Origin of the sequence: Flavicella sediminum (genome assembly GCF_006381105.1) — a bacterium.
Taxonomy (GTDB): domain Bacteria; phylum Bacteroidota; class Bacteroidia; order Flavobacteriales; family Flavobacteriaceae; genus Flavicella; species Flavicella sediminum.
Window position 1 is genome coordinate 115,344 of record NZ_VDET01000007.1, and the last position, 57,671, is coordinate 173,014.

Sequence of the window (57,671 nt, forward strand, 5' to 3'; positions counted from 1 at the left end):
ACACAATAGTCTAGCGCCTAATTTTAATTGGAATAAAGGATCTGCTTCTACAGACACAGAAAAACTACTTTTTTCAAAAGGCAGCACTAGTACAATAGAGGGCATCACTTGGGTAGCAAACGACACTTTAAAAGCCTCTGGAAAAATAATTCCTGCACATGTAAAAGAAAAAGCAAGAGCTTATGATTTGTTCGAATATGGTGTTCCTAGAAATGTGGGTGGTGATTTTATGCATACCTCACAAAGTGGCTCGGAAAATTTCAACAATATAAAAAACATCAATACCTGTGTTCAAAAGCACTTGAAAGATGTTTGGGCAAATTATTTTTACAATGGCTCTATTTGGTTAGATACCGAAAACTATCCTACTTTAGAATCACAAGCTGAAAAACTAGTTACTTTGGGTGGCAATATCGCTTCTGCAAAACCAGATGCCATCACAAGAGGCTCTCTAAATTGCGCAAACGTAACTATGGAAACATTTACACAAACTTTTAAAAGCGATTTAAAAAGCATTAATGTGAATAATTTAGCCAATTGTTTTTCTTGTCATGGAGCTTCTGATTTTGCAACAAACAACAAATCTCCTTTGTACATAAGCCATGCTTTTAATGGCTTGGTACATTTAGAAAGTGGACAAACACCAAACGAAATAGAAGTTTTAAAAGACAAAGAACATTTAAAATTATTATTAAACCATGCAAACAAGTAATCGATTTGTTTGTACTATTATTTTCCCTAAATGTAAAAAGACCGCTAGTTAGCGGTCTTTTTTTTGTTAATAATCGTATTCAATAAAACAAGCTATTAAAATTTTACAAATGGTAAAACAAACATAAACTCCATATCCAGCAAATTCGGCTTTATAGTTTTGTTAACAAAAACGCTAATTGTTTTGTAAGGAAGCGACCTAAAAAATCTCTAAATTTGAACAACAAACAAATCCTCCATGAAAAATAATACCTACAGTCGAATGGGTTTTCAGTTTTCTCCTTTTCAAGAAGAGAAAAAAACACCTTTCGAAACACTTTTTGAAATTTTCAAGGAATTGATTACCCATACTTCGGGTGATATTGACGAAGCATTGGATTGGTTAAACACCTTAGACGAAAAATATAAAATTACCAATGAGAATTATACCCTAGATGATTTTATTGAGGATCTCAAAAAAAGAGGTTACATAAAAGAGGAAATTGAACCTGATGGCAAAGGCAAAAAAAGCATTACCGCAAAAACAGAAAGAGCAATCCGTAAAAATGCATTGAATCAGATTTTCGGGAAGTTGAAAAAAAATGGTTCAGGAAACCATAAAACCAAGCAAAGTGGTGTAGGAGATGAGCAAACAGGAGAACTCCGAAATTTTCAATTTGGTGATGCCGTTGACAAAATTTCTATGACAGAAAGTTTAAAAAACGCACAAATCAATCATGGTTTCGGCGATTTTAAATTAACTGAAAACGACCTAGTAGTAGAGGATTCCCATCACAAATCACAAATGAGTACGGTATTAATGATTGACATTAGCCATAGTATGATTTTATACGGAGAAGATCGAATAACCCCCGCTAAGAAAGTCGCCATGGCATTGGCTGAACTGATTACCACTAGATATCCAAAAGACACTCTGGATATTATTGTTTTTGGAAACGACGCTTGGCCTATTAAAGTGAAAGATTTACCTTATTTAAATGTAGGTCCTTACCATACAAACACAGTCGCTGGCTTGGAATTGGCCATGGATATTTTAAGACGAAAAAGAAATACCAACAAAACTATTTTTATGATTACTGATGGTAAACCCAGTTGTTTGCGAATGCCTGATGGAACCTATTACAAAAATAGCAATGGCTTGGATAAATTTATTACAGAAAAGTGTTACAATATGGCGGCTTATGCCAGAAAATTGCACATTCCAATAACCACTTTTATGATTGCACAAGATCCCTATTTACAACAGTTTGTAGAAAAATTTACAGATTCAAACAAAGGAAAAGCATTTTACACCGGGTTACAGGGATTGGGTGAAATGATTTTTCACGATTACGAAACGAACAGAAAAAAACGCATGCGATAACATATGGATACAACAATTAACACCTTAGGAGCCCTAAAAAAATCTGGATATATTTCGAAAAGTATAAAAACGGAATTAAGAGACAATCTGATTGAAAACATAAAAAATAAAAAATCTAGTTTTGAAGGAATTCACGGTTATGAAAATTCGGTGATTCCACAATTAGAAAGAGCTATTTTATCAAAACACAACATCAATTTTTTAGGATTAAGAGGTCAGGCTAAAACACGATTGGCGCGTTTAATGATTCAATTGTTAGATGAATACATTCCATTTATAACAGGTTCTGAAATTAACGACGACCCTTTGAATCCTATTAGTTCTTTTGGAAAAGAGCAAATAGAAAACCTAGGAGATGACACCCCAATTTCATGGCTACATAGAAACAAAAGGTTTTATGAAAAATTAGCCACTCCAGATGTAACTATTTCTGATTTAATAGGAGACATTGACCCGATAAAGGCGGCCAACCTAAAATTGAGTTATTCTGATGAAAGAGTTTTGCATTTTGGAATGATCCCAAGAGCCAATCGCTGTATTTTTGTCATTAATGAATTGCCTGATTTACAAGCAAGAATTCAAGTAGCCTTGTTCAATATTTTAGAAGAAGGAGACATACAAATTCGCGGATTTCAATTGCGTATGCCTTTAGATTTGCAATTTGTATTTACAGCCAATCCTGAAGATTACACCAATAGAGGAAGTATTGTAACTCCTTTAAAAGATAGAATTGGATCACAAATACTGACACATTATCCAAAAACTATTGACGTCGCTAAAACAATTACAGCACAAGAAGCTGCCATTCAAAATGAGCGAGTTTGTGCTATTTATATTCCGGAATTAGCAAAAACCTTAGTGGAACAAATTGGATTTGAAGCAAGAAAAAGTGAATATGTAGATAGCAAAAGTGGTGTAAGTGCCAGAATGAGCATTACGGCCTATGAAAATTTAGTAAGCACAGCTGAACACAGATGTATTTCAGCAGGAGAAACAAAAACAAGCATTCGTTTTGTAGATGTTTTAGGGATGACACCCGCTATTGTCGGAAAAATTGAACTGGTTTACGAAGGAGAAGAAGAAGGAGCCGCATTTGTCGCAGAAACATTGATTGGAAACGCCGCAAAAACTTTGTTTCTAGAAAAATTTCCTAAAATTCAAAAGCTAAAACATGAAGATGATCAAGATCCTTATGAAGAAGTACTTAATTGGTTTTTTGAAGAAAGTTCTTTTGAGTTAATGGACAATGCTTCTGAAAGCGAATATCTAAATTCATTGAATCAAATAGTTCCTTTAGATAATTTAGTGAAATTATTCATGGAAGAGATCAAAGAAGAAGACCTTGCGTTTACAAAAGAATTTGTTTTATGGGCTTTGGTTGAATTTAAAAAATTAAACAAACAACGTATTACAAAAGGCTATTCTTTTAAAGACCAATACGGAGCTTATTTCTCAGATTTATAAACACAATAAAATAACTTATGAGACCTAACAGGTAGTTGAAACCTGTTAGGTCTTTTTTTTTGTAAATTAACCAAGCAATGAATTAACAAAAGGCTATCCTCTTAAAGACCAATACGGAGCTTATTTCTCAGATTTATAAACACAATAAAATAACTTATGAGACCTAACAGGTTTGTGAAACCTGTTAGGTCTTTTGTGAAAAATAATTTACTTTTCTCAAAACAAAAAAAGACCGCTGCTAGACGGTCTTTTAATTTATAATAAGTAGGGTCGTTTAAGCTAAATCAACAACTACTTGATTTTTTAAAATATCTTCCATCGTTTCTCTTTCACGAATCAAATAATCCTGACCGTTGTACACCATTATTTCTGCAGGTTTAAATCTTGAATTGTAATTAGAAGCCATTGAAAAACAGTAAGCTCCCGCATTGTGAACACATAATATATCACCTTCAGAAACTTTACCTAAACTTCTTTTTGCGCCGAATGTATCTGTTTCACAAATATACCCTACAACAGAATATTCTTGTTCTTCCTTAGAAGGATTAGAAATATTTGTAATATGCTGATACGCATCATACATCATTGGACGAATCAAATGATTCAATCCACTGTCTATTCCTGCAAATGTAATATTCGGTGTTTCTTTTATTACGTTTACTTTCGCTAAGAATTTTCCAGATTCACTTACTAAAAATTTCCCTGGTTCAAAAATAAGGGTTAATTCTTTTCCGTATTCTTTGCAAAAACTATTAAAACTATCTCCTAATAAAACACCTAATTTTTCCAAATCTGTTTCATTATCTCCTGGCTTGTAAGGCACTTTAAAACCAGAACCAAGATCTACAAATTCTATGGTATCAAATCTTCTTGCAATTCCTAATAAAATTTCCGTTGCTTCTACAAAAGCTTCTAAGTTAGAAATATCAGACCCAGTATGCATGTGCACACCATTGATAATCATTCCTGTTTTAGACACTACATTTAAAATAGCTTCTATTTGAGAAACTGAAATTCCAAATTTAGAATCTATATGTCCAACAGATATTTTTGCGTTTCCACCTGCCATAACATGTGGGTTCATACGAATTGCCACAGGATACTCAGGGAAGTCTGTTCCAAATCTTTCCAAACTACTTAGGTTGTCCAAAGTAATTTTAACTCCAAGGTTTTTAGCTTCTACAATTTCTTCATAAGAAACCCCATTTGGAGTGTAAGAAATATCTTTTACATCAAAACCAACATGAATACATAATTTTACTTCTTGTATAGAAACACAGTCAGTTCCAGAGTTTAAACGATTTAATATTTTTAATACATTGATGTTTGTATTCGATTTTATCGCATAATTTATCTTTACTTTTTTCACACCTGAAAAAGCATTTTTCATTCGGTTGTATTGCGATTCAATTTTGTTTGCATCGTAAACATAAATCGGTGCTCCGTATTTTTCTACTAAAGATAAAAGTAACTGATTGTCCATTTTAATTGTATTCAAATTTTGAACGGCAAAGATTGAAATATTCTTTAGAATACAGAAAGCTTTTTATGATTTTTATCACAATTCTACAGATTGTTTAAATTTAAACAGTAACCAAAGAAACCAAAGTATACATCCTAAAATATTTCCTTCTTAAACTGTTGTATTTCTATAGGTTACTAAACTTCCCATTTCCATACAGTTCTCATGATTACAAAAAGAACAAGCACTTCAATACTTGCACAAATAATATAATGAGGTAACAAACTTCCTCCACCAACAACAAATAAAATTGTGACAACTGCGGCAATTAAGTTCAACAAACGATTTAATTTAAAGTCTAGAGTCCTAGAAAAATAAATCATTGCAATAGGAATATTGATTACAACTGCGGCAATGGCCATGGTTGTCGTTACTTCACCCAAAATACCATCTAGAGTGTTTTTATTGACCAATTCTATAAATACAGAAAGTATATCGGCTAAAATTAAATTAAACAACACCACAATCCATAACGTAGATAATTTTGTTTTTACGTTCATATTTTTTTTATTTAAAAATTAAATCCAAAATGAACACCCGGTTCTCCAAAAAATAATTTTGAATGCTTGTCATCTAATTTCTTAAATGATACTGGCATTTTTGTATGATAAGGCCTGTGTGTGATTGCGATTGAAGGCTCTATAAAAAAAGAACTTCCAAAAAGCTTGAAATGATAACCGAATCTATAGGTATTGAAAATTTGAAAACCTTTGTCTATTTTATTTCCCTTTAAATTTATAAAAGATTGCCAAGCACTCATTACATGAACTCCCGTATACAATCCTTTCCATAAAAAGCGTTGATAGGCCAAGGCAAATCCTTTTTCCCGTATAAATCCAGGAAATTTTTCTTCTGGAGCACTAAAACTTTTCCCATAAGGCAAACCCAATGGTTTGTGGTATCGCCAAGTTTTTAGCTCTAAGGAAACCGCATCTTTAGCTGTAATTCGGTAACCTAAATTAAGTTGTACAAAATCGGGTCGCTCATAAGAATCAAAATTTGCGAGCATAAATAAAGTACTTCCGACAAAATATTTTTTTGTTGTACTTGTTTGGTCTTTATTTTGTGCATTGCCATAAAATAAAGAAAAGCAAATACATAGTAATAAAAGGTGTTTTTTAGTCTGCATGATATGTTTTGTATATATACATGCAAAACTAAATATCGACTTCTAAATTTTCGTTCACTTAAGTGAATAAGCGCTACTAGAAAGTTTTTTTATTTGGACTTCTCAATAAGTCTTTTTCGAATTCTACTTAAGGATTGAGGTGTCAGTCCGAGGTAACTGGCAATTTGGTATTGTGGTACTCTTTGAAATAAATCGGGTCTTGTTTGTTGTAAATGCAAATATCTATTTTCCGGATTGGCCATTTTGTAGTTGAAAAAGAATTCTTGGTGTTTTTCCATCACTTTTTCACCTATAACACGACAAACAGATTCAAACTGAGGATGTTTTAAAAATACAGCGTCTTCCATTTCTGGCGAACTGACATTTAAAACACAGTCTTCAACACATTCTAAAAAATGCTCCGTAGGAATGCTTTTACCATAGTTTTTAGGAACAACTCCTTGTTCCTCAGTATATATATCCAAGGTTTTTTCTTCTCCATCAATTAGCACAAACGATCTTAAACAGCCTTTTAAAACGAAAAAACTATCATTAGCTATGCTTTTTTCATCCAATAGTATTGTTCCTTTTTTAAAACTTTTGATATTGGAACACCCCGCAATTATTTGTTCTAACTCCTTGCTTAAGGACATGTATTTTGAAACATATTTCACCAATTCTCGTTGCATACCTTAAAAAGCTTTTAGAAGGATTAATTATTTAGTGGCTACAATTTGTGCAATATTTACAATTACCTCCGTTGCTTTTACCATAGATTCTAAAGGAACATATTCGTATTTTCCATGAAAATTATGACCACCAGCAAAAATATTAGGGCAGGGCAGACCTTTATAAGAAAGTTGTGATCCATCTGTTCCTCCGCGAATTGCTTTGATTAGTGGTTTTACATTTGCTTGCTCCATGGCTTTTTTAGCAATAGCAACGATATGCATCACAGGTTCAATTTTTTCCTTCATATTATAATACTGATCCTTGATTTCCACTTTGAGAAAATTGGCACCCAATTCTTTGTTCATTGCTGTAACCAAATTTTCGAAATCAGTTTTTCTTTTTTGAAACAAATCAAAATCATGGTCCCTTATAATATACTCTAATACAGTTTCTTCTATATCACCTGAAACCGTATGTAAGTGGAAAAAACCTTCGTAACCTGTAGTTTTTTCTGGGACTTCATTTTTAGGTAAACGACTTATAAAGTCATTTCCAATTAAAATGGAATTTACCATCTTTCCTTTGGCATACCCTGGATGTACACTTTTTCCTTCAATAGTGACTTTAGCTCCTGCTGCATTAAAATTTTCATATTCCAACTCTCCAATTTCACTACCATCCATAGTATACGCCCATTCTGCACCAAATTTTTCTACATCAAATAAATGCGCCCCTTTTCCAACTTCTTCATCGGGTGTAAAACAAATTCGTATGTTTCCATGTTTTATTTCTGGGTGCTGTATCAAATATTCCATTGCAGAAACAATTTCTGTAACTCCTGCTTTATCATCTGCCCCCAATAATGTGGTACCATCTGTGGTAATTAATGTTTGTCCTTTATACAAAAAAAGATCTTCAAAATAATCTGGAGATAGAATAATGTTTTGTTCTTTATTCAGAACAATATCCTTTCCATCGTAATTTTTATGTATTTGTGGATTTACATGGGTTCCAGAAAAATCGGGACTTGTATCTATATGTGCAACAAATCCGATAGTTGGTACTTCATGGTCTACATTGCTAGGCAAAGTCGCCATAATGTAACAATTTTCATCTAAGCTAACATCTTTTAGTCCAATATCATTTAGTTCTTCCACCAAGAGATGTGCCAAGTCCCATTGCTTTTCGGTACTTGGAAAAGCAGGATTGTTTGGATCCGATTGGGTATCTATTTGTATGTATTTTATAAAACGATGAAGAATAGTTTGCATAGAATTGAATTTGTTTCAAAAATAAGATTTATCCAATGACTAACCATGTAAACTTCTAAATAAATAGCATCTTTATTCTTTTTGTAAGGCAGACTCATTTATGAATAATTTTTTTGAGAAAAAAGATGAAATAAGCGACTGAATATTATTTATTTACGGAAATCACACGCAATATCCTTATTTTATAATCCAACAAGAAAAGAAACGATAATCCTTCTATAAAAAAACTGCATTAACGACTTTCATACAGGGTTTATAATCAGCTTATTAAACACCTATAAACAGGTTTATCAATCGCTCAAAAAAAAATAGTTACAAACACGAATATATATCTATAAAAGAAAGTGATTGCTATTCCTAAGTGCTACATTTGCAGCAAATTGTCATCCAGACATTTTTAATAAAAAAAAAGATATGATGAATTCATTATTTACAGATGCTAGTTTTCAAAATATGTTGAATATAGCAAATCGATATGGTATTAGTGTAAATGCAGTAAGTGATTTAACAAATGCACTTATGGCAAGCAATGGAACAATGGCACAGTTTAATATCTCTGAATTAGGAGGAGGTGGACAATGGATGCAAGGTGGGATGACTATGGTAGGAGACATGTTCAACAACCAACTTAAAAACACAGTAGACGGACTTTGTAATGAACTTTCAAATTTGATACATCAAGGAGGGATTCAATACAAACCTTTGCCTAAATCGCAAAACGGCAGTTTTAGTGGTAACTGGTGGGGAGATTTAGGACAACCTAATTCTACAGGAAGTCAAAACGGAACGAGTTATGCTATTTTTTCAAATATAGGTCGCTTAGCAATTCAAGAGAATGGTAATGTAACCGTATTTGACACCTTAGACAATCAAATAGGTGGAGTAGGACAACAACAAGGTGGTAATTATTCGGTCACTTTTACAAGTCAGTATGGTACAGTAAACTTAAGTACTTTACCTATTGTATCGGGAGTAGCGAAAACAGCAGCAGTTCAGCCAATAAATAATAACATGAATACCATGAGCGCTAATGAAGTGCAAAATCAACAAGTACCAATTATTGAAGAACCTGTGCAAACATACAATACGAATACAAACGGACTGGAAGAAGACATCTTTGGGAAAATAGAAAAATTAGCAAGTTTAAAGGATAAGAATATTATATCTGTAGAACAATTTGAAAGTAAGAAAGCTGATTTGTTAAATAGATTGTAAAAATATTTTTTGATACAAACCTATAACACTGTTTTTAAAGGGGTTTAGGAAGATAAAAAAACAGACGGTTCTAACTTGTTTTTTGAAAAATAAATTCTATATTTGCAGCCTTAAAAATAATATTTAAATTAATTAATTATGAATCATTACGAAACTGTTTTCATTTTGAATCCCGTTTTATCTGATGTTCAGGTAAAGGAAACAGTACAGAAGTTTGAGGACTATCTTGTTTCTAAAGGAGCCAAGATGATTCACAAAGAAGATTGGGGGCTTAAGAAATTAGCTTACCCTATTCAAAAGAAAAAAAGTGGATTTTACCACTTATTTGAGTTCAATTTAGACGGTGCTAACTTAGCAGCTTTTGAATTAGAATTTAGAAGAGATGACAGCATTATGCGTTATTTAACTGTAAGGTTAGACAAACATGCTGCAGCTTGGGCTGAGAAAAGAAGAGAACGTGTAAAATCTGCTAAAAAATAAGAATTATGGCGTCAATTGATCAACAAGCAAAAGGAGGAAAACAAGGGGATGTAAGATACCTGACTCCGTTAGACATCGATACTAAAAAAGAAGCTAAATACTGTAGATTTAAGAAAAATGGAATTAAGTACATTGACTATAAAGATGCAGATTATTTAATGTATTTAGTAAATGAGCAAGGTAAAATTTTACCACGTCGTTTAACAGGAACATCTTTAAAATACCAACGTAAAGTGTCTGTAGCTATCAAAAGAGCTCGTCACTTGGCTTTAATGCCTTATGTTGGAGATTTATTAAAATAATAAAGTAGATACGACATGGAAGTTATATTAAAACAAGACGTAGAAAACTTAGGATTTCAAGATGACATCGTAACTGTGAAAAACGGATACGGAAGAAACTTTTTAATTCCTCAAGGACAGGCAGTTTTAGCAACAGGATCTGCTAAAAAGGTATTAGCTGAAAACTTAAAACAACGTGCTTTTAAAGAAGCTAAAGTTGTTGAAGAAGCAACGAAAGTTGCTGAAGCAGTGAAAGCATTAGAAATTAAAATTATCGCTAAAGTTGGTGAAGGAACTAAATTATTTGGTTCTGTATCTAACATAGATGTTGCTGAAGCTATTGCTAAAGCAGGAACTATTATTGATAAAAAATTCATCAAAATTACTGGTGGATTGATCAAAAGAACAGGAAAATACAGTGCCGTTGTAAGATTGCACAGATCTGTTGTTGCTGATATCACTTTCGAAATTGTAGGTGAATAATTCAATTAGCTAAACATATTAAAATCCACCACTTGTAATGAGCTGGTGGATTTTTTTTATAAAAAATATTCATAGGGCTATCCGCATTTTCTTAAGTCCATTTGTTTTTACCATTAAATTAAAACCCAAGCAATGATTGCATTTTTACACACTTCGGCAATACATATACCTAAGTTTGAAAACTTGGTCCGTACATTTGATGCTGAAGTGGAAATTAAACATTTTGTAAACGAAGATATCCTTAGTTCTGCACTAGAAAAAGGGGTAACAGATACGGTGAATTTTTCTAACGAAATAACTAAAATTAAGGCTTTACAACCAAAATTAATTATTTGCACTTGCTCTACTTATGGAGAAGAATGTGATAACAATGCTGCCGTTGAAAGAATAGATCAACCTATTGCTGAGTTTTTAGTGACGAATTTTACGAAAATAGGTTTGGCATATACCGCCAATTCTACCAAAGAAGTGAGTCATAATTTATTGGTTAGAATTGCTAAAGAAAAAAATAAGGAAATTGACCTTATACATTGCGATTGCTCTTCTGCTTGGACCTATTATGAACAAAACGATTTTAATTCCTATTCAAAGACCATAGCACAAACAATTATTTCATTTGAAAATGAAGTGGAAGTCGTTTTTTTAGCGCAAGCCTCCATGGAAGGTGCTAAAGAATATTTGACCAGTTTTTCAAAAGAAATATATTCAAGCCCCGAATTTGGCGTGCAAAAATATTTAAAAAAATAAGTTTTTATTGACTCATAGCGAGTCCTATTGTAATACCCTTGTAATGAAATACAGACAACTTACCAAAGAACAATTTGAAGAGCTTCACGAAGAATTTGCCATATTCTTAGCTTCTCAAAAAATTGATGTAAAAGAATGGCAAACCTTGAAAAAGGAAAAGCCCAATGTGGCTGAAGAAGAGATGAACTTGTTTAGCGACATGGTTTGGGAAGAAGTACTAAAGAAAGCTGAATTTATTGAACATTTTTCAAAAAGCAGCATTAACTTATTCAAAACACAACAAACATTAATAGAAAGAATTCTCATAAGAACTACGAATCCTGAAATTGATTTTCAAACTGAAGAAGGAATTTTATGGTTGACTAAAAATGCGGGGGACTCGAGTTTAGAATATTTTTATGCACATAAAGATTATGCAAAAGAAAGAGCGATAGAAATATTTGATTTGATTGAAAAAGGAGGGATGATTACCAAAGGTGGTTTGTACACATCAGCCGCTACAATAATTAAAAAGTAACGGGCCTAAACTAAGCGTTTACCTTCAAATTATAAAAATAATTATTACAACCTATTGGGCAATAGCATGGAAGACAAGCAGCACTTAATTTCTTTTTTAGAGGAATTTGTAACCGAACATCGAAAGGAAATCTTTCAAGAAGTTTTAAAAGATAGAACACGACATTTTACGGTAATTTTGGAAGATTTATTCCAAAAGCACAATACCAGCGCGATTACCAGAAGTTGTGATATTTTTGGAATTCAAGACTTACATATTATTGAGAATAAATACAAAACTTATGTCTCCAATCAGGTAGGAAAAGGTTCTCAAAAATGGTTGACCTTCCATAGATACAATGAAGAAAACCATAATACGCAGACATGTATTGATAAAGTGAAAGCAGCAGGTTACCAAATTATCGCAACGACACCTCATGAAAAATCTAGTTTTGTAGGAGATTTTGATGTGACAAAAAAATCAGCTTTTGTTTTTGGGGTAGAAAAAGCAGGAGTTTCAGACATGATGCTTGAACAAGCTGATGGGCATTTAAAAGTACCCATGTATGGATTTACAGAAAGTTTAAACGTGTCTGTTGCAGCGGCCATCGTATTACAAGATGTGGCCGGACGAGTAAGAAAAACAGATACGCAATGGCAACTTACCCGCGAAGAGCAACAGGATGTATACTTACAATGGTTGAAAAAGTCTATTAAGAGTATTGATAAAATAATGGAACGTTACAAAAGTTAAAATTATTTTCATAATTTAAAGGTTTAAAGTATATTGTGTTCTTCACAAATCAACTTACAAACCAAACCTATGAAAAAACACTACTTTTTAGTTCTAGGGATCGTATGTGTATCCCTAATTGCCCCTTTTTTCTCTTCTTCCTTAAGCATACCCGATGCACAAAATATTTATGGAGGTAGAATTCATGCCATTGCAGGCTATTTAAAACATGCGGATACTACACGAATATTCGTTTCCACAGAAAGTTCTAATTCTGTTTTCTATGCAGATATGTATTCTACCAATTCCGGAACTCCTGCTGTAGGTACCTTTTCTGTAATGCCGAGTTTAGATGCTAGTCAAAATTTTGGTTCGTCAATAAATAAATTGGCCGCACACGAATCTTCCGAAACTTTATACTTTATTAAAGATGCTACTTTGTATCATACAAATCCTACTCAAAGTACAAATACAGATGCCGGACTTAGCAATGTGAACCAAGTATTTATAAAAGACGATTATATATTTGTGGCACAGCCAACCGATTTAAATTTCGGAACTTTAGATGCTAGCAATGTTTATACGCCACATGCAGATTCTCCTATTACCTTGCCTACATTAACACAGCAAGCAAGTTATGTTGTGCATCCTGTAAATAACAACTTTTATATATTTACTGAAGGAAATACTCCTCAGCTATTTCAAGCTTCAGATACCTATACAAGCTTTAATTCCACAACAACCTTTACAGATATTTCTCCAACTCTTGTAAGTTCTTCTGTTTCATGGAAAGCTTTTGGCATTGGACCTGATGGGAGGTATTTTATTGGAGGAACCAACAATACGAACAAATACATTGCCTATTCAGATGACAACGGTAGTACTTGGACAGAGTACAACATGGGAATTGTTGGAGTAGCAGGACCTAATTTTGATTTTTCAGGAACAGCGTCTAGTTACCATGTTTATTTTGCTTCAGTATATAGCAGTAATAATGGTTTAAGTGGAACTTGGCACAATTTCGGAAATAATTCGGGCTATGCGCATCCAAATGATGGTGCTGTTTACCAAGACCCGAATAATAGTACAATGGTTTATATGACAACCGACCAAGGATTGGGGATTTCTTATACCAAAGGCTTGCATATCTCTTCTGCCGATGCGGGTATTGAAGCTGTACAAGTAAATGATATGGAAATGACCTCTGACAAAGACACAGCCTGGATTGCTTCTAAATCGGGTATCCGAAAAGTAGTAGATTACCAATCGACACCAGTTTGGACCGATGCTATTTTCCCTCAAAATGACGGTTCTCCTTATTATTCGATAGGAATGAATCCTTCAAATTCTAATATTGCCTATGCAGGAAATCTTAGAATTTACAAAACCACAAATGGAGGTACCTCTTGGAATCAGATTTTTACACCTGAAAATGCGCCTTACAATTACCCATCCGTAGGAACAATTGCTACAGCAATTACCGTTTGCGAATACAATGAAGATGTACTCATGGCCGGCTTTGAATTGTCTGGAACTTCTAAAGGTGGACTTTTTTATTCTCATGACGCTGGTGCAACTTGGGATCAAATATTACTGCATGCCAGTTCTGGAGTAGAAGATGTTGATGTAAGAGATGTTATTTTTAATGTAGAAGGAACTGATACGATTGCTTATGTAGGCGTAGATTATGATTTAAGTTCCCCTACAGGAAGAAGTGTTTATAAAGTCACCAAAAGTGGAGCTACTTGGACACCTGCTCAAGACATGACGGCTTCTACAACAAGCACAGGAAGTTTAATTGTGGCTTCAATTACTGATTTAGACAAAGACACAAGTACCAATGAAATATTTGCTGCAGGTACCGATGCTGGAATCAATCATCCCATTGTATACTACAAACCATTATCGGGTAGTGGACTATGGACACCTTATACCACTTCTGGCTTTCCTTTTGTTGCAGGAAAAGAAGGAAAAGCAGTAACCAAAGGTGTTGATACGGTTTATTGTGCGGTAGACAATGAAGTATATTATTTACCAAGTGGAGGGTCTAGCTGGGTAAATGGCTACGTGTATCCTGTAGGAACAGACATCAACTTTTTGTATTATGATGATTTATTAGTGGCAACTAATACAGGGCTCTATGCTCAATCCGGCCCCGGTAACACCCCAGCAAGTGTCAATCACCTAAAATCGACAGAAAATTATTTTGATTTTTACCCGAATCCGATTAACGCTGGTTCAAGTTTACAAATTCATTTAAATATTCGTATGCAAGAATCTTTTACAATTCAAATTTTGAATCTAAACGGTCAAACATTATTTGAAGAAAATCAATCGGGAATGGAAAGTAAGATGCAAATTCCTAATTTAAAAACGGGTACGTATTTAATTCGTTTGTTGTTGAATGGAAAGAATGCAAGTACCCAAAAATTAATGATACAATAATTTGCTAATTGCAATAAACAAAAAAAGGGCTATTCATTACGAATAGCCCTTTTTTTGTTTTGTACTATAAATCTTTATTTTCTAGAACAAGCCAACAATGTGTTTTTTAACAACATTGCAATGGTCATAGGTCCAACACCTCCTGGAACTGGCGTAATGAAATCAGCTTTTGGACTTACACTTGCAAAGTCAACATCACCAGCCAAACGGAAACCGCTTTTCTTTGTAGCATCAGCCACACGAGTAATTCCAACATCAATAATTGTAACTCCTTCTTTAACCATATCACCCGTTAAAAACTCAGCAATACCTAAAGCTGCTACAATAATATCAGCTTCTTGCGTTATAGCTTTTAGGTTTTTGGTTCTACTATGCGTTAAGGTTACGGTAGCATCACCTACAGCTCCTTTCTGACTTAGTAAAATACTCATAGGTCTACCTACAATATGACTTCTTCCAATAACCACCACATTTTTACCAGAGGTTTCCACTTTATAACGTTCTAACAATTCCATAATTCCATAAGGAGTTGCAGGTAAAAAGGTAGGCAATTCCAAAGCCATTTTTCCAACATTAGTAGGGTGGAAGCCATCTACATCCTTATCCGGATGAACAGCCATCAATACTTTTTGCTCATCAATATGTTTAGGCAAAGGCAATTGAACGATAAATCCGTCAATTTCAGGATTATTGTTTAAGTTTTCTATTTGAAGTAACAACGCTTCTTCAGTAGTGTCAGCAGGAAGTTCTAATAATGTTGATTCAAAACCTACCAAGTCACATGCTTTTACTTTGGCACCTACATAGGTCATACTAGCTCCATCGGATCCTACCAAAATTGCCGCTAAATGTGGCGTTTTCTTTCCTTGCTTTTTTAATTCAGCTACTGCAATTGCAATTTCTCCTTTTATATCAGAAGAAGTTTTTTTTCCGTCTAAAATTGTCATTCAGAATAGTTATTTATAATTATCAAAAAAATACAATTACTGCATTCCTTTCATCATTTGCATCATTTTTCTACCACCACCGCCTTGCATCATTTTCATCATTTTACTCATTTGAGTAAATTGTTTCATCAACTGGTTCACTTCTTGAATAGAAGTACCTGAACCTTTAGCGATACGTTTTTTACGACTTGCATTGATGGTTTTTGGCTCCGTTCTTTCACCTGGAGTCATAGAATGAATAATGGCTTCAATTCCTTTAAATGCATCGTCATCAATATCCACATCTTTCAAAGCTTTACCAGCACCTGGTATCATGCCCATCAAATCTTTCATATTACCCATCTTTTTGATTTGTTGAATCTGAGAAAGGAAATCGTCAAAACCAAATTGGTTCTTTGCAATTTTTTTATGAATTTTTCTAGCTTCTTCTTCGTCGTATTGTTCTTGAGCTCTTTCAACAAGAGAAATAACATCTCCCATTCCCAAAATACGATCTGCCATACGATCTGGATGGAATACATCAATTGCATCCATTTTTTCTCCAGTACCAATAAACTTAATTGGTTTGTTTACAACAGATTTAATCGTCAATGCAGCACCACCACGAGTATCACCATCTAATTTTGTAAGGATAACCCCATCAAAATTCAAGACATCGTTAAAGGCTTTTGCTGTATTAACAGCATCTTGACCTGTCATTGAATCTACAACAAACAAAGTTTCCTGAGGTTGAACTGCTTTGTGAATATTAGAAATCTCCGTCATCATTTCTTCATCCACAGCCAAACGACCCGCGGTATCAATGATCACTAAATTTTTTCCATTTGCTTTCGCGTATTTAATGGCATTTTCAGAAATTTCAACAGGATTTTTGTTTTCAACTTCCGCATAAACTTCAACGCCAATTTGTTCACCAACAACTTGCAGCTGATTGATTGCGGCAGGACGATAAACATCACAACCTACTAATAATACTTCTTTTGACTTTTTTGACTTTAGAAAGTTGGCTAGTTTTCCAGAGAAAGTTGTTTTCCCTGAACCTTGTAGACCAGACATTAAGATAACTGTTGGATTACCAGAAAGGTTCAAACCTACTGTTTCTCCACCCATTAAATCAACTAGTTCGTCTTTTACAATTTTAACTAGTAGTTGTCCTGGATTCAATGTTGTTAGTACATCTTGTCCAATTGCTTTTTCTTTTACACGTGTGGTAAAATCTTTTGCAATTTTAAAGTTCACATCGGCATTAATCAAAGCTCTACGAACTTCTTTTAATGTTTCCGCAACATTTACTTCAGTAATTTTTCCATGCCCCTTAAGTACATGAAACGCCTTATCTAATTTATCACTTAAATTATTAAACATAGATCTTCAATAAATTTTTAAAAGCAACAAAGATAAAGCAAAGAAGGAAGTTGTCAAAGAAGAGTTTGACAATTATTTTACGAAACCTCCAGTGATCAAACAGATTGATTCAATGGAGGTTTTTGATATTTAAAAGTTCTATGAAAAAAAGCAAAGAAATAATACTTCGCACTACATTTCATACATTGGTACATGCGGATACCAGGTAAATACTTAAACACCGGTGGGCGTTTAATTCTATTTCTTTGCATAGAAGAGCAATAGGGACAATGCTTACTCATATTAAATTAACTATTGGTTATTTTTTGAATTGCAAATTTACTAAAAAAAAGAATAAAGCATCTTAAAAAAAGTGCGCTATTAACATTAAGAAAACGATATTTCTTTTGTTTTTACTAAAACATTAAGAAAAATGTAATAACTGATCTGTGAAATATTATTCTTTAAAAGAAATGGAAGCTGAATTGACACAAAAACGCAAACCTGTTTCAGTTGGTCCATCTTCAAAAACATGACCTAAATGTCCATCACAATTATCACAAATAATTTCAGTTCGTATTCTTCCAACAGATAAATCCTTTTCGTATCGAATGGTTCCTTCAATAGCTTCATCAAAAGAAGGCCATCCACAATGTGCATCAAATTTGGTATCGGATTTGAATAAGGGAGTAGCGCAACCTTTACATGTATAGGTTCCTTTTTCAAAATGCAAATTATAAGTCCCTGTATGTGGCCGTTCGGTTCCTTTTTCTCTTAAAATATGGTATTCATTTTCAGAAAGCTGTGCTTTCCATTCTGCTTCTGTTTTATTTAATTTTGCCATGGTATTGATTTTATTTTGATTCAAATTGTAATGCTGCGGAATTTACGCAATATCTTTTTCCTGTTGTCTCTTTTGGTCCATCATTAAACACATGTCCTAAATGCCCATCACAAATAGCGCATACAACTTCTGTTCTAACCATTCCGTGACTTTCATCTTTAATTTCAGAAACATTTTTTCCTAGATATTGATCAAAAGCAGGCCAACCACTATACGAGTTGTATTTGTTTTTAGAAGAAAACAAAACTGTTTTACATCCTGCACATTTGTAAACTCCTTTTTTGTAATGCTTGTTATAAATCCCTGTCGAAGGACGTTCTGTTCCTTTTTCTCGCAATACATGATATTGCATAGGTGTCAATATACTTTTCCATTCCTCTGTTGATTTGCTTACTTTTTTCTGCGCCATTATCTCTTGAGACATTCCCGAAAAAATAAAAACCAATAAAAATAGCTGTCCGATTTTTTTTAACATCTGTAAATTTTTTAATTCATACATTTTGACGAAATACAGCTACGAACTTACACTAAAAAAAACACAATATCCTAACGAAATTTTAAGTAGGTAGTCCTATATTTGCAATAAATCACATACTTATGAAAAAAACACTAGCCTACGGTTTAATTGCCTTATTTTTTTACAGCTGTTCAACTGTACCTATTACAGGTAGAAAGAGATTCAACATTGTATCTGATGCAGAAGTGTTGCCAACAAGTTTTTCTCAATATCAAAGTTTCTTAAACGAAAATAAAATCTCAAAAGACGTAGCTAAAACTAAAGAATTAAAGGCAATTGGTTTAAAAATTTCAACTGCGGTTGATAAATTTATGAGAAGTAATGGTATGACTTCCGAAGCAGACAGCTACCAGTGGGAATTTAATTTAATTGAAGATGCCACCTTAAATGCTTGGTGTATGCCAGGAGGAAAAGTTGTTTTTTATACAGGAATTATGCCTATTGCAAAAAATAAGGATGGAATTGCTGCGATTATGGGACATGAAATTGCACATGCTTTTGCAAAACATGGACAAGAGCGCATGACCTCATCACAAATTCAACAATTGGGAGGTGCTGTTGTGGCAATGGGAACAAATAATCAAGATGCCAAACAACAACAAATTTGGAATATTGCTTACGGATTAGGGTCACAAGTAGGCATGTTGAAATTTAGCAGAGATCATGAAACGGAGGCAGACAAACTAGGAATGGTTTTTATGATCATGGCAGGTTACAATCCACAAGAAGCCATCAATGTTTGGATTCGTATGAGTGAAGTAGGAGGTAGCGATACCCCAGAGTTTATGAGTACACATCCTTCTAACGAAAGTAGAATTGAAGCTTTAAGAGCCTACTTACCAACTGCTGTAAAAATTGCTGCAGAAAATAGCTAAGGCTTTCTATAAAAAAAGAGTAAATTGTGAACTGTTCTAAAAAGGGCGGTTCATTTTTTTTATACCAGAAAATCAGATGTTAAAAAAAGGAGATAAAAAATTAATTGGTGCTTGGGCATTTTACGATTGGGCCAACTCAGTCTATTCTTTAGTTATTGGAACTGCTATTTTTCCAATTTACTACAACAGTGTAACTGGAGGAAATGATGCTATTGTACAATTTTTAGGAATGGATTTCAACAACGCTACACTTTATAGTTATGCTTTGTCTTTTTCTTTTTTCATGGTTGTTTTCTTATCACCTATACTTTCAAGTGTTGCAGATTATATGGGAAATAAAAAGCGTTTTATGCAATTTTTCTGCTTCCTAGGTTCCTTTTCCGTAATGTCTTTATTCTTTTTTAATGAAAACACGCTGTGGGTAGGTATCGTTTTTATGGTACTGGCTAGTATTGGCTTTTGGGGAAGCTTGGTTTTTTACAACGCCTATTTAACGGAGGTGGCTTATCCAGAAGATCACGATAGGGTAAGTGCCAAAGGTTTTATCTTGGGCTATTCAGGATCCGTATTATTGCTACTTATCAACTTAATGCTTCAAATGTTTCCTGAAATGTTTGGAATTGAAGACCCTACCTTGCCTGCAAGAATTTCCTTTTTAATGGTGGGAATTTGGTGGATTGGCTTTGCTCAATACACCTTTTACTACTTGCCAAATAACAGTTTCAATAGAAAGCCCGAAAAAGATTTTATTTTCAAAGGTTTTAGAGAATTGAGAAAAGTAGTGAGGGAATTAAAGGAGCAAAGAGAATTAAAAATATTTTTAACCTCATTCTTTTTATATAGTGTTGGTGTGCAGACCATCATTTTAATTGCCGCTTTGTTTGGTGATAAAGAATTGCATTTAGAAACTGAAAAATTAATCATCACTATTTTATTAATTCAGTTGATTGCCATTGTTGGTGCTTATGTTTTTTCTAGACTTTCAAAAAAAATCGGAAATATAAACACCCTAAAAATAACCATTTTTGGTTGGGGGCTAATTACTGTTGGTGCTTATATGTTGAACAAAGACAATCCAAATGTGACCTATCAATTTTATGCATTGGGCGGTTTTCTAGGATTGGTTTTAGGAGCTATTCAATCCATTTCTAGATCTACTTACTCCAAGTTATTACCTGAAAATACGGTTGATAATACCACCTACTTTAGTTTTTACGATGTTACTGAAAAAATAGCGATTGTATTAGGGACTTTTATCTCTGGTTTTGTTATTGCTTTGACAGGTTCTATGAAAATTTCTGTATTGATTTTGGCGGTATTTTTCTTTGCAGGTTTTGTTGTTTTAAGTTTTATCAAAAAAACAAAATACGTTTCTTAGTTCACTTTTTTAACTTCAATATAAAAGTTAGGATCTATTTCAAAAGTGCTCGATACGTCAGTTAATGAAATATCTTTCCATTCTGCTGAAGGATAAATCCAAACAGGTTCTTTATTTAGAAAAATTTTCAGGGGAAGTTTAAAATTTTCAACCGCATTTGAAAAACGATATTCAATTTTATTTACAGTTTGTTTGTATTCCAAAACAGGAACATGTACGGTACGTATATACTGTTGAAAAACAGTACTTAAATCGAAACCGCTTTGAGCACTTAAATAGGTTTCAATTTGATTTGTAGTTACCGTTTGGTGGTAAAATGTTTTATTCAAACCTCTTAAGATAGTTCGCCATTTTTCATCATTAGCTACTAATTGACGAATCATGTGCAACATATTATTTCCTTTGAAATACATATCTCCCGAACCTTCTTTATTAACGTGATAGTGTCCTATAATTGGCTTGTCATTTAATATGCGTTTTCGAAGTCCTATAACATATTCATTTGCTGCTTTGGTACCAAAATGATAATCTAAAAACAGACTTTCAGAATAATTGGTAAAGCTTTCATGAATCCACATATCCGCAATGTCTTTGTTCGAAATATTGTTCCCAAACCATTCGTGCCCCGTTTCATGTACAATAATAAAATCGAATTTTAACCCCCAACCTGTTTTACTCAAATCGCCACCCAAATAGCCATTTTTAAAACCATTGCCATAGGTAACTGAACTTTGGTGTTCCATACCTAAATACGGGACTTCAACCAATTTATAACCATCCTGATAAAAAGGGTAGGGACCAAACCAAAATTCAAAAGCAGCCAACGTTTTTTTTACTTCCTTAAATTGTGATTTTGCTTTTTCTATATGTTCCTCTAAAACATAATAATCACAAGTCAAATCTCCATTTTCACCAAGAAAAACTTCTGAAAAATGTTGGTAATTCCCTATATTTAAATTGACACTGTAATTATTAATCGGATTTTTAACCTGCCAAATATAAGTAGTTGTTTTTTTTAGGCTATCCTTTTTTCTCGAAAGCAATTTTCCATTTCCTACTGCCACTAAATTTTCTGGAACCGTATATCTTTCCGTTACGCCTTCATCCGGCTCATCGTACAAATGATCTTTGTTAGGCCACCAAACACTTGCCCCAAAAGACTGACAACTTGTTGCTATAAAATCATTTCCTTTACTGTCTGTAGCCCAAGTAAATCCGGCATCCCAAGGTGGTGTTTTTGTGTTAGGCGGATGTCCTTCAAAATAAACAGTAAGACTATCTACTTTTCCTTTACGCTGTCGATTGTTTAAGTAAATATAATGTGCATTACCCACTTGTCGCACCTTTAAAACTTTTCCTTTTTGCACAACTTTTGTAATGAGCATGGGCGCTTGTAAATCTATTTGCATCCATCTATTTTCTCGTAAAACTTCATACCGAATGCAATTGCTACCTGAAATAAACTTGTCTTGGATATTGACTTGTATGGATAAATCATAATGCTTCAAATCCCACCAAATTCTTTCTTCGGTTATGCTACCTCGCAAACTATCTTGTTGGGTAAACACATTTTTTTCTTGTGCATTACTTATTAATATTGAAAAAAAAAGAATAAAAAAGAAAAAGGCTTGCTTCATAATTGTAATAGACTCAGATTTTAAAAATAACGAAAAAAGGTTGATTAACTGAATAACCAACCTTTTTTAAACTATGTTTTAACTTTGTTTAAGCAAACATTTCTCTTTCAGAAAAATGAAAAGCACTTTCAATAGCTGCATTTTCATCACTGTCAGAACCATGCACTGCATTTTTAGTCATAGACTCTGCAAAAAGATTTCTCAAAGTTCCTTCAGCAGCTTCCTCTGGATTTGTAGCACCAATTAAAGCGCGGTAATCTTCCACTGCATTTTCTTTTTCTAAAACAGCTGCTACAATAGGACCACTGGTCATAAATGCAACTAATTCATTAAAGAAAGGTCTTTCATTATGTACAGCATAAAATTTCTCTGCATCAATTTTTGACAGTTGTGTCAGTTTCAAAGCGACGATTTTAAATCCTGAAGCTCCAATTTTGTCTAAAATCGCTCCTATATGACCGTTTTCAACAGCCTTAGGCTTAATCATCGTAAATGTTCTATTAGTTGGCATTGTATTGTGTTGGTTTTTGTTATTTTATAGCTGCAAAGATACTTTTTTTCCATATAAACCCTACTAATTTACTTATAATTTCGGGGTGTAATTAGCTGCAAATTTTCAAGTTCTAATTAGTCAATTATGAATTATAGAATTTCCATTTAAAATAGTATATTCGCAGCTTATGGATAAAGTAAAAATCGAGGCTATAAAAGAGCTGTTAGCACAGCCAAAGAACATTGTTTTAGTTGCACATAGAAATCCTGATGGCGATGCTATTGGATCTACTTTAGCAATGCAACATTATTTAAAATTGAAAGGGCACAATGCTCGTACAGTTTTACCAAATGATGTTCCTGAATTTTTACAATGGTTGCCTAGAGTTGATAGCGTTTATAAATACGACAAACAGAACAGTCAATCTAAAAAAGCCATAGAGGAATCGGAACTATTATTTGTTTTAGATTTCAATGCTTTTCATAGAGTAGGTGAAGACATGCAAAAAGCCTTGGAAACTTACAAAGGGACTTTTATCATGATTGATCATCACCAACAACCTGATCCAATTTCTGAATTTATTTATTCTGATACTTCCATTTGTTCTACTTGTCAAATGGTGTATCATTTTATTGATATGCTAGGAGATGTTGCCGAAATAAATGCTGACATAGCGACGTGTATTTACACGGGAATTATGACTGATACAGGCTCATTTCGTTTTCCATCTACCACAAGTACAACCCATAAAGTTATTGGAGATTTAATTGATAAGGGCGCTAAAAATGCAGTGATTCACGACAATGTTTTTAATACCAATTCGGTTAGTAGATTGGAATTGTTGGGAACTGCCTTGAGTAATATGAAGGTACTGCAAGAATTGCATACTGTTTATATAACCATATCTCAAGCAGAATTAACCAAAGCCAATTATAAAAAAGGAGACACAGAAGGTTTTGTAAACTATGGTCTTTCTTTAAAAGGAATTAATTTTGCCGTTATTTTTATTGAAGATGAAGAGCAAAAAATAATTAAAATCTCTTTCCGTTCCAAAGGAAAGTTTTCTGTAAACCAATTTGCAAGAAATCATTTTAATGGTGGTGGTCACGACAATGCGGCTGGCGGAAGATCAGAATTAACGATGGAAGAAACGGTTCTTAAATTCACAGGACTTTTGCCAACTTATAAAAAGGAAATTAGTGCATCTTATGAAAACTAAGATTTTTTTTATACTTGTATGGAGCGGGCTATTCTTTTCTTGCAAAGAACAAATTGCAAGAAAACCTATACAGCAAAACAGCACTACCCTTAGTAAAGCCATGGCTGTAAGTCAAGAAATATTTGCACAAGAGCAAGCATTGATTCAAGATTTCATAAAAAAAGACAGCACAAACAACTATATAAGTTCAAAAAAAGGGTTTTGGTATACCTATGTAGAAAAAAAAGAGGAAGGAGTATTTCCTGTTAAAGGAGATATTGTTACTTTTGAGCTTTCAATTTTTTCTCTGAATGGTAAAGAATTGTATTCCAAAGAAGAATTAGGCCTAAAAACCTATGTAATTGATAAAGAACATGTCATGAAAGGCATACAAGAGGGAATCAAATTAATGAAAGAAGGAGAAACTGTGCGCTTCCTTTTTTCTTCATTTGTAGCTTTTAAAACAAAAGGAGATCAAGAAAATAGAATAGGTATCAATGAACCTATAGAAACTAGAATTAAATTAACAAATATTAAACAATCAAATAATGAACATTAAAAGTATCGCTAATCTTGGATTAGTATTGGCAGTTGCCACTTTCACTTCATGTGATAACCAAAAGAGACAATCAAAATTATCTAATGAAATTGACAGTGTAAGTTATGCGCTTGGTTTAGATATGGGAAATAAAATTAACATCAACTTTAAAGAAGCAAATCACTTAGCTTTTGTTGAAGGTTATGAAAATGCAGCGGACTCTACCAAAGCAAAAATAAAAGCCCAGGATACGGATAATATTTTAAGAGCTTTCTTTACAAAAAAGCAACAAGAAGCAATGGCACAAGCCAATGATTCTACTGCAGTAACACCAGAGCCAGTTAAAAACACAAACTTAACAACTAATTTATTAGCAGAAGCTGATTCTGTAAGTTATGCTTTAGGTTTAGATATGGCCAACAAAATGAAGCCAAACTTTAAAGAAATTAACGATGCTTTGTTTATTCAAGGGTATTCTGAAGTTACAGATACAGTAAACAGCTTAATTAAAGTGGCTGATATCGATGGTATCTTAAGAACTTTCTTTATGAAAAAACAACAAGCTGACATGGCTAAGCAACAAGAAGAAGCCGCTAAAAAAGCAGAAGCTGAATTTGGACATGTAAAAGAAGAAGGATTGAAATTCTTAGAAGAAAACAAAGCGAAAGAAGGTGTTGTAACAACTGCATCTGGATTGCAATACACTGTTTTAAAAGCAGGAAACAACAACAAACCTACTGCAGCAGACAATGTTACTGTACACTACCATGGTACAACTCCTGATGGAACTGTATTTGATAGTTCGGTTGACAGAAAAACACCTGCTACTTTTGGTTTAGGTCAAGTAATTAAAGGTTGGACAGAAGGTGTTCAATTAATGGGAGAAGGAGCAAAATACAAATTCTTCATTCCTCAAGAATTGGCTTACGGAGCAAATGCACCACAAGGCGGCCAAGGACCAATTAAGCCTTTTATGCCTTTAATTTTTGAAGTAGAATTGATCTCGATCAATAAATAAAAATTAAGTCTACATCGTTAAAAGCCTTTATAGGATTTGTTTTACAACAATCTTATAAAGGCTTTTTCGTTTTCATACAATGAGCCCCAAAAGATTATGAATAATTTATTATTTACTAAGGGGAGTTTCTCTTATTTTTGCCACAAAACTAAAATTAAATACATATGAAATTTTTAAAAGCAACGATGCTTGCTGTGCTCTTTATTTCTTTTACTTCTTGCCTGAAAAATGGAGAAGATTATTCTGCAAACAAAGCTGATGGTGAAGCCTTTTTAGAAACTGTAAAAACACAAGACGGTGTTATAACATCTGATAGTGGAAGCGGCTTGCTCTATGAAATAATTGAAGAGGGAACAGGAGAAATTCCGGTTGATGGAGATGTAGTTACTTATGATTTTTTGGGTACCGATATTACAGGACAAGTATTTTTAGAAACGGAAGAAGACAGTCCACTTGAGGGTTATATAAACAATTATTTTCTAGGAATGACAGAAGGTTTAAAACTGATGTCTGTTGGAAGTACTTATAAATTTTATTTACCTTATTATTTAGCACATGGTATCGCTACCACAAACTATGAAAAATTGACCATAGATCCTTATTCTGCTATTGTTTGCGAAATAAAATTAGTAGACATTAACCGCGCCAAAAGAGATGGAATTGCATTTTTAGCAGCAAACAAAGAACTTGACGGAGTTATTACTACAGATAGCGGCTTGCAATACGAAGTACTTACAGAAGGTTCCGGAGACAATGCTGTTTCAACAAGCAGTGTTACTGTTCATTACCATGGGACATATATTGACGGAACCGTATTTGACAGTTCTGTTGATAGAGGAACTCCTGCTTCTTTTTATGCTAATCAAGTAATAAAAGGATGGACAGAAGGTCTTCAATTGATGAATCAAGGAGCTAAATTTAAATTTTATATTCCTTATGAACTAGCTTACGGAGAGGCTGGCTATAATGGAATCCCACCTCATTCTGCACTTATTTTTGAAATTGAACTAATCACAATCAACTAAACATGAAATTAAAAATTAATTATTTCAGCTATTTGCTTTTAAGTCTTTTTGTTTTGGCTTGTAACAATGAAAACTCACATTTAGACAAAGGAATTTACGCTTCTATAGAAACCGACAAAGGAAACATTCTTTTAAAATTACATCAAAAAGAAACACCTTTAACAGTAGCAAATTTTGTTTCCTTAGCTGAAGGAACCAACGACAAGGTTGTGGACTCTTTAAAAGGAAAAGAATTTTACAACAACTTACCTTTCCATAGAGTAATTCCCGATTTTATGATCCAAGGTGGAGACATCAAAAGAAATGGTTCGGGAAATCCAGGTTATAAATTTGCGGATGAATTTCCTAAAGACAAAGAAGGAAACTTGTTGTTTAGTCATGATAAAAAAGGAATTCTTTCCATGGCCAATTCAGGTCCAAACAGCAACGGTAGTCAGTTTTTTATTACACATAAAGAAACGCCTTGGCTAAACGGAAAACACACCATTTTTGGAGAAGTTGTTGAAGGTTTAAACATTGTAGATTCTATTGCTCAAGGAGATTTGATGCATCGTATTGAAATTATTCGTGTGGGTTCTGATGCCAAAAACTACGATCCGAATGCGGTTTTTTCTAAAGCTTTAAAGGACAGAGAAGCACAAGAAATTGAAAACAAAAAAAATCAACTTAAAGACAGTATTGCTTTTTCTGAAAAAATGATGGAGGCCAAAGCACGTGTATTGCCATCTGGTTTAAAAATATTAAGTTTAGAAAAAGGAAACGGTAAAAAAGTGGAATTGGGTTCTAGAGTTCAAGTACACTATACCGGTTATTTTGCGCATGGTGAAATATTTGATACTTCAAGCAAAAGAAACCAAACGTTTGACTTAACAGTAGGAGTAGACCGTGTTATTGAGGGTTGGACAGAAGGTTTACAGGAAATGCAAGAAGGCGAAAAAGCACGTTTGTTTGTCCCTTACGATTTAGGTTATGGTGCTGATGGTTACGGACCAATTCCTGCAAAGGCAAGTTTAATTTTTGATGTAGAAGTCGTTAAAATAGTTCAATAATGTTCGACAAAATTATTGACTTAGATAAAAACTTTCTCATCTATTTACATGGATTGGGTTCTGAAAAATGGGATTTTATTTGGTTGTTAATCACCAAACAAACCAATTGGATTCCTGTGTTTCTAGTTGTTATCTATTTGTTGTTTCATTATTTAGGTTGGAAAAAAAGTCTTTTCGTTTTGGTCTTAATGGCTTTGATGATTACTTTTTCAGACCAATTTACCAATATGATTCGTAGAACTTTTGAACGTTTACGCCCTATTAATGATACTAGTATCAATGAGCAATTAAGAATCTTAATTCACCCAACAAGTTTTAGTTTTACCTCAGGGCATGCAACCACATCAACTATGGTGGCCACCTTTGTTATTTTACTACTAAAACCCTATACAAAACACATTTTATGGTTTGTGCTATTTCCAATATTCTTTGCTTATAGCCGTTTGTATTTAGGAGTGCATTTTCCAATTGATATTTTAACAGGAGCCACGATAGGATTTACCTTAGGCTATCTGTTTTATAAATTGCATGGGTATTTGTCATCAAAAATATTTACATCTTAAAAGCTCATAAAAAAATCCCAATGAATTGAATCATTGGGATTTTTTTTGCTTGCTAATTTCTTCTTATAACAATTTATGAATTTGCGCATATTGCAGTAGCATAATTGTTTTGGCATCTGTTATTTCTCCGGCATTCAATAAAGCAATTGCTTTTTCAAAAGGCATTTCCAAAACCTCAATATCTTCTTGCTCGTCTGCTAAGCCACCGCCAGCATCAACTTTCATAGCTTCAGTATACTCTGCAATAAAACAATGCAATTGTTCTGTAACAGCACCCGGTGTCATATAGGCTTCAAATACTTTTTTTACTTCTTGAATTTTATAACCTGTTTCTTCAAAAATTTCTTTTTTAATACAAGTTTCAGGATCATCAGCATCTAACAAACCAGCACAAGTCTCAATCAACAATCCGGATTCGTTTCCATTTAAAAAGCTAGGCAATCGAAATTGTTTGATCAGTACAATATTCTTTGTTTCCTTATTGTACATAAAAACGGCCGCCCCATTTCCTCGGTCATAAGATTCTCGAATTTGAGTTTCCCAAGTACCATCATTTCGTAAATAATCAAAGGTTACTTTGTTTAACACATACCAATTGTCTGATAAAACTGTAACATCTTTAATTTTTACGCGTTTATTTTTTTGCATTCAAGTTCGTCTTTTTAAGATTCGGGTTCTTATTTTCATAGGAATGATTTGTATCAAAACAATCTTGAAAAATACCACAAGAAACGCCAACTTTGGCAAGGGATTTTTTAGAATGATCATTCGCTAATTTCGCAATATCTGGAGTCAAGTATTTCATAGGCTACTGAATTAAATAGTACTTAGTAAATTTACAAAAAAATAAAAAGACAGGGGAAGAATTAGATAAATATAACGGATATTTGTCCTTAAATTAAAACAAACTTTACACGTGAAAATTGCCTTATTCTCAGACATCCATGCCAACCTTCCGGCTTTAAATGCTTTTTTTAAAGATATTTCTTTTAGAAAACCTGATGCTATGTATTGCTTAGGGGACTTGGTTGGTTACAATATTTGGCCCAATGAAGTAGTGAATGCTATTAACAGTCGACAAATTCCAACCCTTTCAGGGAATCATGATACTGCTGTTGGATTGCCTGCTAAAAGTGAATCGGGTTTGTACACCAACAATGTGATAGGAACGGAAGAAACAAAATACTTGCAATCTCTACCTGCACATATTCGTCTTGACTTTCAGCTAAAAGAAGAAAAAATTTCTATTTTACTAGTGCATGGAAGTCCCCGAAGAAACAACGAATACCTTACGGAAGAAACGGATGAAAGCCTGCTTTTGGAAATGCTAGATGAAAGTGAGGCAGACATACTTTGTTTTGGACATACCCACAAACATTTCCATAAAATTATTCCTACGGAAAAGGGTTTCAAACACGCCATTAATTTAGGCTCTTTAGGAAAACCAAAAGATGGAGATCCAAGAGGCTGTTATGCACAACTTACGATACATGCCAATAGTACGTTGAAAAATAAAGAAGCCATTGATGTAGAATTTTGTCGTGTGGCCTATGATGTGGAAAAAGCGGCCAAGGCTGTAGAAGATTGTCCGTCCTTACCCAATAAATTTGCAGAAGCTTTGCGTTTGGCACAGTAAGAAAAATGGAACTGTTAAAATCATTGCTTAAAATTTAACAGCAAGCGTAATTTATACAGCTTGTTTGCGACTTATATTTTAGTATTTTTATTTATTCAATCAATCTTACTTATTGGCGTACAATTCTATGTGGAAATCCCTTTTTAAATGTTCAAAAAACCAGGAATATTCCTATGCTATTTTTGAATCCATCACAAATATTCCTACAAAGGAATGGGATGCCATCAATACAAAAAATAATATTTATTTGTCGAGTTCCTTTCTCAAGGCTTTTGAAAAAGGAATGCATGAAAAGACAAATTTTAGATATGTACTCTTTTACAACAGTCAGCAAGAAGCCATTGGAATTTCTTATTTGCAAATAATTTCATTCAAACCGAATGAATTTCTTCAAAACAAAATTCCATGCACCGTTGCCGACAAAGTCAAGAAATATTTTTTTGAAGATAAAAAATTAAACGTACTACTATGTGGCAATTTATTTGCCTGTGGCGAAAATGGCTTTGCACATACCGAAGCCATTGAAAAACCTTTGTTTTTAGAACTGATACATCATGCTATGGCGGCTATTAGTTCGAAAGAACCAAAGAAAATTTCCTTTCATTTATTTAAAGAATTTTGGGAAACAAGCACTTCCGTTAGCGATCATTTAAAAAAACAATCCTTTAAAGGTTTTTATATTGATGTGAATATGGTGGTGCCCATAAAAAATACATGGACTTGCTGTGATGATTATTTGGGCGACATGAATACCAAATACAGAACACGTGCAAAAAAGGTTTACAAGACGTCAAAAAATCTTCGCAAAGAAAATTTTTCTGTAGCAGATATTCAAAAGTATTTACCAGAAATACAACGTATGTATACCGATGTTTTGAAAAAAGCAGACTACAATTTGGGCACCTTAAATGTGGCTACATTTGTCCATTTAAAAGAAGAGTTGCAAGACAAATTTATTATGTCGGGTTATTTTTCTGAAGATCAGTTTATCGGATTTAGTTCTGCATTTGCCTTTAATGGTACCATAGATGCGAATTTTGTAGGTATCGATTACGAATACAACAAAGAATACAAATTATACCAACGCATGTTGTTCGATTTTGTTGAATTGGCCATAGATCGTAAAACCTATGAGTTGCGTTTGGGTAGAACTGCCGAAACGATTAAAAGCGTGGTAGGCGCTAAACCTGTTTCTATGAAATTATACGCCAAACATAGAAATAGTATTTCTACCAGTTTATTAGGTCTTGTTTTAAGTTCTATCAACCCAAGTCGTTATGAAATTAGAAATCCTTTTAAAAATTAAGTATGGATTCGTTGACACAAATTGTTTTAGGTGCTGCAGTAGGAGAGGCAGTACTGGGTAAAAAAGTAGGAAACAAAGCAATTTTATGGGGTGCCATTGCTGGAACTATTCCTGATCTTGACATCTTTACAAAACTCTTTTTTGATTCTGTAACCAGTAATGAAATGCACCGTGGATTTTCACATTCCATCGTATTTTCAATAATATTTGCCCCCATATTTGGTTGGCTTATTTACAAACTTTACAAAGGCAAAGAAGGCAGTATCAAAGGCTGGAGCAAATTAATGTTCTGGGGCCTGTTTACCCATCCTTTATTAGACGCACACACCACTTGGGGCACACAATTGTTTTGGCCTTTGGCAAATAAAATTTCATATAAAAATATATTTGTCGTTGATCCTTTGTACACCGTCCCATTTCTTATTTTTTTAATTGCGGCCATGTGTCACAAACGAGGCACGGTGAAAAGAGCCAAACTTAACAATCTGGGAATTTACATTAGTAGTGGCTATATGGTGTTGACGTTGGTATTTAAATGGGTTACTTTTTCCGTATTTGAAGACAGTTTAAAAGCACAAGGAATTTCCTATATAGAAATAGAAACCAAACCCACACCTATGAATACCATACTTTGGACCGCCAATGTGGAAACCGAAGATGGCTATTTGATTGGCTATTATTCTATGCTAGACGAATCTAAAAAAATAGATTTTTTACATTTTAAAAAGAACCATGAATTATTAGGGCAATACCAAAATGATCCAATGATCAAACGATTGGAAACCTTGGCCAAAGGTTGGTACACCATAGAAAAAAGAAACGGAAAATTGTATTTTAACGATTTGCGTTTTGGCTTATTAGGCGTAAATGCCGACGAAAAAAGATTTGTGTTTAGCTATGAATTAAATGTTGTTGATGGAGTTTTAACTGCCCAAGAAACAGAAAAAAACACCAAAGACGTGGGACCAATGTTGAAACAATTGTTTGAAAGAGTGAAAGGAATTTAACTTATTGCAAAACTTCAAATTCTCCTATCTCTTTATTTTTACGAACATTGTAAGCGTCAAAATATTTTCCATTCATAGAAATATATACACCAAAAGGTAATACTTGTGAAAAGGCTAGAGAACTTCCCAAATTAAACAGGCCATCAGAACTTCCAAATTGATAAGGTACCATAGCACCCGTCAGAATAATAGTTTTTTCAATTTTTAAGTCGGCTAAAAAAACAGCAGTCTCGGCCATGGTATCTGTGCCGTGGGTAATCACTATTTTATTAGCATCTGTATTGTTGCAATGCAAAGCAATTTCTTCTCTATGTTCCTTTGTCATTTGCAAGCTATCCAACAACATCAATTCTTTTACATCCAAAGCCAATCGCGAACGCCCCAATTGAAGCATTTCATAAATATGTGTTTTTGTAAAATGCAAAGAGCCGTTTAATTCGTTGTATTGCTTGTCAAAAGTTCCTCCTGTAACAATGATCTTAATAGTTTCTTTCATGTTTTCAAATTTACAACAGAAAAATGGCTAATTTTATAAACGAATGTTTATCTATGTTTCTTCTGATTTAGCTTTCTTCTTTTTGTAAAGAATTGTAGTTTTATCGACGAAATACAAAATTAAAATATAAAAATTATGATACTTAAAAAAGGAATTGCTTTTCTATTGATTACAAGCATGTTGGTAAGCTGTTCAGCTTTGCAAAACACAAATAACAAGCAAAGAGGTGGTGCTATAGGTGCTGCTGGTGGTGCACTTATTGGTGGGATTTTAGGAAACAATTTGGGAAATAAGAAAAATTCAGCCTTAGGTTCTATCCTTGGAGGAGTTATTGGTGGAGCTGCCGGAGTTTATATTGGAAACAAAATGGACAAACAAGCAGAAGCTATTCGTACAGCAGTACCAGGAGCAGAAGTAACTAGAGTTGGTGAAGGAATCAATGTTACTTTTGATGAAACAAGTGGTATTCACTTTAATACTAATGAAGCAACTGTTGATGAACAAACAAAAACAACTTTGTTAAAATTAGCCGCTATTTTTAAAGAGTATCCAGATTCTAATATTTTGGTTGAAGGACATACAGATAGTGATGGTTCTGAAGCGTATAACTTAGAATTGTCTAGAAAAAGAGCCAATGCTATTTCTAATCATTTACAAGGTTTAGGAGTACCTGCAGATCGTTTTACAACAAAATGGTATGGAGAAGTTCAACCTAAGTATTCAAACGATACTGCGGAAGGAAAATCTAAAAACAGAAGAGTTGAGTTAGCCGTTGTTGCCAATGAAACTTTAAAGAAGCAAGCGAAAGCAGCTACCAAATAGTTCTTCGTTTTCAATCAAATAAAAAAGTCTGCAGAAATGCAGACTTTTTTTTTGCTTCTTTTACAAGTTCAATTTCCCCAGTTTGACGATTATTTGCTTGCGTAGCATTCTTCTTTTTATTTTCAATTTGTTATGCTCCTTAAAAACAGAAAGTCCTACACAAGTCTTATTCAAATAGTGTACACTATTTGAACAGCAAAATTAGACCATTCGTAAAGCAACCACAATACTCATAGTTGAGTATATTTCAATATCATCTTACTCAATAAAGCAATTATTCTAGAAATGCAGCCTTCTAAAACTTCCCATAGTAAAAATTATCCTGCTAAAATTTCATTAGAACAAAGCAAATTGACATTTGGAAGTGAAAAAAAACAAGCATTAAAAATAAAATAGGGGACTTTTTTTTTGAATAATTACTTCAATTCAAAAAAACTCAAAAAAATAATGGAAATAGATCAAAACACAAATTTCAGCTAAATAGATGATTCTTTGAAAGATAGCTTTCAGCAAAAACAAAGCACAAAAAAAAGTGCTAAAAAAACAGAAAAAAAGTACTTAAAAGTTGTGTGAAATATAAATAAGCGTTGTATATTTGCCACCGCTAAGGGCAATTAGCTCAGTTGGTTCAGAGCACCTCGTTTACACCGAGGGGGTCGGGGGTTCGAATCCCTCATTGCCCACCAAAACTCCGCAAGAAATTGTGGAGTTTTTTTATTTAAAGTAAAAGTCTAAATGATCGGCATAACTCTGATTTCAATGGATGTCAAATTACGATAAAAATGGAAAAATTAAAAAAGCGTTGGGGAGTTAAAACGAACTTTGATATTATTTTAATAATCATCGTTTTTTCGATCAATGGTTCTTTTGCTAGTTATATTGCCAGACCTTTAACTGTGGCCATAGGTTTAGATTATGAAACAACTTCTGGCTGGATTTTTTGGCCAATTCGTATCTTCTTAGTATTTCTTGTATACCAAACAACTTTGCCATTGGTAGGTTTTGTATTTGGACAATTTAAATTCTTCTGGAACATGGAAAAAAAGATGTTGAAACGTATGGGGTTTAAACGTTTTTTTAAAGACGAAGCTTAATATACTTTTCCTAGGTATTCTTTTTTAGAACCTTACTTTATTTTCTTAGGCAAACGTTAAAAAAAATAGTGCTTTGCGCTTTTTTAGAAAAAGGACGTATATTTGCAGCTTAAATTTTTGGAATGCAAATGCACGTACTAACTATACAAAAATACAGCCCTATAAAACCAATACTTTTGGCTTGGTTTTTATTTTTAAACTGTGTTGTTGGCTTTGCTCAGAACGAGCAGCATTTATTAGATTTTATCAAAGATGAGAAAAAACCGAAAACAACCGAATTAGCTCTATTAGAAGAGCTGATAGGTAGAGGAGGAGTAGATACTTTAAAAAAAATTGTTCCTACCGAACCCATAGTTGTAGAACCGGAATTTGATTATATCAAAGAACATTGGAGCACCATTAGCTTTAATCCATATCCGCCTTACGGGTTGGAATATCCTTTTAAAATAAAATTTCAAGACAGTACTTTTCATTCTCCTATCAATCGTAAAAAAGTAATTACTTCGCATTATGGTTGGCGTCATGGAACTTCTCACAAAGGAATTGATATTGACTTGATTACAGGTGATTTGGTAAAAGCCATGTTACCAGGTGTTGTTCGTTATGTTAAATACCATTATGGTCATGGAAAAACAGTAGTCGTTCGTCATTTTAACGGATTGGAAACGGTGTACGCACATTTATCAAAACAATATGTAAAACCCAATGATACCGTTGCTCAAGGACAGCTATTAGGTCGTGGTGGAATTACAGGAAACGCACGTGGAAGTCATTTGCATTTAGAAGTACGCTATAAAGGAGTTTGTTTCAATCCAGAATATTTTTTCGATTTTGGAGAAGGTAATAAAGTAAGAAGTGAAGAAATTTGGGTCAACAACCAATGGTCCATGCCACAATTGTACAAATCGACAAAAGTGCCAGAAATAGAGGTGTGCCATACCTTTGAAGAAGCCAAAGAACTGCAACAAACCAATAGAGAATTGTACACCATTAAACGTGGTGATACCTTGTCAGGAATTTCAAACAAATACCAAGTTTCTATTACGGCCTTGTGCAAGGCAAATTCTATCAGAAGATCTACCATTTTACGTATCGGACAGCAATTGGTGTTAGGTTTGTAAGAATTTCTTTTTTACTTAAACTAAAACTATGCAAAATATTTTCGACTTTGGAACCGCTTATCCATTGACTTGGACTCATTGGATCCTTGTTTTTTTGGCGGCACTGATTCAAGGTTTAGGAAAGGCTGGATTGAAAGGATTGAGTCCTATAATTGTAACCATTATGGCTTTGGTTTTTGGAAGTAAAGCTTCTACAGGCGTACTCGTTCCCTTAATGGTCGCTGCCGATATATTGGCCGTCATTTATTACCATCGATATACCCAATGGAAATATTTATTAAAATTATTACCGTCCATGGTTATTGGAGTTGTGATTGCTGGCTATATAGGGCATACAATTTCAGAACCTTTGTTTAAAAAACTCATGGCGATCCTTATTTTGTCTACTGTCGTAGTCATGATTTATATGGATCGTAAAAAGAACCAAGAAATTCCAAGTCATTGGTTATTTTCTGGTGGTATGGGTTTGGTGGCCGGATTTACATCTATGATTGGAAATTTAGCCGGCGCTTTTGCGAATATTTATTTGTTGGCAATACGTTTGCCTAAAAATGAATTTATAGGAACCGCAGCTTGGTTGTTTTTTTTAGTCAATGTACTAAAATTGCAGTTTCATATTTTTGTTTGGGAAACCGTTACTGTAAAAAGTTTGTTTTTAGATTTGTATCTAGTTCCTGGATTGCTACTTGGTTTTTTATTGGGGGTGAAAATAGTAAAGCTTATTAAAAATGATTTTTATAGAAAGTTGGTTTTGATAGTTACCGCCATAGGTGCATTTATGATTCTGTTTAACAATCCTATATAATTTCATTCTGTGGTCAATTGTAGTTCAAGGGGAGTTCTGAGAAAACCTATTTAACATAATGTAAATTATAGTACGTTTTTACAGTAATTGATGTATAGCCGTTGCAAACGGATATTTATCATAATATCAGATATAACGTCTTCAGACTTATATCGACCGATATTATGATAAAATCAATTACGGAATAGAAATTCTAATTATGAATAATCTAAAACTATTATATAGTACACTTTTGTAGTAATTGGTGCATAGCCGTTGCAAACGTCTATTTAGCATACTATTAGATATAAGACCTTTAGGTTTATATCGATTTCCAGCCCCATCAACTCGCCACCAATAAATAGGAATTCACAGGATTCCTATTTATTAGCACGTGTTAAAATCAATTACGGAATAGAAATTCTAATTATGAATAATCTAAAAACTATTATAGTACACTTTTGTAGTAATTGGTGTATAGCCGCAGCAAACGGCTATTTAGCATTATGTATTGTTAGATCTCTAATATATGTATGCTACATTTTTTCTTTATCAAACTATTCTGCTACCATTTTAACATAATACTTATAACTGAAAATATTTTGATTTAATTTTTAGTCCAATTGGGATAATCAATTAAATGTATTAAATCTTCTATTACAACTCTTAAATCATCTTTTATCTTTTCAATATCTAATTTTTTTGCACTAAACCTTGCATTATGTGCACTTAAATCACCCAGCTTTTTTATTTTAGGTAAACTACTAGAAGTATTTCTGCTTATAGGCCATTTGTCTTGTTTTAAAAACCTGATTATTAGATCACTTAGAAAAAAATAATGTTTATCCTTCCCTTTTATTTTCTCTTCAATAGCATGTCTTTCAAAACATTCTATAATTAATGTTTCTACAAGTTTTCGAATCATTACTAAACAAGCATCATAGAGCCCCGAATTATAACATTCAGATGCTTGACTACCTATATTGAATACATAGCCCCTAGTGTTATCAAGTATTTCTAAAGGAAAAAGATTGTTCGAAATATTATTAACTTCAAATTTTGGAGTTAAAGTTTTAAAGGCAACTCTATCTTTTTTATTATTTTGATATTCAAGTATTCTTTTTCTATTAGCAATAAATACGTCCTCCATTGAATCATAGCCCAAATATGTCTCAAATGATCTGTCACTTATGCTTATAGAATCAAATCCGTATTTGTCGTCTCTAGAACCAGCACTACTCCACAGACTAAGAGATTCGTTAGAGAATAATTTAAAAGATATTCTAACCATATTTCTATCTTCCTCAATACAATCCGCTATAAAGTTTAAATCAAACTGTTCCTGATCTGCATCTTCAAAAAGTTTGTTTTTTATATATTGAAAAGTTTTATTTCCAATATCAAATATTTTCTCAGCTAAATTTAAAGCAATTAATCCTTGTATAGTAATTTCGACATTTTGTTGAATTAATTGATGATCTATATTTGAAGGTTTGAAATCCTTAGAAATACGTTTATGTATTTTAACTCTAATTTGTCTGTAATTAGCTATATTATTATTTATAATTAAATGATTCCAACATTCAAGTAACCATGTTGTTTCATCTTCTGATATATCCATTTCATACAATTTCTTTATAGTCTTCATTTTTAATATAACTTTCTAATATTAATCAATATAAAACTTTTTCCCATTAGAATATAAGGTTTTGTATTCTCAAATATTTCGTTCTTTCTCCTATTGTTTTGAGCAAAATTTTATGAGGACAATACTTAACTATTAGAATTTTTCTTATCTTTTAGTTGTTGAATAAATCTTCCCTTACCAGACTTTTTAATATCTCTTAATTTAACTTTTATATCAGCAAGTAGTTTTGTGTTCCTTAAATCAGATTGCTGTGTTTTAGACCTCAAATAATAGTACGACATGTTCTTAAAAAAGATATTATCAAGAATATATCTTCTTTTACTATTTTTAAAATTAGTATCGATATATTCAACATGGTTTTTCCCTCGTATATCTGAATAAATATATACTGATAAAAACTTTTCAAATTCGGATATATTAACTGAATCCTGATCTTCTAAAATCTTTTGTCTTATTATGGGTGCCGATTTTAATGAACCAATCCAATTATACATTGTTACTTGATGAATCAATGGTAATAGTTGCATGAAATAACCAAAACTCATTTTTTTTGGAATGTAATTAATGACTTCATCTTTATTATGCTTGTGAAAAAACAAAACAAAATCTCTATATATTAGCATGAATGACATTGAACTTAATATAATATTGTCATAGGCTATTTTTCTTTTATCGGGTGCAATATCAGTACTGTTTTTCAAAACTACAGATGCTAATTTTAGTATTTTTGAGAGAGCAGGTGAATCATCATCTTTTGTTTCTGAAATTTGCTTTGGCTCGATTTTCTGATTTGGTTTAATAGAACTTAATTGGCTGTCATATGCATCTTCTATTTCTTTTTCGGAGGGCTTTTCTTTTACTTTATCCAAGTCTATTCTAGAAGTAATCGTTTCTTCAGTTTCCAATACTTCGTCAATGTTTTCATATTCATCTCTAACTTTTGGATTAATGAAACTAAATGTTTCAGTTAATTCTTTATTGATAAAATCAAACACTTCGTCGTCCTCCCTATTCAGTCCAGTATAGAAATCTATTTCACTTAAATAATTCAAATAGTTTTTATCTCTAAAAATATCTTCTCTAAATTCTGTATCAAAACTCATATATTTAGCTAGAAAATAACTAAAAAAGAAAGCCGTTTTAAATCTTACACTATTCCCGTTGCATTTTGTTAATATTCCTCTATCTATAAAGTAATCAAATAGTTTATTCGGATTTATATCCATTTTTAACTTAAGATAGCCTTCAATTTCTTTTAAAAGATCAAATTCATTAACTCTATAACTTAAATTTCTATTTCCTTCATCCAACATGTATTTTGAAATGAAAGCTAATAACCTTTGCTTATCGTCAAAGTCAAAAGTTTCAAAATATATATTTTTAATATCACTTTTTTCGAGAAGATTGTCAACAAATAATTCGACCAAAACAGCATTATTAATTGGTTTTTTTTGTTGTTTATTGATTATCCATAAAAAAAGTGTCACTGCCAATGGTGTCTTAGGTAATCCTAGTTCGTTAAAACCTCGTAATAGTTTTTCAATGTTTTGATGCAAATCGAGATCTGTAGTTGAAACCCAATTAGACATTAAACCTTTAATTTGTTTTGATTTAAAAAAATGCAAATAGTAAGTACTGAAATCGCTTCTATAATGCGAAAATTCTTCAATTACTTTTAGAGGGATTATGGCTTCATCCAGATGTGCATGTGTTGCTATAATTTTAGTCTTTGGATAATCATCTAAAAACATTTTTAATTCTTTTAATGAGTATTTATGATCATCATCAAAATCTATATTGTCAATTAAAAGAACAACTCCAATTTTTGTCAAATACGTTCTTGTTTCTTCTGAACTCTTTAAAATAAAATCTCTAACTTTTTGAAAAATGCTTTTATTTCTAATATCTCCAAATTTTATTAAAACAGGTAGCCGTTGACCGCTTTTATAATTTTCCGTTAAATCAATAAGTAACTTGTCTAATAGGATAGTTTTACCAGTCTCTTTAGCTCCAAAAAGCAAAATATTATTTACTCCATTTGCTAATTCATTTGTAGTAAAATACTTAATATCATTTTGCTCATTTAAATTACTTTCAGGTAAGTTCCCGATAATTGGTTCAACAAAAATCTCAGACAGTTTACTCTTATTACTTTGAGAAATATTTAAAATTAAATCATCATTTAACTTCGGGAAGTGATCACATTTAATAGTATCAATTATCGATTTAGAATCATGATATAATTTTATTTCCTCAGTTTTAGGTATTTGAAATTCTTTAATTCCTTGGTCATTACCTATATCCGTATTTATAACAAAAGTTGTCTTGTTACTAAGATATTTTTTATAACGTACAATTACTTTGTCATTTTTTAAATAATCAACTACGCTATAGCCATTGACGAAATCACTATTTTTAGTTTTTATACCGCTAATAGACTTACCAACGGAAAGAAACAAATTACCGTCCAAATCATCAATTTGCTTTGATTCAAGTTTATGGGTATGCCCAACAAAAACCATATGGTAATTATTATACAATAATGCTTTAATTTTATCAAGGTCATCTTTATGATAGAACTCAAGTGGATGATGCATTACAGCAATTTTAATTTCTGTATCCTTAATAAAACTTAATGAACTTTCAATTTGTTTGTCACTGATGAATAATTTTTCAACATTTTCGTCTTCGTAACATAGCCACGAAGAATTAAAACAAGAAATTCCAATACTTGCATTACTGTTATTAATTATAAATGAGTTGTCAAATTGGCTCCAATTCCAATTAGAATCATTAAAACATTTATTATAAAACTCTTTTTCGAAATTTTTATAATCTAAAAGTCCATCTACATTCTTGTTTTCTCTTTTAACCGACTCTATATATGAACCAACAATTTCTGGGTTTTTGACTAAATTGTTTCTAAATGGCATTCCTAAAAAACCATCTATTTTTGTCCGATCAAAATCATGATTTCCTGGAACAATAAAAATTCTTCCAACGGTACTAGGGTATTCATCATTAATTTTATCTAGAAACACATCCTTAAATGATTTAAATCGTTCTCCTTTATTTAAGAAATTCAAACCTGACTTATCAACAAGATCTCCTGAAAAAATTATAATAATTTCATCATTTATAAATTGCTTAATATCTAAAATTAATGCCTTTAATATTTCTTTCTGACTTAAACTTGGTTCTTCTTTTTCTAAATGGAAATCACTAATGTGTATTATTCTTATCATAAAATTTATTTCATTAATCTTAAACTCAAATGTAATTATTCTTTCGTTAAAAAAGTAATGTATATTCTTCGAATGCTTAACAAGTAATTAATAATACAAAATTTAAAACAGATTTCATTCCACTCCTTTCCTCGCTCCATGAAAATAGTATTTTACAATATATCCTGCTGTATCAAATAAACTAATTACGTTTTATTCGAAAGAAAAAAAAAACAATCCAAAAAAGGCTTATTACTATCTACTATATTTTTAATCTTATCTATTAATCGATATCTGTGTCCAGCTCCTACTAGAAATACTGCCTTTTTAGGTTTGTTTATTTTAAAATAGTCATGTATTAGGCTAATCCATTGGTTTTCGAGGAGGTCATTCCATTTCAACCATTCTGCGTGAAAATCGGATAATTCTTTATTATTTAACCTATCTAAGATGTACTCTTCCATTAAATTTTGATCTCGACTTATCCTGTCAAAATCAGAAGAATTTAAAAAGGCAAATCCTTTCAAAAATGTTTCATTAGTTATTATACTAGATGCTGCTTTGTATTCTTTCATTACTCGTTTGAATAAAGAATGCATATCCTCTAGCCTTCTATCAAAAGGGTCTTCAATTTCATCTATTGGAACTATATCAATAATAGGCTTGTCTTTGATCAATCTTTTAATAACATTCATTTCTGGAGTGCTAACATCAGTCCTTTTAATGAATTCGGGTAATTTCTCTTTAGAGGTTTCACAAAAAACTACCTCAGGAGAAATTTCTTCGATTATTTCATATAATTTTTCCGATGTACAAACTCCATCTTCGTAATGAGCAGTTCCTATTACATATAATTTACTCATAAATACTCTAGATAATTTGGCATATAAAAAACTGAATCGAATTTAGTGAAAATCAAGAAGTCCGTAATTATGTTTTTGTAAAGTTATCCACCAATTACATCAATTCCCACTCCACACACATTTCCCTTCCCTCCTATACTTCGACTATCGCTCAGTACAAGTTAGTGGTAAAAGCGTGTTCCATTTTCATCCCCCAAAAAAAAATGAAGTGTAATACTTTGCTTTCTTCCAAAGCAAAGTAACCCCGAATCAAGTTCGGGGCAGGCGCCACGCAGAACATTATAGTACACTTTTACAGTAATTGATGTATAGCCGTTGCAAACGGTTATTTAACATACTATCAGATATCCGTAGACTGAGCCTGTCGAAGTCTAGACTTATATTGAATGAAATTAACTTAAAGCCTATTTACACGAACTATCTTTTAATTAAGCATCTTATAAAACTAACTCTATAAAATTATTATTATTCTTTTAAAAATTGTGTATTTGATAAAATATCTCGTGAAAAATTTTATAAGGTCGTTTACGAGCAAGCACTACTTAAACAAAAAATTGCGATCATCCGTTGTGGGTGTATTTTTAGCTTCCATAATATTTTTATAAAACTGGGAATGCTCATAACAATATTCATTAATAAAATAGCCAAAAAGAGCGGATTCTTCAGGTTTCTTTAGTTTTTCAACTTCCTTGTCTAAATCTATGTACCTACAAATAAAGGGAATAAAAAATTTGTAACTATGAGTTTTTCGTTTTAAAAACTCATTATCATAAGCTGCTAGGTCTTTTCGTTTTACGTACCTTCTAAATTCGCTATAATAATACTCGGCTTTTCTTTTCATCTATCTTGCTTTTTAGTATTTCAACAGACTCTTAATAATACAACCTAAAATCCAATAGTTTGCAAATTTTATAATGTCTTTGGTGCAACTCTTCCACAACTTCCAACATATCATCATCTTCCTTAAATAAATTAAAAAAGGCCATATCCAAATTTGCGCTGCTCAGTCCGTTAGAGGCATTGCCATAACCAGAAACCGCTTTTGCTCCAGTGATATCTAAAAAATATTGTGCTTCTTCTTCGTCTAAATCGAGAACTTTTGCATTTGAAAAATGTAAAATCTTTCCTTTTAACCTTCCTTCAAATATTTCAGCAATTTCTTGTAGACTGTAATAATAATTATTTAAACAAATGCTATTGGCTTCCCCTGTAATTACCAAATAGATAATTTCATAATCTGTAAAATGATGATCCTCCAACACCAATGCATTTAAGCTCGTTTCTAAACCTTCAATGGTGTCGCATGTTTTATAAATACTGGCAATTCCATATTGTAAGGTCAATTGCTCTAACTTTTTTTGCGCTTCGGTAAGTGCGTCTGTTTCAACATCCTCCACCGCTTCTAAACAGTAAATAAAATAATCGGTATCTATAAATGAATCTTGGGCTAATGGTTGTCTTTTCTTTAACAAATTTCAGAATTTAGGCAGGGTCTATAAAACACAAAAATAATAGTTCTCTTTTATTTTTTTTAGCGATTCTCAATAAAATTCATGAGAGCTATAAACAATTATAAAACACCATAAACTGAGCTTAGTGTTTAAAACAATACAGTATCCCTAGCCTGAGCCTTTCAAAGTCTGGTCAATATCATTTCCCAAGTTCATCAAATCACCACAATTATTAGGAATTAAGAGTTTGAAACATAAGACTCTTGTTTATCACATGTTAATTGTTTTATTCTTTATAAACAAGAATAATCCTTCTAAATAAATTATTATAATTCCGAATTGAAAATTCAAAACATATAACATAAAAAAAAACACCCCGAAATTATTAGGATAATATATATATATATATATATATATGTATATTTGAAAAAAAACTGCTAAATTTTAATTATGAGACATTTCTTACTCATTGCCACATTTTCTTTTTCTTGTTTTGTGTACTCTCAAAACACATATGTACCTGATGATAATTTTGAACAAGCTTTAATTGATTTAGGTTATGACTCTGGTCCATTGGATAATAATGTCCCAACAGCTAATATAAATACTGTATCCACCTTAGACTTACAAGACAAAAACATTCAAGATTTAACCGGAATTGAGAGCTTTGTCTCCCTAACTAAATTAGATATAGCTTTAAATAGGTTAACTAGTATAAATTTAAGCAATAATACTTCATTAACTTTTCTTAGTGTTTGCTGTAACCAATTAACATCTTTAGATTTAAGTAATAATCTGATGCTAGAATATTTGCATGCAGATGAAAACAAAATAGAAAACGGTTTAGATTTTAGCGAGCATCCTAATTTTAGAAACTTAGATATAAGAAATAATCCAATCGCTTCATTAAATGTAAAAAACGGGAATAATATTAATTTTGATGATTGGGGGTTCTTTACTGAAGGAACAGGATTAAATTGTATAGAGGTTGACAACCCTGAATGGAGTTACGAAAATTGGACTCTCATTGATTCTGGGACTAGTTTTAGTGTTGAATGTAGTCTTACATTAATTCCTGACGATAATTTTGAACAAGCATTAATAGACTTAGGCTATGATTCTGGTCCATTAGATAATCATGTTCTAAAATCTTCCATAAAAAATTTAAAAAATTTAAATATTACTAATAAAAACATAAGTGATTTAACTGGAATTGAAGAATTTGTTGCTTTAGAAAAACTAGAGTGTCAAAATAATTTAATTTCTAGTTTAGACATATCGAATAACCCTAGTTTAACTTATTTAAATTGCTCATCAAACTTATTAAATATAATAGATCTTAGTAGTAACACATTAATAAAATATCTTGATTGTTCATTAAACCAATTAGAAATTCTTAATTTAAATTCAAACTTACAATTGAATTATTTAGATTGTTCTTCAAATATTCTTCATTCTTTAAATGTTAGAAATACTAATAATACAAATTTTACTTTTTTTAGCGCATTAAATAATATCAATCTAGAATGTATTATTGTTGATAACTCTGTTTGGAGTAATAATAATTGGTTCAATATTGATATGCAATCTAGTTTTGATTTAAATTGTATTGAAGAAAGCAAACTTGTATATGTGCCAGATGATGCTTTTGAGTATTTTTTAGAAACGCACAAAGCTTCCGCATATTATTCTATACATAATTACTACCATCAAAAAACTGACCTTGGCAGTCCAGATAGTATGGGGAATGGAATAGTTGGAGATAATTATGTTCTTAAATCTAGAATAGCAACAGTTACTGATTTATATTTAACTAATGATGGTTACAGTGATTTAACAGGAATTGAACATTTTGAGGAGTTAACAAATTTAGAAGCAGGTTGGAATAACTTAACTACAATAGATTTAAGTAAAAACAGGAATTTAAATCGTGCAATATTAACTATGAATTATTTAAGTTGTATTCAAGTTGCTGATATAAACAGCATACCATCTTCCTTTTTTATATATGATCAAAGAGATTCTATTACACCTTTTTATTCTGAAAATTGCATAAATCTTTCTAATGAAAAATTTAATACAAATATTATTAGTGTTTATCCAAACCCTGTAAAAAATAAACTGTCCATAAATATAAAAGAAGGAATTGAGTTAAAATCTATTATAATAACAGATATTACAGGTAAAATAATAAATACAATAAGTACTAAAGAAATAGATTTTTCTAACCATGCACATGGTATTTACTTTTTATATATTACAACCAGTAAAGGAAGTTTTACAAAAAAAATTATAAAAAATTAAACTGTGTTATTATAAATTGGCATTTTTTATACATTTCAACATGTTTAGTTCAAGTTAACACTTTAAAAACAATTGCATTAACATACGTATAAGAACAGAAAAACCGAAAAAAATAAACACTACTAATTTTACTTTACTGTCTTAAAAAATCATACTACTCAAAATTGTTTGATCACAATACTTAAAGACTGGCCTATTCCAACTTTAAGTCCTAAACAGTAAATAAAATAATCTGTATCTCTATACGTGTTTTGAGTAAATTGTTGGTTATTCTTTAACAAATTTCAGGATTTAGGCCGCGTCAATAAAACACAAAAATAATAGTTCTCTTTTATTTTTTTTAGCGATTCTCAATAAAATTCATCAAAACTATAAACAATTATAAAACGATGTAGGCTGAGCTTACAGAAGTTTACTGTTTAAAAAATTACAAATTCCGTAGACTGAGCCTGCCGAAGGCTAACGAAACTATTAAACAAAAAAATACGTCAAAAAATAAATTTATTTTCTGACGTACCGTTCTTAGGAGTAGTAAATATATTTTGATTTATTTTAGATGTATAAATTCGGTTTCTTAATTTCAATAAAACTTTTTACTAAAATTTAATACATCGAATTCTCATTGGCTGCTATTTTCGGAACTTGCTGAATTGCATCCCAATGCTCACATATTTTTCCGTTTTCATCAAACCTAAAAAAATCCATGGTGACATATTCATCCTGCTCGGGCCAAATTTGATGCGTATGTAAAGCCACCAAATCACCTTCTGCAATACTTCTTACAAATTTTATCGACTTGTCAGGATATTCCGTTTGCATACGTTCAAAATACTCAATAAAACCTTGAGTACCATTCGCAACAGCAGGGTTATGTTGAATATAAATATTACCAACATAAAGCGCTATGGCTTTTTTAGGATTCCCTTCATAAGCCGTTTTATAAAAAGAAATGGCATTTTGTTTATTCTCTTCTAAGTTCATCATTATTGATTTTTTTTATTGAATTGCTTATTTAAACGTAACGATATCTTTAAAATTCCTTCTTGATTTCCCAAATTCTGGATCTGCTTTTCGATATCCAAAAGCCGTCATAAATGACAAACCATACTTGTCTGTGTCTACACCAAACTTTTCTTTTAACAGGGCTTCTGCTTTTTCTTGATGAAATCCTTCAATTGGACAAGAATCAATTCCTATTAAAGCCGCAGCTGTTAACATATTTCCTAAAGCGATGTATGTTTGTTTAGAAGACCAATCGAATAATTTTTTGTCGGTATCTAAGTCGAAATCATTTTCTTGAAACTCTCTATAGAATTTAGAATACATTTCAATAACCTCTTGTGGTAATTGTTTAACATCCTTCATCATGTGCATAATATAATCTGCATCGTGTTTTACCATCGGTGCCTTCATACTTAAACCCAATACAAAATGACTTGCTGTATCTAATTTCAAAGGGGCTCCCCAAGCTACAGGTTTTAACAATTCTCGTAACTCTTTGTCTTGAACTACTATAAAGTGCCATGGTTCAAAACCAAATGAACTTGGTGATAAATGCGCTGTTTCCAAGATAAATTTCATGTCTTCCTCCGAAACCTTTTTGGTGGCATCAAATTCTTTTGTTGCATGTCTAAAATTAAAAGCGTTTAAAATGTCTTCTTTTGCTATGTTAGGTGTATTCATTTTATATTGTTTTTTGTTGTACTATAAGTTTTATAGTGACAAAAGTAAGTATAGGAAGTCATCCCCACAATAACGGTCAAAAAGGATAGTATAGAATTAAAAACTTAAACATATATATTACAACACATTAGCCTGTATATTTTTTACTATAAAAAATATAGTTGTATAATTTACTATAGTAGTCTATCTTTGTACCATCAATAAAAACAAATAGGCCGAATTTTAATATAGAAAGTTATGTATCAATTTAAAGGAAAAGAATATCCGTGTTGCGCAAGTTTAACCATGGGAATCATTGGAGGTAAATGGAAAACAGTCATTTTATTTCATTTGATCGATGGCACACTTCGATACAATGAATTAAGAAAGGAAATGCCTACTGTAACCGAGCGTACCTTAAGTCTACAACTAAAAACTTTGGAAGAAGACGGCATCGTAAAAAGAAAAGTATACACTTCTAAACCACCTTTAAAAGTAGAATACTCCTTAACCGAGTTTGGAAAAACTTTAATTCCCTTAATCAAATCTATTGCCAATTGGGGTGTTTTTGCTTATACTGAAAAAGGAGAATCTGTAGCATAAGGATTCGCTTTTAACTATTCACTTTTTGTACGTTCCTCCCATATTTTGGCGGTTACATGTGGATTCGTTCTAATAAAACCAAAGTGTGTGCTGCTAACAACCTAACACACTGTTATAATAGGCTATTAAACAAATAACCAGATAGTATTATACAAAGTGTGACTACCCCAAAAAAGATGGCGATGAGCTTGAGGCTCATTACTTTTTTTAAGAGCATGGCTTCTGGCAAGGACAAACCTACTACGGCCATCATAAATGCAATAGCGGTTCCTAAAGGAATTCCTTTAGCAACCAATACCTGAACGACTGGAAGTATGCCAGAGGCATTGGAGTACATAGGCACTGCTAAAATGGTGGCAATTGGTACAGCAAAAAGATTGTCTTTGTCCATATATTTTTCAAAAAAACCTTCAGGTATATAGCCATGCATCAGTCCGCCAATAGCAATACCTACCAAAACATAAGGAAGTACGCCTTTGAGAATTTTTACCACTTCTGCCCAAATAATAGGAATGCGTTTTTTAAAAGTTTGGTTTTCTGCTTGAAATACCTCTTGATCTCTTTGGGCATTTGCCAAGACTTCTTTTACCCAAGGTGTTAGATAAACTTCCAATTTTAATTTTTGAAGAATCACTCCAGAAACGCTTCCTAAAAGCACTCCACTAATTACATATATAATGGTGGTTTTCAACCCAAACAACCCCACAAAGAGCCCGATAGCTACTTCATTAACCAAAGGCGACGTAATTAAAAAAGCAAAGGTAACACCCAAGGGAATTCCTCCTCTTACAAAACCAATAAATAAAGGTACCGAGGAACAGGAACAAAAAGGAGTCACCACTCCAAAAAGACTTGCTATTAAATATTCCAATCCGTATAATTTATTTCTAGACAGGTAGTTTTTCACCTTATCAATAGGAAAGTAACTATTCACAATTCCCATAAAAAAAACAACCACAAAAAGTAAGAGTAGAATTTTTGTGGTATCGTAGATAAAAAAGTTCAAAGCTTCGGCTAAATGTTGGCCTACTCTTAAACCCAACAATTCATACACAAACCAATCTGCTATATGTTGTATCCAGTCAAACATTGTTAATTGTACGTAGGGTTCCACTAATGGTACACGACAATTTTACGGTATTGTAAATGGTACCAAACTTTTCGATGTTCTTTTTTAGTAAATCTGAATTTAGCTTTTTATCATTGCTATAAATAGTCAGGTTGTAAATGATATTTTCCATCCTTGGCGGATTTTCGAGTCGTGTGGCATTTACCTCAATACTCGCTTTTGTATAAGTGAACTTCATTAAACCCGAAAAGCGTTCTACATTTTTTAAAATGCAGGAAGCAAACGAGCCTAAGAATAATTCAGCAGGATTTGGCAAGGTATCAGCAGATTTGGACGTGGTACCAAAATTGATACTTTCTTGCTTTATGGGAAGCATCGCCTCCTTATTTGAAATGGAATAAGCCTTTATATGATATTTCATAATCGTATTTTTTAGTCATTTAATAGTGCTAAAACTTCATTTTTAGAAGGCACTCTCCCTTTTACACTAACAACATCATTTATTACCAATGCGGGTGTGGTCATCACATCAAACTTCATTATTTCCATAAGATCTTCTACTTTTTCAAGACTCGCATCGAGCTTATTTTCAGAAATCACCTCGTTAACTACGACTGTCATGGCTTGGCATTTTGAACAGCCTGTTCCTAATATTTTAATTACTTTATGCATGCTATATATTTTTAATGATCGTCAATAATAGATCTGTTTGTTACAAAACACCCATCAAAAAAATGTTGAAATAAAGCTTTTGCCATATTCCAGTTTTCTTGATGAATACAGTACTTTATTTTTGGAGGTATTACTTCTCCTTGAATAAAACCTGCTTTTTTTAATTCTTTTAAATGTTGAGATACTGTAGATTGTGCAAGGGGTAAGACACCCACCAAATCGCCTGTGCAACAAGTGGTTTGCGTAGCAAGATGTTTTAAAATAGCAATCCGTATAGGATGCCCCAATGCTTTCGAAAATTTTACCAAAGCATCTATGTCCTTGTTGTTTTTCATCCGTCTCACTTTTTTCTATGTCTTATCGTAAATTTACGATAGGTCTTTCAAATGAAATATGACATATGTTAGATTCTAGACTTTTATAAAAAAAGGCGCAAAAATCAAGTTTTTTGCGCCTTCAATAAAAATACGATTTCTCGATCCTCTTTATTCCTTAGGAGGAACCAAAACACAGCCAGGATAGCTTTCAGTAATAGATTCCAATCCATAATTGTGTTTCAACATTTTTTCAGAAGATCGAAGTGAACCATTTACCCATCCTTGCATGTCCGACCAAGTTTCATTACAGGTAAAAATAGCTTCATCATGCAATGGATTTGTCATTCGTTCAATAACTTCTCGATCGTTGGTATTCAGTGCCCATTGATGATAAGCAAAAGGAAAGTCATTTACTCCATCCCAAGAGCGAAAACTTGTTAATACAGGTTCTAGTACATAATGGGTTTTAAATAAACTTTTAAGTTGTTTGATGGCTTCTTCGACTACTTTTTCTGAAGCAGGAAACAAGGTTTCTGGTTTTTTAGTATGTGCTTTTTGTAAAGGACTGTCAAATTTAGGACCTACATTTTGTAGACCTCGCCAAAAAACAGTGTTGGTAAAATCGCAGTAAATAGTCAATGCCGCAGGTTTGCCTTTATTTGGCGCTCCAGGTTCTGTTTGTACGGTGTAAAAAGGATAAATTGAATTGATGGGCAAATCTGCAAATGAAGGCCCCTCCAATACAGGGACTTGACCTGTTGAACCATCTGCCCACCAAGGCTTGTCGAAATACAAATTGATTTTCAGCAAACTCATGGGTTGAATAGAATTGATATCTTTCCAAAAAATTCTGGAATTTTTATTGAGATGCAATACTGGAGATGCCGCAAACAATATAGCCATCGCTTTACTTGGAATGGCCAAAATAATTTGTTTGGCGTTTATAACTGCTGTTTCTGTGTCTTGCTCAAAAACATAAGCAGATTCTCCTTTTTCGGCAATACTTATGTTAATTTTATAATCCCCTTTTTCACCAAGAATGGTATTTACATTAATTCCTGTATGAATGATTCCTCCCAATTCTTTTACTTCAGTCTCTAATTTTCGAATCAAAGAACTGAAGCCCCGTTTTAAAGTAAAGTATTGAGGATCGGCAGGAAAGTCTTCTAAAATTTGCCAAGCTTCACCAGCATTGGGTAAGCCTTGAAAAGGACCTCGAAACCCAAGTACTTCGGTTAACATGGTCAAACATTCTTCCGAATACCCCATACTTTTGATCAATCCTCCTAGCTGCCATTTGTAAAGTGCCACACCTTCCCACTTAAAATCTAGTCTAAATTTTTGCCAAAACTCAGGTGTTGGTTTTTTAGGGACATCTTCCACCCCATTGGCATTCAAAATACGTTGGTAAATAACGCCTAAAATAGCTCCCGGACTTTGATTTTGTTCGGCAGGTTCTAGGTCGTATAATTCACCCCAAATGGCATTGTTATTTTCTTTAGATTCAGCTTCCGTAAAACTATGCCCTCTAAAAAAATACCGATTCGTTGTCATTGGAAAATAAACTGCGTCTTTGCACAATTCTAGTGCTGAAAATAAAGACATCAATTCCGCCATAGAATCTTCAAATCGCATGCCCCCTTCTTCTTCTTTTACAATAGAAATTTTGGCATCATAAGGATCTTTAATCGCTACCAGGTCAGAGTCAAGTCTACCACCTGTTCTATTTAAACGATCAAGAATGACTACTTTTCTTTTGTTGTCTTGTTCTAGGAGTCTGTAGGCCGAGTACAAGCCTGCAACACCTGCTCCTACAATTAACACATCTGTATTCTCTGTAAGTTTTGTATTTGTTTTCATAAATATTTTTTTTGCACCAATTTTATCAAGCAACATATTTCAATCTTGCTCAAATAGTTTTTCTTGAAGCTCAACAACAATCTATCTAATTATTGTTGAGCCATTTACCTAAATAACAGTCAGCTTCTTAACATTCTAAGGCTGAGGTGTTTTCCGGTTTAGCCACGACGTCTATGTCCCATTGGACAAGCCAAGGTTGTAGGTGCGTCAATGATTTCATCAGGTGTTTCAGTAGGTAATTTTATAGATGGTAATCGTCTATCTTTAGGAATATCTTTTTCACGGCGCAAGGTATTTACTTGGATATGTGGCCATTTAGTAGTGCCACCATTTGAACCAAACATGAATTCAAAATCCACAATCTGCTCGTATTGTAACTGCTCTATAAGACCTCCAAAATCTTCATCATAAACTTCTTCTATCCACATACGGTAGCGCATACGAACGACCTTGCAATAGCGTTCCACCATCACATTGTTAATTGTTCCTCCTTGCATACCGGTATCATGAAAGGAGTCCAATTCAATCATGTCATACTTTTTGAATTTCACGCCTTCATTCGCATCCGATAATTTTAGGTTGGGCTGAACCGTGAAGGGAAACTTCGCTCCAAATTCGTCATAATTAAAAATTTTCTCAAAGTAGGCACGCCCACTATTTAGCCCACCGTTTGTTTGGGCTTCTCGAGGAAGTTCTGTCCATTTTGGTTTTTCGCGCGACCCTTGGATTAGATCTTTTTCAGGATTAATTCCCATAGTTGGTGATACTGCTAAAAATTGCGGTTCCCAAAGATCGGCAATATGAGGTGCTTTCCCTTCTATAGATTCCGTTATATTTCCTGTCAAATGAATAGTTGTTCCGTGGGGAATTACACCAGAACGAGAGATTTGATATGGAGGTATAAACTGCGGTCCCAATTCACCAGGTCCCATTACAGGCTCTGCTCCGTCCGTTTTTACAGACTCTTCATCCGATGTATGTTTGAACATTGTTGGCGGATTTTGGTAAGGGCTTTTTGAGTCCCAAGGCATTTGGTGGTCTCCTAACCAAAGGTACATGCCGTCCTCAAAATGCTGCAGGTCATTGTCATTGTCTATAATGGCAGTTTCGTATTTTACCGCAGCATTAAACTGCTCATTAGATCCTGCACGGTTGCGCACTGGGGCATTGACTTGCGTAAACTTTAACTGCTCGCGATATTCCTGAGATTTAAAGTGAAACACGCCGAAAACTGTTTCCGAAGAAGTACCCGGTGAAGGCAAAGGTGTCGTATGCAAGCCCGTTGGTCCACCTTTCCAGTTGACCCAAGTACCATGCAATTTTGACAATATTCCGAATTGTGCACCTTTAGGAAGACCTTCCTCCCATTCTTTATAAGGTTTTACTGAAGACTTTTGAGTTTGTTTTGAATTTTCTTTTTCCATAAAAATTTATTTAACAGTTATTTTTTTGATTGTGTAATTCCTTATTTGAGGAAGTAATCCATAAAAGAATTAGAAGTACCACCACAATTATTGAATTAACATTTGTTAAAACTAAATCTTTTCCCAGCAATTTTTAAGCGTAGAAATACCCAATTTCAAAAGTGGATTGAAGAACTTCCTTAAAAGTAGACTTGAGAACTCTAAAAAAGCTATGCAAATAGTGAAAAAAACTAGCAAAGACAGATGCCTCATTAGTTCAGGCTTATAATCCCAATTCTAAAATTTAATTAGGTCGTAAGTGAATTTAATTCCTCTTTTTAAGATCTTATAAATAGTCAAAGTCTATATTGAGATTAGAAAGGCTCTGGTTTTAAAGATATTTTACCTCAATTATTAAAAACACTGGTTTACGCTTTTATCATGAATGGATTGGCTATTTGGAGCTATAAAAAAACGACGTGATGTTGCGACTTTTAAAAATATTTCTACTTATCATTACAGCTTTCATCAAATAAACTATAATGAATTCCAAATACCATTAGCTGCCGTTAAAATAATTGGAGCCCCATTTGTAACCAACAGCGTATGTTCGTGCTGTGTGACATAGCCTCCCTTGTTACCGACTAAAGTCCAACCATCATTTAATTCTACTGCGTGAGTTGATTTTGTGCTTATAAAAGTTTCAATCGCCACAGTGGTATTTTTCTTAAATCTTTCTCTATTCGTTTTGACACGGTAATTTAAAATATTTTCAGGTGCTTCGTGTAAACTTCTCCCTACTCCATGTCCCGCTAAATTCTTTAAGACTTTAAACCCTCTTTTTTTTGCCTCGGTTTCCATGATCAAACCTATGTCAGAAATTTTCACGCCACCTTTAATACCATTAATTGCTTTGCGTAAAACTGTTTTTGAAGCTTCTACCAAAGCTTGATGTTTATATACATCTCTTCCTAAAACAAAAGACCCTCCATTATCCGAATAAAAACCATTCAATTCTGCAGAAACATCAATATTAATTAAATCGCCTTCCTTTAATATTTTTTTAGGTGAAGGTATCCCATGCGCAACTTCTTTATTGACACTGATACATGTATAACCAGGAAAGCCATACATTTGAAAGGGTGCCGATTTGGCTCCATATGATTTTAGAATTTTACCACCATAAACATCCAATTCTTTGGTTGTCATACCCACTTTGGCATAAGTTTGCATTTGTTTTAAAGTGAAGGCTACTATTTCACTAATTTCTTTCATTCCTAGTAACTCAGATTCTTTTGTAATCGACATTGTTTTATTTTTTATTCATTTCTTTTAACACTTGCTCAATTTTATCGTCTGTTAAATGCTGAACATGTTCCGTAATTTTTTCAACATCCCAATTCCACCATTTTAGCTGCAAAAGTTTTGCAATGGTTTCCTCAGAAAATCGTTTCTTAATTTCCTTTGCAGGGTTACCACCAACCACGGTATATGGTGCTACATCCTTTACAACTATTGCGTTTGCTGCTATAATAGCCCCATCACCTATAGTAACTCCAGCCATAATTGTGGCATTATAACCAATCCAAACGTCATTTCCAATTTCTATATTTCCTTTTTTGGGGTAAGATTTACCTTCCATGGCTTTTTCCCAACCATTACCGAAGATAGCAAAAGGATAAGTAGACAAAGCATTTGTTAGATGATTGGCTCCATCCATAATAAATTTTACATCGGAAGCAATCATACAAAATTTTCCAATAATCAATTTATCACCTATAAAATCGAAATGATATTTTACGTTCTTTTCAAAATTCTCTACATTTTCAAAATCATCATAATAGGTATAATCTCCAACAATGATATTGGGATTTTTTACAATATTTTTCAAAAAACAAAGTCGGTCGTATTTGCCTAGCGGAAACCTGTGGTCTTTATTAGGTCCTGTCATCATTTAGTTTTAGGTTGTTTCTGTATTCGTTGAAATTAACAATTTAAATTTAAGAAATTTCATTCAATTTTGAATCTATAATTACTTGTACTATTCGCTTATTATCTAGGCTATTTTGAACGTGCTTGGAGTTTTCTAATAACAGTATATGTTTGAGTGATGGAAATATTTTCTTTGCACGTTTGATCATTTTTTCTCCTGGAAACAATAAATCGTTTTTTGCAGCGATGAGTGTTATGGGAGTTTTGATGTTTTTTGCACTTTCTGTTTTTATCACAGGAACTGGGGTGAAATCCATTTTAAAATGCAAAAATACTTTGGAAAGAAAATCCACGGCAAAAGTATCTTTCTCGGTAAATAATTCCTTTAAAAACGCCCTTACATACTTTTTGTTTTTGGATAACATATAACGTTTCATTGGAATAAAAACCTTAAACAATGCCTTTAAAGGATTCCCATTGACAATATAAGCCGGTGCCGATAAAAAGACTTCCTTTATATGCAATTCCTCATACTCAAGTGCTTTAAAAATAACCAAGCCACCAAATGAAAATCCTGCAAGCCTCACATTTTTTAAGTTTAGACTGTCAATTACTTCGTGCAACCACTGGCCGTACGCTTCATTTTTCATAGACAATCTTGTTGCGGCACTTTTATTAGGTTGCGCCAATACATCTATGGCAAAAATTTGAAAATGCTTTTCTAACCCCGAATAGGTTTCTAGTGCTATAGGTGCACAGCCATTTGAGCCGTGCACCAATACTAGGGGTGGTTTTGAAGCATTTCCACGAATAAGCACATGTGTGGTACCAAAAGAAGTTTCTATGTCTTTAGCAAGACAATCTATTTTTAAAGCAGCTAACTTTTGATCATAGAGTTTTAAAATTTCTCTTTTACCTATTTCAGATTTATAAAATGTTTCCATGCGTACTGTTCGATTTTCGATTTATTTTAATTACAAAATTCATTCAATTCTTGGTAATCAGATAAGGTCAATACTGGTATCTCTTGACCACTAGCTATTTTAATACAGGTTAAATCAGGATTTCTATCGGCTATCAAATTGGTTAAATTATCATTGGCACTCAAATCTAAACTTTCTAAAACATTATCAAAAATATAGAGATGTGTTAATTGACTATTGAATTCAAAATTTATATGTTCAAGTTTATTATCCGCTATTAATAAGGTTTCTATTTTCGTATTTGAACTGACATCTAGCGTTGGTAACAAATTTGAGGTTAATAATATATGCTTTAGATTGATAGCTCCACTGATATCCAATTCTTTTAGATCGTTATTTCTCATATGTAAAACTTCCAAAGTTGGATTGTTGACACTAAATTCTTCAAAGTAATTCCATGATAAATCCAAATCTTTTAAACCCATTGCATTTTCTAATCCCGTTACAGAAGTTAAAGAATTTGATTGCATGTCTACAAAAACTAAATTTGTATTCTTACTCAAATCAAGACTTGTTATATAGTTATTTGAAAAGTACAAGGTATCTAACAAGGTATTCCCACTTAGATCTAGCTGTTTAATTTTTTGGCCGTAGACGGATAAATGGCTAAGGTTTTCAAATCCTGAAATCCCTGTCAAATCGACAACTTTACCATAATTTGCAGACAAATTTAAATCTAAATGCGTGACTTCAATAGCTTCTGATTTTGCTATTTTTTGATTGACGATTCCGTCAGAATCAATGCCTTGCTCTATCAACATAGTTTCAAAGTGACTGTCTGGAATATGTACATAGATTTCATTTTCACAATCACAATGATCGTCTGTACACCCCAAAACAAAAAAAGAAGTTATGACTAGTGATAGGCTGGTAATTTTTAAAGTATTCATTTTGTTGTTTTTTATTAATTTATTATCACACATGCATTTATTTTTTAGCTGTGCGTGATTCTTACTGTTAATGATTGTTTATATTTCTTTTTGGCTATAAAATTTGTT

General features: G+C 32.7%; 60 protein-coding genes and 1 tRNA gene (2 of these 61 cut by a window edge). 29 read left to right on the plus strand and 32 right to left on the minus strand.

What is annotated here, in order from left to right:
• The 3 genes from FGM02_RS08355 to FGM02_RS08365 all read left to right on the plus strand — a co-directional run.
• Positions 1–712, plus strand: the 3' portion of a protein-coding gene (locus FGM02_RS08355; RefSeq protein ID WP_139957916.1) for a hypothetical protein. Its footprint begins 773 nt before the window's first position; the window shows 712 of its 1,485 coding nt (coding positions 774–1,485); its start codon lies off the left edge, out of view; its stop codon occupies positions 710–712.
• Between the two features lie 237 nt (positions 713–949).
• Positions 950–2,074: a vWA domain-containing protein gene (locus FGM02_RS08360; RefSeq protein ID WP_139957917.1), complete on the plus strand. Its 1,125-nt coding sequence runs from the start codon at positions 950–952 to the stop codon at positions 2,072–2,074.
• A 3-nt stretch (positions 2,075–2,077) separates the two neighbouring features.
• Positions 2,078–3,538, plus strand: a complete 1,461-nt coding sequence (locus FGM02_RS08365; RefSeq protein WP_139957918.1) for an AAA family ATPase — start codon at positions 2,078–2,080, stop codon at positions 3,536–3,538.
• 274 nt (positions 3,539–3,812) lie between these two features.
• On the opposite strand, the gene lysA is transcribed toward FGM02_RS08365, so the two are convergent.
• The 5 genes from lysA to pepT form a co-directional block, all read right to left on the minus strand.
• Complete coding sequence (gene lysA / locus FGM02_RS08370) at positions 3,813–5,021, minus strand: diaminopimelate decarboxylase (protein WP_139958261.1); 1,209 nt, start codon at positions 5,019–5,021, stop codon at positions 3,813–3,815.
• Positions 5,022–5,197: 176 nt separating this feature from the next.
• A complete protein-coding gene (locus tag FGM02_RS08375; protein ID WP_139957919.1) occupies positions 5,198–5,560 on the minus strand; it encodes a DUF6326 family protein in 363 nt (120 codons plus the stop codon).
• Positions 5,561–5,571: 11 nt separating this feature from the next.
• Positions 5,572–6,189: a hypothetical protein gene (locus FGM02_RS08380; protein WP_139957920.1), complete on the minus strand. Its 618-nt coding sequence runs from the start codon at positions 6,187–6,189 to the stop codon at positions 5,572–5,574.
• Positions 6,190–6,278: 89 nt separating this feature from the next.
• Positions 6,279–6,857 (minus strand): Crp/Fnr family transcriptional regulator, encoded by a 579-nt coding sequence (locus FGM02_RS08385; protein ID WP_139957921.1) that lies wholly within the window; start codon positions 6,855–6,857, stop codon positions 6,279–6,281.
• A 27-nt stretch (positions 6,858–6,884) separates the two neighbouring features.
• Positions 6,885–8,111, minus strand: coding sequence for a peptidase T (gene pepT / locus FGM02_RS08390; protein ID WP_139957922.1), 1,227 nt, complete (start codon positions 8,109–8,111; stop codon positions 6,885–6,887).
• Between the two features lie 414 nt (positions 8,112–8,525).
• On the opposite strand from pepT, the gene FGM02_RS08395 reads away from it, so the two are divergent.
• From FGM02_RS08395 to FGM02_RS08430, 8 genes are all read left to right on the plus strand, one after another.
• Positions 8,526–9,326 carry an SHOCT domain-containing protein gene (locus tag FGM02_RS08395; protein ID WP_208021491.1) on the plus strand — a complete coding sequence of 267 codons (801 nt, stop codon included), beginning with the start codon at positions 8,526–8,528 and terminating at the stop codon, positions 9,324–9,326.
• Positions 9,327–9,464: 138 nt separating this feature from the next.
• Positions 9,465–9,806 (plus strand): 30S ribosomal protein S6, encoded by a 342-nt coding sequence (gene rpsF, locus FGM02_RS08400; protein WP_139957923.1) that lies wholly within the window; start codon positions 9,465–9,467, stop codon positions 9,804–9,806.
• A gap of 5 nt (positions 9,807–9,811) precedes the next feature.
• Entirely contained in the window at positions 9,812–10,108 is a 297-nt protein-coding gene (gene rpsR, locus FGM02_RS08405; protein WP_139957924.1) for a 30S ribosomal protein S18, read from the plus strand.
• Between the two features lie 15 nt (positions 10,109–10,123).
• Entirely contained in the window at positions 10,124–10,570 is a 447-nt protein-coding gene (rplI, locus tag FGM02_RS08410) for a 50S ribosomal protein L9 (protein WP_139957925.1), read from the plus strand.
• A gap of 132 nt (positions 10,571–10,702) precedes the next feature.
• Positions 10,703–11,317 carry a hypothetical protein gene (locus FGM02_RS08415; RefSeq protein WP_139957926.1) on the plus strand — a complete coding sequence of 205 codons (615 nt, stop codon included), beginning with the start codon at positions 10,703–10,705 and terminating at the stop codon, positions 11,315–11,317.
• Between the two features lie 43 nt (positions 11,318–11,360).
• Positions 11,361–11,834, plus strand: a complete 474-nt coding sequence (locus FGM02_RS08420; RefSeq protein WP_139957927.1) for a DUF6495 family protein — start codon at positions 11,361–11,363, stop codon at positions 11,832–11,834.
• Positions 11,835–11,900: 66 nt separating this feature from the next.
• The gene (locus tag FGM02_RS08425) at positions 11,901–12,566 is read left to right on the plus strand and encodes a TrmH family RNA methyltransferase (RefSeq protein WP_139957928.1); all 666 of its coding nucleotides are present in this window, start codon (positions 11,901–11,903) and stop codon (positions 12,564–12,566) included.
• A 69-nt stretch (positions 12,567–12,635) separates the two neighbouring features.
• Entirely contained in the window at positions 12,636–14,990 is a 2,355-nt protein-coding gene (locus FGM02_RS08430; RefSeq protein WP_139957929.1) for a T9SS type A sorting domain-containing protein, read from the plus strand.
• Positions 14,991–15,064: 74 nt separating this feature from the next.
• Here the strand turns inward: FGM02_RS08430 and FGM02_RS08435 are convergent, their stop codons facing one another.
• From FGM02_RS08435 to msrB (FGM02_RS08450), 4 genes are all read right to left on the minus strand, one after another.
• Positions 15,065–15,937: a bifunctional 5,10-methylenetetrahydrofolate dehydrogenase/5,10-methenyltetrahydrofolate cyclohydrolase gene (locus tag FGM02_RS08435; protein ID WP_139957930.1), complete on the minus strand. Its 873-nt coding sequence runs from the start codon at positions 15,935–15,937 to the stop codon at positions 15,065–15,067.
• A 36-nt stretch (positions 15,938–15,973) separates the two neighbouring features.
• Positions 15,974–17,302, minus strand: a complete 1,329-nt coding sequence (ffh, locus tag FGM02_RS08440) for a signal recognition particle protein (protein ID WP_139957931.1) — start codon at positions 17,300–17,302, stop codon at positions 15,974–15,976.
• 436 nt (positions 17,303–17,738) lie between these two features.
• Positions 17,739–18,125 (minus strand): peptide-methionine (R)-S-oxide reductase MsrB, encoded by a 387-nt coding sequence (msrB, locus tag FGM02_RS08445; RefSeq protein ID WP_139957932.1) that lies wholly within the window; start codon positions 18,123–18,125, stop codon positions 17,739–17,741.
• Between the two features lie 10 nt (positions 18,126–18,135).
• On the minus strand, positions 18,136–18,600 hold the full coding sequence (gene msrB, locus FGM02_RS08450; protein WP_139957933.1) for a peptide-methionine (R)-S-oxide reductase MsrB: 465 nt from the start codon (positions 18,598–18,600) through the stop codon (positions 18,136–18,138).
• Between the two features lie 122 nt (positions 18,601–18,722).
• Here msrB (FGM02_RS08450) and FGM02_RS08455 point away from each other — a divergent pair, with 122 nt between their 5' ends.
• On the plus strand, positions 18,723–19,517 hold the full coding sequence (locus tag FGM02_RS08455; RefSeq protein ID WP_139957934.1) for a M48 family metallopeptidase: 795 nt from the start codon (positions 18,723–18,725) through the stop codon (positions 19,515–19,517).
• A 76-nt stretch (positions 19,518–19,593) separates the two neighbouring features.
• The gene (locus FGM02_RS08460) at positions 19,594–20,895 is read left to right on the plus strand and encodes an MFS transporter (protein ID WP_139957935.1); all 1,302 of its coding nucleotides are present in this window, start codon (positions 19,594–19,596) and stop codon (positions 20,893–20,895) included.
• Here FGM02_RS08460 and FGM02_RS08465 read toward each other — a convergent pair.
• Both FGM02_RS08465 and FGM02_RS08470 read right to left on the minus strand, forming a co-directional pair.
• Complete coding sequence (locus FGM02_RS08465) at positions 20,892–22,532, minus strand: M1 family metallopeptidase (RefSeq protein ID WP_139957936.1); 1,641 nt, start codon at positions 22,530–22,532, stop codon at positions 20,892–20,894. The genes FGM02_RS08460 and FGM02_RS08465 overlap by 4 nt on opposite strands.
• 88 nt (positions 22,533–22,620) lie before the next feature.
• A complete protein-coding gene (locus FGM02_RS08470; RefSeq protein ID WP_139957937.1) occupies positions 22,621–23,043 on the minus strand; it encodes a nucleoside-diphosphate kinase in 423 nt (140 codons plus the stop codon).
• Between the two features lie 169 nt (positions 23,044–23,212).
• Between FGM02_RS08470 and FGM02_RS08475 the strand changes: the two genes are divergently transcribed.
• From FGM02_RS08475 to FGM02_RS08500, 6 genes are all read left to right on the plus strand, one after another.
• A complete protein-coding gene (locus tag FGM02_RS08475; RefSeq protein WP_139957938.1) occupies positions 23,213–24,244 on the plus strand; it encodes a DHH family phosphoesterase in 1,032 nt (343 codons plus the stop codon).
• Positions 24,234–24,782, plus strand: coding sequence for a gliding motility-associated peptidyl-prolyl isomerase GldI (gene gldI, locus FGM02_RS08480; protein WP_139957939.1), 549 nt, complete (start codon positions 24,234–24,236; stop codon positions 24,780–24,782). Before FGM02_RS08475 ends, gldI begins: the two co-directional genes overlap by 11 nt.
• A complete protein-coding gene (locus tag FGM02_RS08485; protein ID WP_139957940.1) occupies positions 24,772–25,779 on the plus strand; it encodes an FKBP-type peptidyl-prolyl cis-trans isomerase in 1,008 nt (335 codons plus the stop codon). The genes gldI and FGM02_RS08485 overlap by 11 nt, the downstream gene beginning before the upstream one ends.
• A gap of 164 nt (positions 25,780–25,943) precedes the next feature.
• The gene (locus FGM02_RS08490) at positions 25,944–26,804 is read left to right on the plus strand and encodes an FKBP-type peptidyl-prolyl cis-trans isomerase (RefSeq protein WP_139957941.1); all 861 of its coding nucleotides are present in this window, start codon (positions 25,944–25,946) and stop codon (positions 26,802–26,804) included.
• A gap of 2 nt (positions 26,805–26,806) precedes the next feature.
• Positions 26,807–27,853, plus strand: a complete 1,047-nt coding sequence (locus tag FGM02_RS08495) for a peptidylprolyl isomerase (protein WP_139957942.1) — start codon at positions 26,807–26,809, stop codon at positions 27,851–27,853.
• Positions 27,853–28,416, plus strand: coding sequence for a phosphatase PAP2 family protein (locus FGM02_RS08500; RefSeq protein ID WP_139957943.1), 564 nt, complete (start codon positions 27,853–27,855; stop codon positions 28,414–28,416). Before FGM02_RS08495 ends, FGM02_RS08500 begins: the two co-directional genes overlap by 1 nt.
• 63 nt (positions 28,417–28,479) lie before the next feature.
• Here the strand turns inward: FGM02_RS08500 and nudK are convergent, their stop codons facing one another.
• Both nudK and FGM02_RS18035 read right to left on the minus strand, forming a co-directional pair.
• Positions 28,480–29,064 (minus strand): GDP-mannose pyrophosphatase NudK, encoded by a 585-nt coding sequence (nudK, locus tag FGM02_RS08505; protein ID WP_139957944.1) that lies wholly within the window; start codon positions 29,062–29,064, stop codon positions 28,480–28,482.
• A complete protein-coding gene (locus tag FGM02_RS18035) occupies positions 29,051–29,221 on the minus strand; it encodes a hypothetical protein (RefSeq protein WP_166461150.1) in 171 nt (56 codons plus the stop codon). The genes nudK and FGM02_RS18035 overlap by 14 nt, the downstream gene beginning before the upstream one ends.
• 111 nt (positions 29,222–29,332) lie before the next feature.
• On the opposite strand from FGM02_RS18035, the gene FGM02_RS08510 reads away from it, so the two are divergent.
• From FGM02_RS08510 to FGM02_RS08520, 3 genes are all read left to right on the plus strand, one after another.
• Positions 29,333–30,052 carry a metallophosphoesterase family protein gene (locus tag FGM02_RS08510; protein WP_139957945.1) on the plus strand — a complete coding sequence of 240 codons (720 nt, stop codon included), beginning with the start codon at positions 29,333–29,335 and terminating at the stop codon, positions 30,050–30,052.
• A 127-nt stretch (positions 30,053–30,179) separates the two neighbouring features.
• The gene (locus tag FGM02_RS08515) at positions 30,180–31,358 is read left to right on the plus strand and encodes a hypothetical protein (RefSeq protein ID WP_139957946.1); all 1,179 of its coding nucleotides are present in this window, start codon (positions 30,180–30,182) and stop codon (positions 31,356–31,358) included.
• A 2-nt stretch (positions 31,359–31,360) separates the two neighbouring features.
• Positions 31,361–32,365 carry a metal-dependent hydrolase gene (locus tag FGM02_RS08520; protein WP_139957947.1) on the plus strand — a complete coding sequence of 335 codons (1,005 nt, stop codon included), beginning with the start codon at positions 31,361–31,363 and terminating at the stop codon, positions 32,363–32,365.
• Position 32,366: 1 nt separating this feature from the next.
• Here the strand turns inward: FGM02_RS08520 and FGM02_RS08525 are convergent, their stop codons facing one another.
• Positions 32,367–32,861, minus strand: a complete 495-nt coding sequence (locus FGM02_RS08525; protein ID WP_139957948.1) for an asparaginase domain-containing protein — start codon at positions 32,859–32,861, stop codon at positions 32,367–32,369.
• 135 nt (positions 32,862–32,996) lie between these two features.
• On the opposite strand from FGM02_RS08525, the gene FGM02_RS08530 reads away from it, so the two are divergent.
• The 5 genes from FGM02_RS08530 to FGM02_RS08550 all read left to right on the plus strand — a co-directional run bounded on the left by FGM02_RS08530 (position 32,997) and on the right by FGM02_RS08550 (position 36,703).
• The gene (locus tag FGM02_RS08530; RefSeq protein WP_139957949.1) at positions 32,997–33,683 is read left to right on the plus strand and encodes an OmpA family protein; all 687 of its coding nucleotides are present in this window, start codon (positions 32,997–32,999) and stop codon (positions 33,681–33,683) included.
• A 608-nt stretch (positions 33,684–34,291) separates the two neighbouring features.
• A tRNA-Val gene (locus FGM02_RS08535) sits at positions 34,292–34,369 on the plus strand.
• A gap of 96 nt (positions 34,370–34,465) precedes the next feature.
• Entirely contained in the window at positions 34,466–34,777 is a 312-nt protein-coding gene (locus tag FGM02_RS08540; protein WP_139957950.1) for a DUF6787 family protein, read from the plus strand.
• Between the two features lie 122 nt (positions 34,778–34,899).
• Positions 34,900–35,898: a peptidoglycan DD-metalloendopeptidase family protein gene (locus FGM02_RS08545; RefSeq protein ID WP_243739379.1), complete on the plus strand. Its 999-nt coding sequence runs from the start codon at positions 34,900–34,902 to the stop codon at positions 35,896–35,898.
• Between the two features lie 28 nt (positions 35,899–35,926).
• Positions 35,927–36,703: a sulfite exporter TauE/SafE family protein gene (locus tag FGM02_RS08550; protein ID WP_139957951.1), complete on the plus strand. Its 777-nt coding sequence runs from the start codon at positions 35,927–35,929 to the stop codon at positions 36,701–36,703.
• Between the two features lie 586 nt (positions 36,704–37,289).
• Here the strand turns inward: FGM02_RS08550 and FGM02_RS08555 are convergent.
• The 5 genes from FGM02_RS08555 to FGM02_RS08575 form a co-directional block, all read right to left on the minus strand.
• A complete protein-coding gene (locus FGM02_RS08555; RefSeq protein WP_166461153.1) occupies positions 37,290–38,330 on the minus strand; it encodes a hypothetical protein in 1,041 nt (346 codons plus the stop codon).
• A gap of 125 nt (positions 38,331–38,455) precedes the next feature.
• Complete coding sequence (locus FGM02_RS08560; RefSeq protein WP_139957953.1) at positions 38,456–41,575, minus strand: metallophosphoesterase; 3,120 nt, start codon at positions 41,573–41,575, stop codon at positions 38,456–38,458.
• 185 nt (positions 41,576–41,760) lie between these two features.
• On the minus strand, positions 41,761–42,417 hold the full coding sequence (locus tag FGM02_RS08565; protein ID WP_139957954.1) for a hypothetical protein: 657 nt from the start codon (positions 42,415–42,417) through the stop codon (positions 41,761–41,763).
• A 538-nt stretch (positions 42,418–42,955) separates the two neighbouring features.
• The gene (locus FGM02_RS08570; protein ID WP_139957955.1) at positions 42,956–43,258 is read right to left on the minus strand and encodes a hypothetical protein; all 303 of its coding nucleotides are present in this window, start codon (positions 43,256–43,258) and stop codon (positions 42,956–42,958) included.
• 31 nt (positions 43,259–43,289) lie between these two features.
• Positions 43,290–43,889, minus strand: coding sequence for a DUF6642 family protein (locus FGM02_RS08575; protein WP_139957956.1), 600 nt, complete (start codon positions 43,887–43,889; stop codon positions 43,290–43,292).
• Between the two features lie 429 nt (positions 43,890–44,318).
• Between FGM02_RS08575 and FGM02_RS08580 the strand changes: the two genes are divergently transcribed.
• Complete coding sequence (locus FGM02_RS08580; RefSeq protein ID WP_139957957.1) at positions 44,319–46,172, plus strand: T9SS type A sorting domain-containing protein; 1,854 nt, start codon at positions 44,319–44,321, stop codon at positions 46,170–46,172.
• A gap of 603 nt (positions 46,173–46,775) precedes the next feature.
• On the opposite strand, the gene FGM02_RS08585 is transcribed toward FGM02_RS08580, so the two are convergent.
• Positions 46,776–47,153, minus strand: coding sequence for a nuclear transport factor 2 family protein (locus FGM02_RS08585; RefSeq protein ID WP_139958264.1), 378 nt, complete (start codon positions 47,151–47,153; stop codon positions 46,776–46,778).
• A gap of 27 nt (positions 47,154–47,180) precedes the next feature.
• Positions 47,181–47,855 carry an NAD(P)H-dependent oxidoreductase gene (locus FGM02_RS08590; protein ID WP_139957958.1) on the minus strand — a complete coding sequence of 225 codons (675 nt, stop codon included), beginning with the start codon at positions 47,853–47,855 and terminating at the stop codon, positions 47,181–47,183.
• A gap of 237 nt (positions 47,856–48,092) precedes the next feature.
• On the opposite strand from FGM02_RS08590, the gene FGM02_RS08595 reads away from it, so the two are divergent.
• Entirely contained in the window at positions 48,093–48,437 is a 345-nt protein-coding gene (locus tag FGM02_RS08595) for a winged helix-turn-helix transcriptional regulator (RefSeq protein ID WP_139957959.1), read from the plus strand.
• A 112-nt stretch (positions 48,438–48,549) separates the two neighbouring features.
• On the opposite strand, the gene FGM02_RS08600 is transcribed toward FGM02_RS08595, so the two are convergent.
• The 11 genes from FGM02_RS08600 to FGM02_RS08655 form a co-directional block, all read right to left on the minus strand.
• Positions 48,550–49,527 (minus strand): permease, encoded by a 978-nt coding sequence (locus tag FGM02_RS08600; protein ID WP_139957960.1) that lies wholly within the window; start codon positions 49,525–49,527, stop codon positions 48,550–48,552.
• Complete coding sequence (locus FGM02_RS08605; RefSeq protein ID WP_139957961.1) at positions 49,520–49,927, minus strand: OsmC family protein; 408 nt, start codon at positions 49,925–49,927, stop codon at positions 49,520–49,522. Before FGM02_RS08605 ends, FGM02_RS08600 begins: the two co-directional genes overlap by 8 nt.
• An 11-nt stretch (positions 49,928–49,938) precedes the next feature.
• Positions 49,939–50,178, minus strand: a complete 240-nt coding sequence (locus FGM02_RS08610; protein ID WP_139957962.1) for a thioredoxin family protein — start codon at positions 50,176–50,178, stop codon at positions 49,939–49,941.
• Positions 50,179–50,189: 11 nt separating this feature from the next.
• Positions 50,190–50,513, minus strand: coding sequence for an ArsR/SmtB family transcription factor (locus FGM02_RS08615; RefSeq protein WP_139957963.1), 324 nt, complete (start codon positions 50,511–50,513; stop codon positions 50,190–50,192).
• Between the two features lie 150 nt (positions 50,514–50,663).
• Positions 50,664–52,355: a flavin monoamine oxidase family protein gene (locus FGM02_RS08620; RefSeq protein ID WP_166461154.1), complete on the minus strand. Its 1,692-nt coding sequence runs from the start codon at positions 52,353–52,355 to the stop codon at positions 50,664–50,666.
• A gap of 158 nt (positions 52,356–52,513) precedes the next feature.
• Positions 52,514–53,779, minus strand: a complete 1,266-nt coding sequence (locus FGM02_RS08625; protein WP_139957965.1) for a peroxidase, FMP-type — start codon at positions 53,777–53,779, stop codon at positions 52,514–52,516.
• 516 nt (positions 53,780–54,295) lie between these two features.
• Positions 54,296–55,066, minus strand: coding sequence for a type I methionyl aminopeptidase (map, locus tag FGM02_RS08635; RefSeq protein WP_139957966.1), 771 nt, complete (start codon positions 55,064–55,066; stop codon positions 54,296–54,298).
• Between the two features lie 4 nt (positions 55,067–55,070).
• Positions 55,071–55,712, minus strand: a complete 642-nt coding sequence (locus tag FGM02_RS08640) for a CatB-related O-acetyltransferase (RefSeq protein WP_262711109.1) — start codon at positions 55,710–55,712, stop codon at positions 55,071–55,073.
• A 46-nt stretch (positions 55,713–55,758) separates the two neighbouring features.
• A complete protein-coding gene (locus tag FGM02_RS08645) occupies positions 55,759–56,634 on the minus strand; it encodes an alpha/beta fold hydrolase (RefSeq protein WP_139957967.1) in 876 nt (291 codons plus the stop codon).
• 26 nt (positions 56,635–56,660) lie between these two features.
• On the minus strand, positions 56,661–57,563 hold the full coding sequence (locus tag FGM02_RS08650; RefSeq protein WP_139957968.1) for a leucine-rich repeat domain-containing protein: 903 nt from the start codon (positions 57,561–57,563) through the stop codon (positions 56,661–56,663).
• A gap of 78 nt (positions 57,564–57,641) precedes the next feature.
• Positions 57,642–57,671 carry the end of an alpha/beta fold hydrolase gene (locus FGM02_RS08655; RefSeq protein ID WP_139957969.1) on the minus strand. It continues 843 nt past the right edge of the window, so the window shows 30 of its 873 coding nt (coding positions 844–873); the start codon falls outside the window, past its right edge; its stop codon occupies positions 57,642–57,644.

What these genes read in the sequence shown, in the direction of transcription:
- FGM02_RS08360 (WP_139957917.1), top strand. Translation starts at nt 950, where the DNA reads ATGAAAAATAATACCTACAGTCGAATGGGTTTTCAGTTTTCTCCTTTT.
- FGM02_RS08365 (WP_139957918.1), top strand. Translation starts at nt 2,078, where the DNA reads ATGGATACAACAATTAACACCTTAGGAGCCCTAAAAAAATCTGGATAT.
- lysA (WP_139958261.1), bottom strand. Translation starts at nt 5,021, where the DNA reads ATGGACAATCAGTTACTTTTATCTTTAGTAGAAAAATACGGAGCACCG.
- FGM02_RS08375 (WP_139957919.1), bottom strand. Translation starts at nt 5,560, where the DNA reads ATGAACGTAAAAACAAAATTATCTACGTTATGGATTGTGGTGTTGTTT.
- FGM02_RS08380 (WP_139957920.1), bottom strand. Translation starts at nt 6,189, where the DNA reads ATGCAGACTAAAAAACACCTTTTATTACTATGTATTTGCTTTTCTTTA.
- FGM02_RS08385 (WP_139957921.1), bottom strand. Translation starts at nt 6,857, where the DNA reads ATGCAACGAGAATTGGTGAAATATGTTTCAAAATACATGTCCTTAAGC.
- pepT (WP_139957922.1), bottom strand. Translation starts at nt 8,111, where the DNA reads ATGCAAACTATTCTTCATCGTTTTATAAAATACATACAAATAGATACC.
- FGM02_RS08395 (WP_208021491.1), top strand. Translation starts at nt 8,526, where the DNA reads ATGATGAATTCATTATTTACAGATGCTAGTTTTCAAAATATGTTGAAT.
- rpsF (WP_139957923.1), top strand. Translation starts at nt 9,465, where the DNA reads ATGAATCATTACGAAACTGTTTTCATTTTGAATCCCGTTTTATCTGAT.
- rpsR (WP_139957924.1), top strand. Translation starts at nt 9,812, where the DNA reads ATGGCGTCAATTGATCAACAAGCAAAAGGAGGAAAACAAGGGGATGTA.
- rplI (WP_139957925.1), top strand. Translation starts at nt 10,124, where the DNA reads ATGGAAGTTATATTAAAACAAGACGTAGAAAACTTAGGATTTCAAGAT.
- FGM02_RS08415 (WP_139957926.1), top strand. Translation starts at nt 10,703, where the DNA reads ATGATTGCATTTTTACACACTTCGGCAATACATATACCTAAGTTTGAA.
- FGM02_RS08420 (WP_139957927.1), top strand. Translation starts at nt 11,361, where the DNA reads ATGAAATACAGACAACTTACCAAAGAACAATTTGAAGAGCTTCACGAA.
- FGM02_RS08425 (WP_139957928.1), top strand. Translation starts at nt 11,901, where the DNA reads ATGGAAGACAAGCAGCACTTAATTTCTTTTTTAGAGGAATTTGTAACC.
- FGM02_RS08430 (WP_139957929.1), top strand. Translation starts at nt 12,636, where the DNA reads ATGAAAAAACACTACTTTTTAGTTCTAGGGATCGTATGTGTATCCCTA.
- FGM02_RS08435 (WP_139957930.1), bottom strand. Translation starts at nt 15,937, where the DNA reads ATGACAATTTTAGACGGAAAAAAAACTTCTTCTGATATAAAAGGAGAA.
- ffh (WP_139957931.1), bottom strand. Translation starts at nt 17,302, where the DNA reads ATGTTTAATAATTTAAGTGATAAATTAGATAAGGCGTTTCATGTACTT.
- msrB (WP_139957932.1), bottom strand. Translation starts at nt 18,125, where the DNA reads ATGGCAAAATTAAATAAAACAGAAGCAGAATGGAAAGCACAGCTTTCT.
- msrB (WP_139957933.1), bottom strand. Translation starts at nt 18,600, where the DNA reads ATGTTAAAAAAAATCGGACAGCTATTTTTATTGGTTTTTATTTTTTCG.
- FGM02_RS08455 (WP_139957934.1), top strand. Translation starts at nt 18,723, where the DNA reads ATGAAAAAAACACTAGCCTACGGTTTAATTGCCTTATTTTTTTACAGC.
- FGM02_RS08460 (WP_139957935.1), top strand. Translation starts at nt 19,594, where the DNA reads ATGTTAAAAAAAGGAGATAAAAAATTAATTGGTGCTTGGGCATTTTAC.
- FGM02_RS08465 (WP_139957936.1), bottom strand. Translation starts at nt 22,532, where the DNA reads ATGAAGCAAGCCTTTTTCTTTTTTATTCTTTTTTTTTCAATATTAATA.
- FGM02_RS08470 (WP_139957937.1), bottom strand. Translation starts at nt 23,043, where the DNA reads ATGCCAACTAATAGAACATTTACGATGATTAAGCCTAAGGCTGTTGAA.
- FGM02_RS08475 (WP_139957938.1), top strand. Translation starts at nt 23,213, where the DNA reads ATGGATAAAGTAAAAATCGAGGCTATAAAAGAGCTGTTAGCACAGCCA.
- gldI (WP_139957939.1), top strand. Translation starts at nt 24,234, where the DNA reads ATGAAAACTAAGATTTTTTTTATACTTGTATGGAGCGGGCTATTCTTT.
- FGM02_RS08485 (WP_139957940.1), top strand. Translation starts at nt 24,772, where the DNA reads ATGAACATTAAAAGTATCGCTAATCTTGGATTAGTATTGGCAGTTGCC.
- FGM02_RS08490 (WP_139957941.1), top strand. Translation starts at nt 25,944, where the DNA reads ATGAAATTTTTAAAAGCAACGATGCTTGCTGTGCTCTTTATTTCTTTT.
- FGM02_RS08495 (WP_139957942.1), top strand. Translation starts at nt 26,807, where the DNA reads ATGAAATTAAAAATTAATTATTTCAGCTATTTGCTTTTAAGTCTTTTT.
- FGM02_RS08500 (WP_139957943.1), top strand. Translation starts at nt 27,853, where the DNA reads ATGTTCGACAAAATTATTGACTTAGATAAAAACTTTCTCATCTATTTA.
- nudK (WP_139957944.1), bottom strand. Translation starts at nt 29,064, where the DNA reads ATGCAAAAAAATAAACGCGTAAAAATTAAAGATGTTACAGTTTTATCA.
- FGM02_RS18035 (WP_166461150.1), bottom strand. Translation starts at nt 29,221, where the DNA reads ATGAAATACTTGACTCCAGATATTGCGAAATTAGCGAATGATCATTCT.
- FGM02_RS08515 (WP_139957946.1), top strand. Translation starts at nt 30,180, where the DNA reads ATGTGGAAATCCCTTTTTAAATGTTCAAAAAACCAGGAATATTCCTAT.
- FGM02_RS08520 (WP_139957947.1), top strand. Translation starts at nt 31,361, where the DNA reads ATGGATTCGTTGACACAAATTGTTTTAGGTGCTGCAGTAGGAGAGGCA.
- FGM02_RS08525 (WP_139957948.1), bottom strand. Translation starts at nt 32,861, where the DNA reads ATGAAAGAAACTATTAAGATCATTGTTACAGGAGGAACTTTTGACAAG.
- FGM02_RS08530 (WP_139957949.1), top strand. Translation starts at nt 32,997, where the DNA reads ATGATACTTAAAAAAGGAATTGCTTTTCTATTGATTACAAGCATGTTG.
- FGM02_RS08540 (WP_139957950.1), top strand. Translation starts at nt 34,466, where the DNA reads ATGGAAAAATTAAAAAAGCGTTGGGGAGTTAAAACGAACTTTGATATT.
- FGM02_RS08545 (WP_243739379.1), top strand. Translation starts at nt 34,900, where the DNA reads ATGCAAATGCACGTACTAACTATACAAAAATACAGCCCTATAAAACCA.
- FGM02_RS08550 (WP_139957951.1), top strand. Translation starts at nt 35,927, where the DNA reads ATGCAAAATATTTTCGACTTTGGAACCGCTTATCCATTGACTTGGACT.
- FGM02_RS08555 (WP_166461153.1), bottom strand. Translation starts at nt 38,330, where the DNA reads ATGAAGACTATAAAGAAATTGTATGAAATGGATATATCAGAAGATGAA.
- FGM02_RS08560 (WP_139957953.1), bottom strand. Translation starts at nt 41,575, where the DNA reads ATGATAAGAATAATACACATTAGTGATTTCCATTTAGAAAAAGAAGAA.
- FGM02_RS08565 (WP_139957954.1), bottom strand. Translation starts at nt 42,417, where the DNA reads ATGAGTAAATTATATGTAATAGGAACTGCTCATTACGAAGATGGAGTT.
- FGM02_RS08570 (WP_139957955.1), bottom strand. Translation starts at nt 43,258, where the DNA reads ATGAAAAGAAAAGCCGAGTATTATTATAGCGAATTTAGAAGGTACGTA.
- FGM02_RS08580 (WP_139957957.1), top strand. Translation starts at nt 44,319, where the DNA reads ATGAGACATTTCTTACTCATTGCCACATTTTCTTTTTCTTGTTTTGTG.
- FGM02_RS08585 (WP_139958264.1), bottom strand. Translation starts at nt 47,153, where the DNA reads ATGAACTTAGAAGAGAATAAACAAAATGCCATTTCTTTTTATAAAACG.
- FGM02_RS08590 (WP_139957958.1), bottom strand. Translation starts at nt 47,855, where the DNA reads ATGAATACACCTAACATAGCAAAAGAAGACATTTTAAACGCTTTTAAT.
- FGM02_RS08595 (WP_139957959.1), top strand. Translation starts at nt 48,093, where the DNA reads ATGTATCAATTTAAAGGAAAAGAATATCCGTGTTGCGCAAGTTTAACC.
- FGM02_RS08600 (WP_139957960.1), bottom strand. Translation starts at nt 49,527, where the DNA reads ATGTTTGACTGGATACAACATATAGCAGATTGGTTTGTGTATGAATTG.
- FGM02_RS08605 (WP_139957961.1), bottom strand. Translation starts at nt 49,927, where the DNA reads ATGAAATATCATATAAAGGCTTATTCCATTTCAAATAAGGAGGCGATG.
- FGM02_RS08610 (WP_139957962.1), bottom strand. Translation starts at nt 50,178, where the DNA reads ATGCATAAAGTAATTAAAATATTAGGAACAGGCTGTTCAAAATGCCAA.
- FGM02_RS08615 (WP_139957963.1), bottom strand. Translation starts at nt 50,513, where the DNA reads ATGAAAAACAACAAGGACATAGATGCTTTGGTAAAATTTTCGAAAGCA.
- FGM02_RS08620 (WP_166461154.1), bottom strand. Translation starts at nt 52,355, where the DNA reads ATGAAAACAAATACAAAACTTACAGAGAATACAGATGTGTTAATTGTA.
- FGM02_RS08625 (WP_139957965.1), bottom strand. Translation starts at nt 53,779, where the DNA reads ATGGAAAAAGAAAATTCAAAACAAACTCAAAAGTCTTCAGTAAAACCT.
- map (WP_139957966.1), bottom strand. Translation starts at nt 55,066, where the DNA reads ATGTCGATTACAAAAGAATCTGAGTTACTAGGAATGAAAGAAATTAGT.
- FGM02_RS08640 (WP_262711109.1), bottom strand. Translation starts at nt 55,712, where the DNA reads ATGATGACAGGACCTAATAAAGACCACAGGTTTCCGCTAGGCAAATAC.
- FGM02_RS08645 (WP_139957967.1), bottom strand. Translation starts at nt 56,634, where the DNA reads ATGGAAACATTTTATAAATCTGAAATAGGTAAAAGAGAAATTTTAAAA.
- FGM02_RS08650 (WP_139957968.1), bottom strand. Translation starts at nt 57,563, where the DNA reads ATGAATACTTTAAAAATTACCAGCCTATCACTAGTCATAACTTCTTTT.